General features: G+C 63.9%; 52 protein-coding genes (2 of these 52 running past the window's edge). 35 read left to right on the forward strand and 17 right to left on the reverse strand.

Going from position 1 to position 57,671, the window contains the following annotated elements; all coding sequences use genetic code 11:
* The 9 genes from J2W40_RS09965 to mnmA all read right to left on the reverse strand — a co-directional run.
* Positions 1-715: the 5' portion of a class I SAM-dependent DNA methyltransferase gene (locus J2W40_RS09965; protein ID WP_310224234.1), read on the reverse strand. The gene continues 2,105 nt to the left of window position 1, outside the view; 715 of the gene's 2,820 nt are visible here — the first part of the coding sequence; its start codon is at positions 713-715; its stop codon lies beyond the left edge, outside the window.
* A gap of 158 nt (positions 716-873) precedes the next feature.
* Positions 874-1,869: a sensor domain-containing diguanylate cyclase gene (locus J2W40_RS09970; RefSeq protein WP_310224236.1), complete on the reverse strand. Its 996-nt coding sequence runs from the start codon at positions 1,867-1,869 to the stop codon at positions 874-876.
* A gap of 214 nt (positions 1,870-2,083) precedes the next feature.
* Positions 2,084-4,045 (reverse strand): alpha/beta hydrolase family protein, encoded by a 1,962-nt coding sequence (locus J2W40_RS09975; protein ID WP_310224238.1) that lies wholly within the window; start codon positions 4,043-4,045, stop codon positions 2,084-2,086.
* Between the two features lie 99 nt (positions 4,046-4,144).
* Positions 4,145-6,268, reverse strand: coding sequence for a sodium-translocating pyrophosphatase (locus tag J2W40_RS09980; RefSeq protein WP_310224239.1), 2,124 nt, complete (start codon positions 6,266-6,268; stop codon positions 4,145-4,147).
* Positions 6,269-6,511: 243 nt separating this feature from the next.
* Positions 6,512-7,426, reverse strand: a complete 915-nt coding sequence (gene thiL, locus J2W40_RS09985) for a thiamine-phosphate kinase (RefSeq protein ID WP_310224242.1) — start codon at positions 7,424-7,426, stop codon at positions 6,512-6,514.
* A 96-nt stretch (positions 7,427-7,522) separates the two neighbouring features.
* Complete coding sequence (gene nusB / locus J2W40_RS09990; protein ID WP_043149234.1) at positions 7,523-7,969, reverse strand: transcription antitermination factor NusB; 447 nt, start codon at positions 7,967-7,969, stop codon at positions 7,523-7,525.
* Between the two features lie 21 nt (positions 7,970-7,990).
* Positions 7,991-9,280: a histidinol dehydrogenase gene (gene hisD / locus J2W40_RS09995; RefSeq protein ID WP_310224244.1), complete on the reverse strand. Its 1,290-nt coding sequence runs from the start codon at positions 9,278-9,280 to the stop codon at positions 7,991-7,993.
* 147 nt (positions 9,281-9,427) lie between these two features.
* Positions 9,428-10,090 (reverse strand): ATP phosphoribosyltransferase, encoded by a 663-nt coding sequence (gene hisG / locus J2W40_RS10000; RefSeq protein ID WP_310224246.1) that lies wholly within the window; start codon positions 10,088-10,090, stop codon positions 9,428-9,430.
* Positions 10,091-10,453: 363 nt separating this feature from the next.
* On the reverse strand, positions 10,454-11,560 hold the full coding sequence (gene mnmA, locus J2W40_RS10005; protein ID WP_310224248.1) for a tRNA 2-thiouridine(34) synthase MnmA: 1,107 nt from the start codon (positions 11,558-11,560) through the stop codon (positions 10,454-10,456).
* A 127-nt stretch (positions 11,561-11,687) separates the two neighbouring features.
* On the opposite strand from mnmA, the gene J2W40_RS10010 reads away from it, so the two are divergent.
* The 3 genes from J2W40_RS10010 to J2W40_RS10020 all read left to right on the forward strand — a co-directional run bounded on the left by J2W40_RS10010 (position 11,688) and on the right by J2W40_RS10020 (position 12,855).
* The gene (locus J2W40_RS10010; RefSeq protein ID WP_310224249.1) at positions 11,688-11,981 is read left to right on the forward strand and encodes a hypothetical protein; all 294 of its coding nucleotides are present in this window, start codon (positions 11,688-11,690) and stop codon (positions 11,979-11,981) included.
* Between the two features lie 111 nt (positions 11,982-12,092).
* A complete protein-coding gene (sciP, locus tag J2W40_RS10015) occupies positions 12,093-12,392 on the forward strand; it encodes a CtrA inhibitor SciP (protein ID WP_310224251.1) in 300 nt (99 codons plus the stop codon).
* Between the two features lie 208 nt (positions 12,393-12,600).
* Positions 12,601-12,855 (forward strand): GlsB/YeaQ/YmgE family stress response membrane protein, encoded by a 255-nt coding sequence (locus J2W40_RS10020; RefSeq protein ID WP_310224253.1) that lies wholly within the window; start codon positions 12,601-12,603, stop codon positions 12,853-12,855.
* Positions 12,856-12,950: 95 nt separating this feature from the next.
* Here the strand turns inward: J2W40_RS10020 and J2W40_RS10025 are convergent, their stop codons facing one another.
* Positions 12,951-13,199: a GlsB/YeaQ/YmgE family stress response membrane protein gene (locus tag J2W40_RS10025; RefSeq protein WP_310224255.1), complete on the reverse strand. Its 249-nt coding sequence runs from the start codon at positions 13,197-13,199 to the stop codon at positions 12,951-12,953.
* 221 nt (positions 13,200-13,420) lie between these two features.
* Here J2W40_RS10025 and J2W40_RS10030 point away from each other — a divergent pair, with 221 nt between their 5' ends.
* From J2W40_RS10030 to ribH, 9 genes are all read left to right on the forward strand, one after another.
* Positions 13,421-14,590, forward strand: a complete 1,170-nt coding sequence (locus tag J2W40_RS10030) for an efflux RND transporter periplasmic adaptor subunit (protein ID WP_310224257.1) — start codon at positions 13,421-13,423, stop codon at positions 14,588-14,590.
* A gap of 79 nt (positions 14,591-14,669) precedes the next feature.
* A complete protein-coding gene (locus tag J2W40_RS10035) occupies positions 14,670-17,825 on the forward strand; it encodes an efflux RND transporter permease subunit (RefSeq protein WP_310224259.1) in 3,156 nt (1,051 codons plus the stop codon).
* Between the two features lie 55 nt (positions 17,826-17,880).
* Positions 17,881-19,146 (forward strand): DUF445 domain-containing protein, encoded by a 1,266-nt coding sequence (locus J2W40_RS10040; RefSeq protein ID WP_310224261.1) that lies wholly within the window; start codon positions 17,881-17,883, stop codon positions 19,144-19,146.
* Between the two features lie 115 nt (positions 19,147-19,261).
* Positions 19,262-19,975: an energy transducer TonB gene (locus tag J2W40_RS10045; RefSeq protein ID WP_310224264.1), complete on the forward strand. Its 714-nt coding sequence runs from the start codon at positions 19,262-19,264 to the stop codon at positions 19,973-19,975.
* A 123-nt stretch (positions 19,976-20,098) separates the two neighbouring features.
* Entirely contained in the window at positions 20,099-20,542 is a 444-nt protein-coding gene (locus tag J2W40_RS10050; RefSeq protein WP_310224266.1) for a hypothetical protein, read from the forward strand.
* Between the two features lie 8 nt (positions 20,543-20,550).
* Positions 20,551-21,540 carry a bifunctional diaminohydroxyphosphoribosylaminopyrimidine deaminase/5-amino-6-(5-phosphoribosylamino)uracil reductase RibD gene (gene ribD / locus J2W40_RS10055; RefSeq protein ID WP_409050361.1) on the forward strand — a complete coding sequence of 330 codons (990 nt, stop codon included), beginning with the start codon at positions 20,551-20,553 and terminating at the stop codon, positions 21,538-21,540.
* 38 nt (positions 21,541-21,578) lie between these two features.
* Positions 21,579-22,193 (forward strand): riboflavin synthase, encoded by a 615-nt coding sequence (locus tag J2W40_RS10060; RefSeq protein WP_310224268.1) that lies wholly within the window; start codon positions 21,579-21,581, stop codon positions 22,191-22,193.
* A gap of 70 nt (positions 22,194-22,263) precedes the next feature.
* Positions 22,264-23,544, forward strand: a complete 1,281-nt coding sequence (gene ribB / locus J2W40_RS10065; protein ID WP_310224269.1) for a 3,4-dihydroxy-2-butanone-4-phosphate synthase — start codon at positions 22,264-22,266, stop codon at positions 23,542-23,544.
* A gap of 10 nt (positions 23,545-23,554) precedes the next feature.
* Positions 23,555-23,977 (forward strand): 6,7-dimethyl-8-ribityllumazine synthase, encoded by a 423-nt coding sequence (gene ribH, locus J2W40_RS10070; protein ID WP_310224271.1) that lies wholly within the window; start codon positions 23,555-23,557, stop codon positions 23,975-23,977.
* Positions 23,978-24,042: 65 nt separating this feature from the next.
* On the opposite strand, the gene J2W40_RS10075 is transcribed toward ribH, so the two are convergent.
* Complete coding sequence (locus J2W40_RS10075; RefSeq protein ID WP_310224273.1) at positions 24,043-25,137, reverse strand: alkene reductase; 1,095 nt, start codon at positions 25,135-25,137, stop codon at positions 24,043-24,045.
* Positions 25,138-25,208: 71 nt separating this feature from the next.
* Between J2W40_RS10075 and J2W40_RS10080 the strand changes: the two genes are divergently transcribed.
* The 5 genes from J2W40_RS10080 (at position 25,209) to ssb (ending at position 29,583) form a co-directional block, all read left to right on the forward strand.
* Positions 25,209-26,090, forward strand: a complete 882-nt coding sequence (locus tag J2W40_RS10080; protein ID WP_310224275.1) for a DMT family transporter — start codon at positions 25,209-25,211, stop codon at positions 26,088-26,090.
* A 21-nt stretch (positions 26,091-26,111) separates the two neighbouring features.
* Positions 26,112-26,756 carry a COQ9 family protein gene (locus J2W40_RS10085; RefSeq protein ID WP_310224277.1) on the forward strand — a complete coding sequence of 215 codons (645 nt, stop codon included), beginning with the start codon at positions 26,112-26,114 and terminating at the stop codon, positions 26,754-26,756.
* An 80-nt stretch (positions 26,757-26,836) separates the two neighbouring features.
* The gene (locus tag J2W40_RS10090) at positions 26,837-27,106 is read left to right on the forward strand and encodes a FeoA family protein (protein ID WP_037477164.1); all 270 of its coding nucleotides are present in this window, start codon (positions 26,837-26,839) and stop codon (positions 27,104-27,106) included.
* Positions 27,103-28,959, forward strand: a complete 1,857-nt coding sequence (gene feoB, locus J2W40_RS10095) for a ferrous iron transporter B (RefSeq protein ID WP_310224279.1) — start codon at positions 27,103-27,105, stop codon at positions 28,957-28,959. Before J2W40_RS10090 ends, feoB begins: the two co-directional genes overlap by 4 nt.
* A 30-nt stretch (positions 28,960-28,989) precedes the next feature.
* A complete protein-coding gene (gene ssb / locus J2W40_RS10100) occupies positions 28,990-29,583 on the forward strand; it encodes a single-stranded DNA-binding protein (RefSeq protein WP_310224281.1) in 594 nt (197 codons plus the stop codon).
* A gap of 139 nt (positions 29,584-29,722) precedes the next feature.
* Here the strand turns inward: ssb and J2W40_RS10105 are convergent, their stop codons facing one another.
* From J2W40_RS10105 to J2W40_RS10115, 3 genes are all read right to left on the reverse strand, one after another.
* Entirely contained in the window at positions 29,723-30,604 is an 882-nt protein-coding gene (locus J2W40_RS10105) for a UTP--glucose-1-phosphate uridylyltransferase (protein ID WP_310224283.1), read from the reverse strand.
* A gap of 121 nt (positions 30,605-30,725) precedes the next feature.
* Positions 30,726-31,169, reverse strand: coding sequence for a hypothetical protein (locus J2W40_RS10110; RefSeq protein WP_310224455.1), 444 nt, complete (start codon positions 31,167-31,169; stop codon positions 30,726-30,728).
* Between the two features lie 165 nt (positions 31,170-31,334).
* On the reverse strand, positions 31,335-31,508 hold the full coding sequence (locus J2W40_RS10115) for a DUF1674 domain-containing protein (RefSeq protein WP_069065441.1): 174 nt from the start codon (positions 31,506-31,508) through the stop codon (positions 31,335-31,337).
* Positions 31,509-31,598: 90 nt separating this feature from the next.
* Between J2W40_RS10115 and htpX the strand changes: the two genes are divergently transcribed.
* From htpX to J2W40_RS10140, 5 genes are all read left to right on the forward strand, one after another.
* Positions 31,599-32,531 carry a zinc metalloprotease HtpX gene (gene htpX, locus J2W40_RS10120; RefSeq protein WP_310224286.1) on the forward strand — a complete coding sequence of 311 codons (933 nt, stop codon included), beginning with the start codon at positions 31,599-31,601 and terminating at the stop codon, positions 32,529-32,531.
* Between the two features lie 51 nt (positions 32,532-32,582).
* Positions 32,583-33,875, forward strand: coding sequence for an RsmB/NOP family class I SAM-dependent RNA methyltransferase (locus J2W40_RS10125; protein WP_310224288.1), 1,293 nt, complete (start codon positions 32,583-32,585; stop codon positions 33,873-33,875).
* 53 nt (positions 33,876-33,928) lie between these two features.
* Positions 33,929-34,420 carry a diguanylate cyclase gene (locus J2W40_RS10130; protein ID WP_310224457.1) on the forward strand — a complete coding sequence of 164 codons (492 nt, stop codon included), beginning with the start codon at positions 33,929-33,931 and terminating at the stop codon, positions 34,418-34,420.
* 78 nt (positions 34,421-34,498) lie between these two features.
* Positions 34,499-35,161, forward strand: a complete 663-nt coding sequence (gene rpe / locus J2W40_RS10135; RefSeq protein ID WP_069065437.1) for a ribulose-phosphate 3-epimerase — start codon at positions 34,499-34,501, stop codon at positions 35,159-35,161.
* Positions 35,158-36,927 carry a heparinase II/III family protein gene (locus tag J2W40_RS10140; protein ID WP_310224291.1) on the forward strand — a complete coding sequence of 590 codons (1,770 nt, stop codon included), beginning with the start codon at positions 35,158-35,160 and terminating at the stop codon, positions 36,925-36,927. The genes rpe and J2W40_RS10140 overlap by 4 nt, the downstream gene beginning before the upstream one ends.
* An 11-nt stretch (positions 36,928-36,938) precedes the next feature.
* Here the strand turns inward: J2W40_RS10140 and J2W40_RS10145 are convergent, their stop codons facing one another.
* Positions 36,939-37,697 carry a class II aldolase/adducin family protein gene (locus J2W40_RS10145; protein WP_310224293.1) on the reverse strand — a complete coding sequence of 253 codons (759 nt, stop codon included), beginning with the start codon at positions 37,695-37,697 and terminating at the stop codon, positions 36,939-36,941.
* Positions 37,698-37,926: 229 nt separating this feature from the next.
* Here J2W40_RS10145 and rpsU point away from each other — a divergent pair, with 229 nt between their 5' ends.
* On the forward strand, positions 37,927-38,133 hold the full coding sequence (rpsU, locus tag J2W40_RS10150; protein WP_006957190.1) for a 30S ribosomal protein S21: 207 nt from the start codon (positions 37,927-37,929) through the stop codon (positions 38,131-38,133).
* Between the two features lie 73 nt (positions 38,134-38,206).
* Positions 38,207-38,785: an FKBP-type peptidyl-prolyl cis-trans isomerase gene (locus tag J2W40_RS10155; protein WP_310224299.1), complete on the forward strand. Its 579-nt coding sequence runs from the start codon at positions 38,207-38,209 to the stop codon at positions 38,783-38,785.
* Positions 38,786-38,868: 83 nt separating this feature from the next.
* Here J2W40_RS10155 and greB read toward each other — a convergent pair whose 3' ends face one another.
* Both greB and J2W40_RS10165 read right to left on the reverse strand, forming a co-directional pair.
* Positions 38,869-39,354, reverse strand: coding sequence for a transcription elongation factor GreB (gene greB, locus J2W40_RS10160; RefSeq protein ID WP_310224301.1), 486 nt, complete (start codon positions 39,352-39,354; stop codon positions 38,869-38,871).
* A gap of 127 nt (positions 39,355-39,481) precedes the next feature.
* A complete protein-coding gene (locus J2W40_RS10165; RefSeq protein ID WP_310224303.1) occupies positions 39,482-41,566 on the reverse strand; it encodes a lytic transglycosylase domain-containing protein in 2,085 nt (694 codons plus the stop codon).
* 99 nt (positions 41,567-41,665) lie between these two features.
* Here J2W40_RS10165 and dapA point away from each other — a divergent pair, with 99 nt between their 5' ends.
* The 11 genes from dapA to J2W40_RS10220 all read left to right on the forward strand — a co-directional run.
* The gene (dapA, locus tag J2W40_RS10170) at positions 41,666-42,544 is read left to right on the forward strand and encodes a 4-hydroxy-tetrahydrodipicolinate synthase (RefSeq protein ID WP_310224305.1); all 879 of its coding nucleotides are present in this window, start codon (positions 41,666-41,668) and stop codon (positions 42,542-42,544) included.
* A 148-nt stretch (positions 42,545-42,692) separates the two neighbouring features.
* A complete protein-coding gene (smpB, locus tag J2W40_RS10175; RefSeq protein WP_037477634.1) occupies positions 42,693-43,175 on the forward strand; it encodes an SsrA-binding protein SmpB in 483 nt (160 codons plus the stop codon).
* On the forward strand, positions 43,175-43,768 hold the full coding sequence (locus J2W40_RS10180; protein WP_310224309.1) for a DUF2062 domain-containing protein: 594 nt from the start codon (positions 43,175-43,177) through the stop codon (positions 43,766-43,768). The genes smpB and J2W40_RS10180 overlap by 1 nt, the downstream gene beginning before the upstream one ends.
* A gap of 46 nt (positions 43,769-43,814) precedes the next feature.
* Complete coding sequence (locus tag J2W40_RS10185) at positions 43,815-46,238, forward strand: ATP-binding protein (protein ID WP_310224311.1); 2,424 nt, start codon at positions 43,815-43,817, stop codon at positions 46,236-46,238.
* An 85-nt stretch (positions 46,239-46,323) separates the two neighbouring features.
* Positions 46,324-46,683: a response regulator gene (locus J2W40_RS10190; RefSeq protein WP_310224313.1), complete on the forward strand. Its 360-nt coding sequence runs from the start codon at positions 46,324-46,326 to the stop codon at positions 46,681-46,683.
* Positions 46,684-46,782: 99 nt separating this feature from the next.
* Positions 46,783-47,856: a recombinase RecA gene (recA, locus tag J2W40_RS10195; RefSeq protein WP_310224314.1), complete on the forward strand. Its 1,074-nt coding sequence runs from the start codon at positions 46,783-46,785 to the stop codon at positions 47,854-47,856.
* 321 nt (positions 47,857-48,177) lie between these two features.
* Positions 48,178-48,966: a transglutaminase-like domain-containing protein gene (locus tag J2W40_RS10200; protein ID WP_310224316.1), complete on the forward strand. Its 789-nt coding sequence runs from the start codon at positions 48,178-48,180 to the stop codon at positions 48,964-48,966.
* Positions 48,967-49,069: 103 nt separating this feature from the next.
* A complete protein-coding gene (locus J2W40_RS10205) occupies positions 49,070-49,876 on the forward strand; it encodes an ImuA family protein (protein WP_310224318.1) in 807 nt (268 codons plus the stop codon).
* Positions 49,788-51,365 carry a Y-family DNA polymerase gene (locus tag J2W40_RS10210; RefSeq protein ID WP_310224459.1) on the forward strand — a complete coding sequence of 526 codons (1,578 nt, stop codon included), beginning with the start codon at positions 49,788-49,790 and terminating at the stop codon, positions 51,363-51,365. Before J2W40_RS10205 ends, J2W40_RS10210 begins: the two co-directional genes overlap by 89 nt.
* Positions 51,362-54,940 (forward strand): error-prone DNA polymerase, encoded by a 3,579-nt coding sequence (locus tag J2W40_RS10215; protein WP_310224320.1) that lies wholly within the window; start codon positions 51,362-51,364, stop codon positions 54,938-54,940. Before J2W40_RS10210 ends, J2W40_RS10215 begins: the two co-directional genes overlap by 4 nt.
* 143 nt (positions 54,941-55,083) lie before the next feature.
* Positions 55,084-57,671, forward strand: the 5' portion of a protein-coding gene (locus tag J2W40_RS10220; protein WP_310224322.1) for a TonB-dependent receptor. It continues 199 nt past the right edge of the window; the window shows 2,588 of its 2,787 coding nt (coding positions 1-2,588); its start codon is at positions 55,084-55,086; the stop codon falls past the right edge of the window.

The following is a 57,671-nucleotide window of genomic DNA, read 5'->3' on the forward strand; positions in this document are numbered from 1 at the left end:
CGGGCGGGGTGTCGAGCGTCTGGAACAGTTCGCCCAGCCATCGGCCAAGGTCGCGGCCGTCGGCACGGGTGCGCCGTTCGAGGAAGGTGAGGAACTGGTCCTTGCGCTCGAAAATGCCGGTATCGTCGGCAAAGAGGATGAAGAGCAGGCGGACGAGCAGCCGTTCCAGATCATGGCCGACATAGCCGTCGGCCGCGAGCGCGTTGTGCAGGCGACCCATCAGTTCCGACGCCTGGCGATTGACCGGCGACTGGTTGCGGAACAGACGCGGCTGGACGCCGATGATAAAGCCGAAGGCCTCCACATGGCGCTTGAGATCGGTGAGCGGGAAGCGCCATTCGCGGCGGGTTTCCAGGTCCACCAGTTCGAAACGCTGGAAATCGCACACCATCATGTGCCGGGGCCGCTGCACGTCGGGCAGCCAGTCATAATAATCGAGCGCCTGGGCCATGGCGCGGTCGAGGTTGCGGCCCGCGCTCTTCTGTTCGACGATCAGCGTGCCGGGCCAGAACAGGTCGATGAAGCCGCCGGAGCGCGCGGGATCGAGCGATTTGACTCGTTGTTCGTAAACAGCGACCTGCTTGCGCGGTACGCCGAAGATGCCGAAAAATTCGTCGTAGAAGCTGTGGGTCTGGCCCTTTTCATAGCCCTTGCCCTGCCATTCGGCGGCAAAATGGGCCGCATTCGTGCGAATTTCCGGCCAACTGAGCCGCATCCCTGCCCTCCCCCATGATGAGGGAGACGGGGTGGATGGAGGGGCGATCCGCGCCAAGCGGACCCTGGACCATTATGGCGCTGGTCCGATATGGCGCAAAATTGCGGGCGGGATCAGGCCGGATTTCAGTCCATTTTGAACCTGTTACGCCGGGCCAATCAGGCGGCGCGGGCGGCTTCTATCGGGGCCAGAACAGCTTGGTTGCGCCCCGCACGTTTGGCCTGGTAGAGCGCGGTGTCAGCGGCCGAAAGCCAGGCCTCGCTCGACATGCGGCCTGCGCCGATCGTTGCGACGCCGAAACTGGCGGTGACATGCAGCGGGGGATTGTTGGTGATTTCGAACCGCTCGATCGCAGAGCGTATCCGGTTGGCGACGGCCAGTGCGTCTGCATCCCGCGTATCAGGCAGCAGCAGGCCGAATTCCTCGCCACCGATCCGGCCGAACGCATCGCTGGGGCGGGACAGGCCTTTGCAGAGCGCCGCGACCGCTTCGATCACGCGGTCGCCCGCCGGATGACCATAGCGGTCGTTGATCTGCTTGAAATGGTCGATGTCGAGCAGGACCAGCGCGGCCGGGCGGCGGTGGCGGGTGAAGAGCGCGATCCGCTTGTCGAGTTCGGCGATGAAGGCGCGGCGGGTCAGCGCCCCGCTCAGATGGTCACGCTCGGCCAGCAGGCGCAATTCCATCTGTTCCACGACGATGGGGGCAAGGCCCGTGAGCGCTGCCATCTGCTCGGACGAAAAGTCACGCGGGCGCGTGTCTATGGCGCAGAGCGACCCCAGATTATAGCCGTCGGGCGTGCGCAACGGCACCCCGGCATAGCTGCGGATATGCGGCTCTCCGGTCACCAGCGGATTATCACAAAAGCGCGGATCTTCCTGCGCATCGGTGATGATCAGCGGCTCGTCCTGACGAATGGCATGGTCGCAAAAGGCCATGCTGCGCGCGGTTTCGGATATATCGAGGCCCGTAATCGACTTGAACCATTGGCGTTCGGTGTCGATCAGCGAGACCGCCGAGATGGGCACATCGAACAAGGTCCGCACCAGATTGGTGACCTTGTCGAACGCCCCTTCGGCCGGGGTGTCCAAAATGCCATAGCGCCGCAGTGCCGCGATCCGGGCCGGTTCGTCAAAAGATGTGGCACATGACATTTTACGACACCAGGTCATCAAACAAGGCCATGCCGGTTCACGCATGGCGGGGAAATTCGGCGCGCCCTGCGCCCGCCGATCGACCGATAGAGGCTAAAGTGACCCTTGGCCCTGAACAAAGGGTTAAGACGCGCGCTCTTTGGTCGCAGGCTCCATGCAGTTGAACGATGCGATAATCATCCGCATCGGGATTGGCCGGCCGGCGCGCTTCCTATCAGGCGGGGTTATGCTCCTTCAGGAAGGCATCGAGCTTTTCGAGGAATTCCAGCCGATCGGCTTCACGCGAGAAATGATGGTCGGCCAGCGGCTGTTCAACATAGATATAGTCCCGTCCTGCGACCTTTCCGGCGGCCTTGAGCTTTTCCGCCATTTCACGCGACTGGCTCACCTGGACGCGGCGATCCTTCTTGCCGTGCATCAGCAGGATGGGCGTTGCGAACTGTCCCGCGAAGTGGATGGGCGACACGGCTGCGAAATCGGGGGCCTGCTCCTTCATCCAATCCTTGCGCGTACTGTGATAGAGGAAGCGTCGATCATAGCGCATCATGGCGGCGAGATCGGACACGCCCGCATAGGATATGGCGCAACGATATTTGGCGGCATCGCGCTGGGCCGCGCGCATCGCGGCATAGCCGCCATAGGAGGCGCCAGCCATGCACACCCGCTTGGGATCGGCAATGCCCTGCTTGACCGCCCAATCGACCGCGTCATTGAGATCGTCCTGCATGGCAAGGCCCCATTGTCCTTCGCCCTTTTCCGCAAAGGCGCTGCCATAGCCCGATGAACCGCGATAATTGGGCTGCAGCACGGCATAGCCGCGCCATGCCAGGAACTGCACCCACCAGTCCCACTCCTCCGCATCGCGGGCGAAGGGGCCGCCATGGGGCATCAGGATGAACGGCAGATTCTTCGCATCCCGTCCTGCCGGAACCGTCAGCACGGCGGCAATCTCCAGCCCGTCGCGCGCCTTGTAGCGGATGGTCTTGACGGGTGCGAGGCGGGTCTTGGTGGTAAAGCGGTCACTGACGCGCGACAGAACGCTCATCGCACCGGCGTCGGTATCATAATAATAATAAGCGCCGGGCTGATCGGGCGTGCCGACATGCACGACCATGCGCTGGCCGTTCCGACTGGTGGATACGATGCGCGCGCGCCGATCGCCGACCGCCTTGTCGATATCCGCCTGAATCTTCGCCAGATTGGCATCGAACCAGTGCACGGCGGGCGCGTCGGCGGTATAGCGCACGCCCGCGACACCCGTGCCCGCCGCATCTTCGGTTACGCCGCCCAGATCAAAGCCCGGAACCGAAAATATCTTGCTGCCCAGTTCCAGCGTGGCGAGGTCCAGTTCGTAGAGCGCATCGGTGCCTTCGCGATCGTCGCTGGCGATCGCTTTGCCCGGATCGGCGGTGAAAAGGAGCGGTACCACGAGTGATTCGTCGCGGCGGCGATCGGCACGATCCACGACGCGGAAAGTGGCGCGCCCGTCGGGGCGATAGAGCAGCTTGCTGGTCCGGGTGTTGTCATTATACCCCACGCCCATGCGCACCGCGCCGGTGGCGTCGGCATACCAGTTTCGCACATATTGGCGTGGCGCAGTCACGCCGTGCATCTTGCCGGTGCTGACGTCGATCTCATCCACCTTCGGCCAGAAACCGGGGTCGCTGTAAAAGATCGACGTCTGGTAGGAGAGCAGGATACGTGGCGTGCCATCGCGCGCGACCCAGATGACGTCATCGGCATTTTGCGCGGCGGCCGATTTGGCGAGCACATTGATCTTGCTGCCGTCGCGCTTAACGCTGGCGACGCGGCTGACATACCAGGGCATGCCCTGGACATTGCTTTCCGCGCCGATGCCCGCGATCAGCCACTCATCATTGACCCACTGCCACCAGTTGAGGTCATTATCGCCCATGGCAATCGAACGGACGCGGTTTGGGCCATCATGCACATCGGCGATGACCAGCAATTGTTCGCCATTGACCGCAACGCGGCTGGCAATGTGGAGTCCGTTGGGTGAGAGCGCCGGGGCATGCATCAAAGGCAGCGCGGCGAAATCCTTGATGGACCAGCCCGGCGCTTCGGCAGGAGGCGGCGTTGAAGATGGCGCTTGAGCTGACACTGCCGACGCAAGAAAAAGCGCGCCACCCAGCAGCGACGTGAACATAGCCTTCATCGATTCCCCCAGCCAGATCGACCCCGCCCCAGGGAATAGGGCGGGGCCGGCGCGGCGTCATCTGCTTTTTTTGCGGATTATCCGTCGGTTGAGGTCAATCTATCCTCCATGCGCCAGCGCGGCGAGCAGCAGCAGCGCGACGATATTGGTGATCTTGATCATCGGGTTTACCGCTGGGCCTGCGGTATCCTTGTAGGGGTCGCCCACCGTGTCGCCGGTCACGGCTGCCTTATGGGCTTCGCTGCCCTTGCCGCCATGATGGCCATCCTCGATATATTTCTTCGCATTGTCCCATGCGCCGCCGCCCGATGTCATCGACAGGGCGACGAACAGGCCGGAGACGATGACGCCCAGTAACAGCGCGCCGAGCGCCGCGAAGCCGTTGGACACGCCTGCGACCGCCGAAATGGCGAAATAGACCACGATTGGTGCCAGCACCGGCAACAGGCTGGGGACGATCATTTCCTTGATCGCGGCCTTGGTCACCAGATCGACGGTGCGGGCATAATCGGGCTTGCTGGTGCCATCCATGATGCCCTTATTCTCGGCAAATTGCGCGCGGACATCCTTGACCACGTCACCCGCCGCGCGGCCCACGGCGGTCATCCCCATCGCCCCGAACAGATAGGGCAGCAGTGCGCCCAGCAGCAGGCCGACGATGACATAGGGGTTGGAGAGGCTGAAATCGACCGGCGCAGTGAGGCCGAGCGCGCTGTTATAATATTTCAAATCCTCGGTATAGGCACCGAACAGCACGAGCGCGGCAAGACCCGCCGAGCCGATAGCATAGCCCTTCGTCACCGCCTTGGTCGTGTTGCCCACCGCGTCCAGTGCGTCGGTCTTGACCCGGACGCTATCGTCGAGATGCGCCATTTCGGCGATGCCGCCCGCATTGTCGGTCACAGGGCCATAAGCGTCCAATGCGACGACCATGCCCGCAAGCGCCAGCATGGCGGTCGCGGCGAAGGCGATGCCGATGAGGCCCGCCAGTTGATGCGCGACGATGATGCCGATGACGATCACCAATGTTGGCAGGGCAGTGGATTCCAGGCTGATCGCCAGACCCTGAATGACGTTGGTGCCATGGCCGGTTTCCGACGCCTTGGCGATGGAGCGGACCGGGCGATAATTGGTGCCGGTATAATATTCGGTGATGACGACGAGCAGCCCGGTGACGGCAAGCCCCACCATCATCGACCAGAACAGTGCCATGCCGGTATAGCCGCCCACGCCATCCAGGTCCGCGCCGAACACCGCGTTCATGTCGCCCAGCGTGCGCCAAGTGACATAATAGATGGCCGGGATGGACAGCAAGGCGGTGGTCCAAAAGCCCTTGTAGAGCGCGCCCATGATCGACTGGCTGGAGCCGAGCCGCACCATATAGGTGCCGATGATCGAGGTGATGATGCACACGCCGCCCACGATCAGCGGCAGCGCCATCAGGTTGAGCAGCACCGCATTGTCGAGGCCGGTGACGAGCAGCGCGGTCAGAACCATGGTTGCGCCGATGGTGACGACATAGGTTTCGAACAGGTCGGCGGCCATCCCTGCACAATCGCCGACATTGTCACCGACATTATCGGCGATGACGGCGGGGTTGCGCGGATCGTCTTCGGGGATGCCGGCTTCGACCTTGCCCACCAGGTCCGCGCCGACATCGGCCGCCTTGGTAAAGATGCCGCCGCCCAGCCGCGCGAAGATGGAGATGAGCGATGCGCCGAAGGCCAACGCGACGAGGCTGTCAATGACAAGCCGGTCATCAGGCGCGTAACCCGACGGGCCGGTCAGATACCAGAAGAAGACGCTGATCGCGAGCAAAGCCAGGCCCGCCACGAGCATGCCGGTGATCGCGCCCGCGCGGAACGCGACCGTCAGCCCGCTTTGCAACGTGCCGCGACAGGCTTCGGCGGTGCGGACATTGGCGCGGACGGAGATGTTCATGCCGATGAACCCCGCCGCGCCCGACAGGATCGCGCCGATCAGGAAGGCGATGGCGGATGTGACGCCCAGAAAGAGCAGGACCAGCGCGGCCACGACCACGCCGACGATGGCGATGGTGGTATATTGGCGGCCGAGATAGGCTCTGGCCCCCTCCTGAATCGCGCCCGCAATCTCCTGCATGGTGGCGTTGCCCGCAGGCGCACTTAGCACCTGTCGGCTGGTGAACAGGCCATAGAGGATGGCCAACAGGCCACACCCTATGGCGATATAGACGATCTGCATGCTTGTTCCTCTCCCCCTGTTATGGCTGTCATCGGCCGCTCCGCAGGGAATGACGGGCGAACGAAAGGCGCAGGGGTGGGCGGCCGGGCGGGTGGGGTCCGGCATCGATCACCGCGTCAATCAGCAGTGGGCACACGCACATAAGCGGTCCAAACGGGCTGAGAATAGGGTGAAGCGAAGCTACAGGGTAGAAGCCGTGCGTCAAGCGGGTTGGCGCAGAAACCTGGTCAACCCCATCTGCGCTTATCCATGTTCCCAGCCGAGCCGGTCGGGCAGCGGCACGATGGCGCCGTCGATCATCAGAGTCAGGCCTGCGCCCGCGCTGACACGCCCGACGGGAATGGCGCGCACCGGGGGAGCCAGCCCACGCGGCATCGTGAAGAGCAGTTCATAATCATCGCCCGCGCGCGCGGCGGCGATCTGCACCGCGGTGCTGGCCCCGCGCGCCTTTTCGAGCGCCGGGGAAAGGGGGATATGGTCGATGATGATCGCGACGCCGCTGGCCTGGCCCATGCGCTGCGTGTCGATCAACAGCCCGTCCGACAGGTCCATCATGGCGCTGGCGTGGGGGGCAAGCAGCGCGCCTTCGGCGAGGCGCGGGCGCGGGCGGCGATAGGCGTCGACCAGCGGACCGGATGCCGCCGCATCGGCACGGGCGAGGTCAAGGCCGATGCCCGCGTCGCCGACCGGGCCGGTGACGTAGAGGATGTCGCCCGGCTGGGCACCTTTGCGCGTGGGGATGGGGCCGGTTGCCTCCCCGATGGCGGTGAGGCTGTAGCTGCGCGCGCTGGCGGGCGGCATCGCGACGGTATCGCCGCCGAGCAGCGGCATGGCGTGGCGGTCGAGCGCTTCGCCCAGCCCCGCAATGAAAGCCGCGTCCCAGTCTTCGTCGCCCGACAGCGCATAATTGAGCAGGCAGCCGACCGGCCGCGCGCCCTTCGCCGCCAGATCGGACAGGTTCACCGCCGCGAGTTTCCAGCCGATATCGGCGGGCGGATCGGTGGGGAGATAATGGACGCCCTCGACCATCGTGTCGCTGGTCAGAATGAGGCGGGTGTCGCCAACGGGTAGGATCGCGACATCATCCATCAGCCCCTGCGCGGCGGGATCATTCGCCAGCAGGCGCAACAGGGTGAGGAAGCGGGATTCCTGGCTCATGCTCCATCCTCCGTTCGCCCTGAGCTTGTCGAAGGGCTATTCTTCTTTGAAGAAAGTGCAGGGCTTCGACAGGCTCAGCCCGAACGGATGGGGTGGCTATTTCCTTACATCCTTGGCCACGCCGTCAAGCAGGCCGTTGACGAAGCCCGATTCGCGCTTGTCGTAGAAAGCGTGGGCGACGTCGACATATTCGCTGATGACCGTGCCGGTGCCGACATCGGCGCGGGCGAGCAATTCATAGGTGCCTGCGCGCAATATCTGGCGCATCGGCTTGTCGAGCCGGTCGAGGCTCCAGCCGCTCGACAGGCGGGCGGCGATCAGCGCGTCGATCTCGTCGCGGCGCTTGTCCACGCCGGACACGACATCGTCGAAAAACGACTGTTCGGCCGGGGCATAGGTCACGTCTTCGATGGTCGCACCCAAGCGATGGGTATGAAATTCATGCAGCAGGATGTGGAGCGGCGTGCCCTCCATTTCGAGCTGGTAGAGCGCCTGGACCGCGGCAAGGCGCGCGGCGGAGCGGGATTTGGATCGTTCGTTCATCGGATGCCCCCTACGCCTGTGTTACTTCAGGCGCAACGCCACGGATGCGGCATGGGCGGGCAAGCCTTCCGCTTCCGCCAGGGCGACCGCCGCCGGGCCGATCGCGCCGATGGATGCCGTGTCGAGACTCAGGAAGCTGGTCCGCTTCATGAAGTCCAGCACCGACAAGCCCGACGAAAAGCGCGCACGGCGGCCGGTGGGCAGGACGTGGTTCGGCCCGGCGACATAATCGCCGACCGCTTCGGGCGTCATGCGGCCAAGAAACACCGAGCCTGCGTGACGCACCTTGGCGAACAGCGCGTCGGGATCGTCAACCGCCAGTTCGAGATGTTCGGCAGCGAGCCTGTTGACCAGCGGCATCGCCTCTTCAAAATCGCGCACGACGATGATCGCGCCATTGGCGTTCCAGCTGGTAGTCGCGACGGCCTGGGTCGAGAGTAGCGGCAGGCGACGCTGCACGGCCTGCTCGACCGCATCGGCAAAGGCGGCATCGTCGGTGAAGAGGATCGACTGGCTGGTCGGGTCATGTTCGGACTGGCTGAGCAGGTCGGCGGCGATCCAGTCGGGATCATTCTTGGCGTCGGCGACGACCAGGATTTCCGATGGGCCGGCGACCATGTCGATCCCGACCACGCCATACAATTGCCGCTTGGCTTCGGCGACCCAGGCATTGCCGGGGCCGGTAATGACGTCCACCGGCGCGATCCGGTCCGTGCCATAGGCAAGCGCGGCGACAGCCTGCGCCCCGCCGACGCGCCAGATTTCCTCGATCCCCGCAATCTGCGCGGCGGCCAGCACCAGCGGGTTGATCTCGCCATTGGGGGTGGGCGTCACCATCGCGATGCGGCTGACGCCCGCGACCTTGGCAGGAATGACATTCATCAGCAGCGAGCTGGGATAGGCGGCGCGACCGCCCGGAACATAGAGGCCCGCCGCATCGACCGCGCTCCAGCGCGCGCCGAGGCGCACGCCCGCGCTGTCCACGCCGTCGCTGTCCACCGGACGCTGCTTTTCATGATAGGCGGTGATGCGCGCGGCGGCGAGTTCGAGCGCATCGCGCAGGGTGGTGGAAATGCCTTCGAGCGCGGCGCGGCATTCGGCGGGTGTGACGGCCCAGCCGCTGACATTCAGGTCGTGTCGGTCGAAACGCTGCGTATAGTCCGCCAGTGCCGCATCGCCGCCCGCGCGCACGGCTTTGAGGATCGCGGTGACGTCGCGCGAGACATCTTCATCAGCCTCGCGGCGCGCATCGACCAAGGTGGTGAAAGCAGCAGCGAAGTCGGGCGAGGTGGTGGCGAGGCGTTGGGTCATGGCGTTTATCCCCCCTCCCTTTCAAGGGAGGGGACGGGGGTGGGTGGCGAGCGAAGCGAGCTTGCCGACATCTCGATAGGGCAGATGCTCCCTCCGGTCGCGACCCACCCCAACCCCTCCCTTGAAAGGGAGGGGCGGTTTCCTTTTTCAAGCCGCATCCCGCACCCCCACAGCCCGACGAAACGCCTCGACCATCGGCGCTAATTCCGCCGAGCGCATCTTGAAGGCGGCGCGGTTGACGATCAGGCGGGCGGAGATCGGCATGATGATATCGGTTTCGACGAGGCCATTGGCCTTCAGCGTCGCGCCCGACGAGACGAGATCGACGATCCGGCGCGAAAGCCCCAGCGAAGGCGCCAATTCCATCGCGCCATTGAGCTTCACGCATTCCGCCTGAAGCCCGCGCGCTTCATAATATTTGCGCGTCAGATGCGGATATTTGGTCGCGACGCGGACATGGCTGATCGCGGCTTCATCTTCGTCGGCGGCGTCGGCGGGCTGGGCGACCGACAGGCGGCAATGGCCGATGTCGAGGTCCACCGGCGCATAGAGCTCGGAATAGTCGAACTCTTCCACCACGTCCGATCCAACGATGCCGATCTGCGCCGCGCCATGGGCGACGAAAGTTGCGACATCGAACGCGCGCACGCGGATGATCGACACGTCGGGAAGGTTGGTAGCGAAGCGCAGCGCGCGGCTTTTCTTGTCATGAAACTCTGCCTCCGGCTCGATACCGGCTTTGGCGAGCAAAGGCAGCGCTTCATCGAGGATGCGGCCCTTGGGAATGGCGAAGGTGAGGGTGCGAGTCATGACGCGCGGGCCTTAGCCGGGCGCGGGGGGCAGGGCAAGGATTTGGGGGTGGAGAAGCGCCGACTTACTCTACTGCGCTCATACGCCGATGGTCATGCCCACAATGGCCGCAGACTCTGCGTGGCCATACCGTATTCCACGCAATAAAATTCTTGCTACTTCTAAACGGCGACAATCCACATTCGGGGCATCGCAGTATAAACATTGGGATTATGCCGTGGCTGAGCCAGAATATGGCGGTTATCCAGAAGGCATCTGGACCGAAAAGACGCTCGATCAGCGTTGACCAAGCTGGAAATGTGAAAAATAAGAGCAGCACCCAGCCGGTAAACAGCCATGAGCGTGCGTACAGCGACATGATTGTTACCCTACTTCCACCATCGCGCTTTGCGTGCTTTTGATCCAACCACCGCCCAGCACATGGTCGCCATCATAGAGCACCGCCGCCTGCCCCGGCGCGACGCCATATTCCGGGGCGTCGAACAATAATTGCCCGTCCACCAGCCGCGCAGGCACGGGCTTCGCCATCGACCGCACCTTGGCGGTCAATGGCCCGGCAAAATCGCGGCCCAGCCAGTTGATGTCGGTGAGTGTCGCGCCTGATACCGCCAGCGCCGCCTTTGGTCCCACGATCACGCGCTTGGCCGGCGCATCCAGGCGGATGACATAGAGCGGATCGGGCTGGCCGCCAATCTCCAGCCCCTTGCGCTGGCCCACGGTGAAATGGATCATGCCCTTGTGCCGGCCCAGCACCCGGCCATCAATATGGACGATGTCGCCGCCTTCATCCGCATCGGGGCGCAGCTTGCGCACGATCTTGGCATAATCACCATCGGGAACGAAGCAAATGTCCTGGCTGTCGGGCTTGAGCGCGACCGCCAGCCCCAGTTCCGCCGCGATTTCGCGCACCATCGGCTTGGGCAATCCCCCCAAAGGAAAGCGCAGATAATCAAGCTGCGCCTGCGTGGTGGCGAACAGGAAATAGCTCTGGTCGCGCGCCGGGTCGGCGGCACGGTGCAGTTCCGCGCCCTGCGGCCCTTCCATGCGGCGGACATAATGGCCGGTGGCGAGGCAATCGGCGCCCAGATCGCGCGCGATCTGGAACAGGTCGGTGAACTTCACCCCCATATTGCATTTGACGCAGGGTATGGGGGTGCGCCCGGCCATATATTCGTCGGCAAAATCGGCGATCACCGAATCGCGGAAACGGCTTTCATAATCGAACACATAATGGGCGATGCCGATGCGGTCGGCGACAGCGCGCGCGTCGCGTATGTCTTGGCCCGCGCAGCAACTTCCCGTTCGGCCCACCGCCGCGCCATGATCGTAAAGCTGGAGCGTGACGCCGATGACTTCCGCGCCCGTTTTCGCGGCCAAAGCAGCAACGACGGAGGAATCCACGCCGCCGGACATGGCAACGACGATGCGCCGCGCGTCGAGCGGCTGGGCTAGCTGAAATTCTGGCTGCATGGCCGCGCCTATACTCCCGGCGCGCCTGCGGTGCCAGTGGCGAGTGATGCGATAGCCTGCCGCGCTATGCGACGAAGCGATTGTCCGAGTTTACGGACCCTTATCCATTGCCCCCTAGAAAGAGGGCATGGACCTTAGTTTCCTTCGGGCAAGCGGGCTTAAACCCGTCCATGCCAGAGCCCTCGACCGACCGCGCATGCCGGTCTGGCCGTTCCTGCGAGCTGCTTGCGCGGCTGCACAGGCGGCCAGTCCGACGGCGCAGGCGGTGGCGGGCGTCCTGCGGGGGCAGGGCGATCAGGAAGACTGGGTTCAGGAACTGGCGGCAGTGTTTGCGCCACGTTCCGGCGGCATGATCGAGGCCGTTCGTCTCGCGGGAAGTTTCAATCCGCTCGTCGCGAGCCGTCTAGTCGGGGGCAAGTAAGATGAAGATGGCGTTTACCGTGGCGCTTTAGTCGATGTTCAGGGCTGAAGCGCAAACAGGGTTCCGTCGTTGGATTTTGCAACACCAAATGCCGCAAGTTGAGGGTTAAGAATGATCGAGAACCAGAAAATCAGGCCTGCCCAGGTCGTCGGGCCGCTCGGAGAACCCCTGACGCTGGACAGCCTGCCGCCTGCGGATACGACGCGCTGGGTGGTGCGGCGCAAGGCAGAGGTGGTCGCGGCCGTCAATGGCGGCCTGCTGAGCGTCGATGAGGCATGTGCCCGCTACAATCTGACGCTGGAGGAATTTGCTAGCTGGCAGCGCGCGGTCGACCGATCGGGCATGCACGGGCTGCGCGTGACGCGCATCCAATATTATAAGTCTCTTTATGAGCGGCAGCAGAAATATTGAATTCTCGCTTGTCGGCGGCACAGGACTGGCAAGGGCCGTCGAAGCATCGCTTCGGCGGCCTTTTTCGTGAAATGGCAGCGGCGCGCTCTAACGGCGCAAAGCCGGGATGGTTGCAGGGGCGGAATCATTTTTATGCGATGGAACGAGATGCTCCGTGCCCCGTTGAACAGCTACCAACCCGCAGGGGGCGTGGTTCAAGGAGATTATCATGGGCATCATTCTGTGGCTTATCATCGGTGGCGTCGTTGGCTGGCTGGCCAGCATGGTCATGCGCACTGACGCGCAGCAGGGCATCCTGCTGAACATCGTCGTCGGCATCGTCGGCGCTTTCATCGGCGGTCTGATTTTCAGCGGCGGTTCGATCAACGAAGGCGTTACGCTTTACAGCTTCCTGGTGTCGCTGGTCGGTGCGATCATTCTGCTGGCGATCATCAACCTGGTGCGTCGCGGTTCGGTGCGCTAACGCGCCCGTCCTGACCATCTGCCCAAAAGGGCCGCGCTTTGTAAAAAGCGCGGCCCTTTTTCGTTGACCGATATGTGTGTGAAGGCAAAGGGGCGCTATCGCCGGGCCGCGAAAAAGCGATAGACGATCAAAATGATGATTGCGCCGATGATGGCGGCGATGAATCCGCCATTCTGCCCCGGCGCATACAGGCCCGCCAGCCTGCCCAGAAATCCGGCCAGCAACGATCCGGCAATGCCGAGCAGCATGGTCACGATGCATCCACCCGGATCACGCCCCGGCATGACCAGTTTCGCAAGCGCCCCAGCCAGCAGGCCGATGACAACCCAACCCAGTAAATCCATGGCGCGCTCCTCTTCCAAACCCCGCACCGATCGCCATAGCGACATAGTCGGGCGTTTTTGGCAATATGATATGACAACGTAACGAACTATATCATCCGATCCGCGTCCCGCGATGGCACATTGCTCTTGCGGCCAGCCCCATGATATTGGGGGTTGAGGCAGGTGCTATATTCATATAACACAGTCGCTGCATGGCGAAGCGCCGGAAAGATGGAATCGGGATGAATTACGAAACCCAGGTTTTGAGCGACTCGTCGGTTGTCCTTGGCGATGATGACCCGCGCGGCGGGCGCAAAAGGCTGTTGATCGTCGGCGGTATCGTCGCGCTCGTGCTGATCGCGGTCGCGGTCTGGATGTCCATGCGCGGCGGTGATGCCGCAGCCCCCGCGCCGGCCGCGCAAGTGCCGGTGGTGACCGTAACCAGCCCCGGCCAATCGACCATCGCCCGGACCGTGACCGCCAACGGTTCGCTCGCCGCGCGGGTCGATATGCCCGTCGGTGTGATCGGCGAAGGCGGGATGGTGACGCGCGTGCTGGTGCAGCCGGGGGACTGGGTGCGCGCGGGTCAGCCGCTCGCGACCATTGAACGATCGGTTCAGGTTGAACAGGTTCGCTCGCTTGCTGCCCAGGTCGAAGTGGCGCGGGCCGATGCGAAGCTGGCGCAGGCGCAGCTTGATCGTGCCAAGGCGCTGGTGGGGCGCGGATTCATCAGTGCCGCCGACATTGACCAGCGCACCGCAACCCGCGACGCTGCCAATGCGCGGGTCGATGTCGCCATCGCACAACTGGCCGAGCAGCGCGCCCGCACGGGGCGCCTGGATATTCGCGCGCCGGCCAGCGGGCTGGTGCTGACCCGCGCGGTTGAACCGGGGCAGATTGTCGGTTCAGGCAGCGGCGTGCTGTTCCGCATGGCCAAGGATGGCGAGATGGAATTGCAGGCGCAGGTGGCCGAAGGCGACCTTGCGACGCTGCGTCCCGGCAATAGCGCGGTTGTGACGCCGATCGGCGGCAAAACGCAGTTCGCCGGACGCGTGTGGCAGGTATCGCCAGTGGTCGATCCCACCATGCGCCAGGGCATTGCTCGCGTCGCCATTCCCTATAACCCGGCGATCCGCCCCGGCGGCTTTGCTGCGGTCACGATTACCAGCGGATCGGGAACTGCGCCGTTGCTGCCGGAATCGGCGGTGCAGAGCGATCCCAAAGGCAATTATGTCTATGTCGTCAACGGCAAGGATATGGTCGAACGGCGCGACGTGACCGTAGGGCAGGTGTCTGCCGCAGGCGTTGCGGTGACGAGTGGCATCACGGGTCAGGAAAAGATCGTGACGTCGGCGGGGGCCTTCCTGACGCCGGGGCAGAAGGTCAAGCCGGAAGCGATCAAGGGCAGTTAGGGCTGGCGGGGTCGCGACGCGGCCCACGCTGGATGGATTTGGAAGGGACGGCAGGCCGTCCGGCGAGGGAAAGCCCGTCATGAGTTTTCGCAATATGTCCGCTTGGGCGATCCGCAACCCGGTGACCCCGCTGGTGATGTTCGCCGCCCTGTTGCTGGCGGGGATCGTCAGTTTCAGCCGGATGGACGTCAACAATAATCCGGACATCAGCTTCCCGGCGGTCAGTGTCGTCGTCAGCCAGCCCGGCGCGGCCCCGACCGAACTGGAAACCCAGGTCACCCAGCGGATCGAAGCGGCGGTACGTGGCATCAGCGGCGTGGACGAAATCACGTCCTTCGCGTCTGAAGGCCGGTCGCTGACCAACGTCCAGTTCCAGATCGGCACCCCGGTCGATCGCGCGGTCAACGATGTCAAAAATGCTGTGGACCAGATCCGCAGCGACCTGCCCGATGGGATTTTGGAACCGCAGGTCACACGCATCGACATTGATGGCGGGCCAATCGCCTATTTCAGCGCCGAAGCGACCGACATGACGCTGGAAGAATTATCCTGGTATGTCGACAATACGGTGGCCAAGCGGTTGTTGTCGGTCAGCGGCATGGCGGCGGTCAATCGCGGCGGCGGCGTCAGCCGGGAAATCCGCGTCATTCTGGACCCCGCCAAATTGCAGGCGTTCGGTATTACCGCGGCACAGGTGAACCAGCAGCTCAATCAGGTAAACCTGAATGCGGCGGGCGGTCGAACCGAAATTGCGGGTGCCGAACAGTCGATCCGCGTGCTGGGCAATGCTCGCGATGCCCGCGATCTGGGCGCGACCCAGATCGCCATTACCGGCGGCCGTACGGTCAAACTGGCCGACATCGCCGCAGTGCGCGACATGTATGCCGAACAACGTAGCCTGGCGCTAATGAACGGGCGGCAGGTCACCAGTTTTAGCCTGGAAAAGGCCAAGGGGTCATCAGACGTCACCGTCTATGACGATGCGATGAAGGAACTGGACAAGCTGCGCAAGGAAAACCCCAAGGTTACCTACAAGCAGCTTTATACCAGCGTCGATTATACCAAGGAGCAATATCATTCGGCGATGGCCGCGATGATCGAGGGCGCGGTGCTGGCCGTCGTCATCGTCTTCCTGTTCCTGCGTGACTGGCGCGCCACGCTAATTTCCGCGCTGGCGATCCCGCTATCGGCGATCCCGACCTTCTGGTTCATGGACATGATGGGCTTCACGCTCAACGGCATCTCGCTGCTGGCGCTTAGTCTTGTCGCGGGCGTTCTGGTCGATGACGCCATCGTGGAGATCGAGAATATCGTGCGCCATATGCGCATGGGCAAGAGTGCTTATCAGGCCTCGATCGATGCGGCGGACGAGATTGGCCTGGCCGTGTTGGCGACCACCATGGCGATCGTCGCGGTGTTCCTGCCGGTGGCATTGATGCCGGGCATTTCGGGTCAGTTCTTCATTCAGTTCGGCATGACGGTGGTGGTCGCCGTGCTGATGAGCTTGGCCGTCGCGCGCCTGATCACGCCGATGATCGCAGCCTATTTCCTCAAGGCGCATGGCGAGGAAAGCCATGGCGAAGGCTGGCTGATGGACCGCTATATGAGCGTGCTGCGCTGGTCGCTCGACGAACGTGCCGCGATCGCGCATCGCGCGCGGGGTGGCTGGCGGCGGTTTACGGCCATTTTCCTTGATCATCGGATGTGGACCGTGGGGTTCGGCGCGCTGGCTTTCATCGCGACGATCATTGCCTTCGCGACATTGCCGATGACCTTCCAGCCTACCACCAATACCGATTTCAGTCAGGTGAAGATCGAAACCGTGCCAGGCAGTACCTTGGCGCAAACGACGGCAATCACCCGCAAAGTTGCGGACATGCTGGCCGCCGATACAAAGGTGGTCGATGCCGCCTTTGCCGATATCGAAACCACCAATGCCGATATCTTCCTGACGCTGAAAAAGGATCGGCCGATGACGTCGGTCGAATGGGAGCGCAAGATCGCGCCCAAATTCCAGACGATCGCCGACGCACGGGTCAATTTCCAGTCGCAGTCGGGCGGCGGCTTTGGCCGTGACATCATCCTGATGTTCGGGTCGGACGATCCGGTGAAGCTGGAACAGGTGGCCAACCAGCTGGTGGCAGAAATGGCGCAAATCCCCGAACTGCGTGCGCCGCGTGTTCAGGGTGATATGCAGCGGCCCGAAATCATCATCCGGCCGCGTCTGGACCTCGCCGCCAGCATGGGCGTGACGACAGCGGCGCTCAGCCAGTCGATCCGTATCGCCACGATCGGCGACATCGACCAGAACAGTGCCCGATTCTCGCTTTCCGACCGCCAGATTCCGATCCGCGTGGCGGTTGAGGAGGAGAGCCGCAAGGATCTCGCCACCATCGAGAATATGCCGGTGCCGACCGTCAATGGCGGATTTGTGCCGCTTAAGGTGGTGGCCGACATCACGTTCGGCGCGGGGCCGACGCAGATTCGCCGCTATAATCAGATTCGCCGCATCGTCGTGGGGGCCGATATGGCACCGGGAGTCGTGACGAGCCAGGCCAACAATAAGATTAATGCCCTGCCCCTGATGAAGGCGATCAACGAAGGCCGGGCCCAGGGCGTGCAGAAGATCCAGGCTGGCGATGCCAAATGGCAGACGGAGATGCTGGCCAATTTCGCCATTGCCGTCGCGTCGGGTATCCTGCTGGTGCTGGCGGTGCTGACCCTGCTGTACAAAAGGATCATGCCGCCCTTCGTCAATCTGGGGTCGCTTCTGCTCGCGCCGCTTGGCGGGGCGCTCGCCTTACACATTGCTGGACAGCCCTTGTCGATGCCGGTGTTCATCGGCCTGCTGATGCTGTTGGGCATCGTCGCCAAAAACTCGATCCTCGTCATCGACTTTGCGCTGGAGGAGATGGACAAGGGCGTGCCGAAGTTCGAGGCGATCGTGGATGCAGGCCACAAACGTGCGCAGCCGATCGTCATGACCACCGTGGCGATGGTGGCGGGCATGGTGCCCACCGCATTGTCGCTGTCGGGCGATGGGGCCTGGCGCGCGCCGATGGGCATCACCGTGATCGGTGGCCTGCTGCTGTCGACCGTGCTGACGCTGGTGATCGTGCCGGCGACGTTCAGCTTGGCCATCGCGATTGAAAGCTGGGTCGGGCCGCGATTGAGCCGGGGACTGCTGACCTATAAGAAGGGCGACGACAAGGGCGTGCCCCTGCCCGCCGAATAAGGTCGCGGATTTGGGCTTTGCCTGAACGATTGGGCGGCGTAACCGTTAAGGGGCCATGAAATTGCTCCGCGCCCCCCGGTCGACCGGCGACAGCCTGCCTAATCCCGCGCGGCGCATGCGGATCGTCGCCACCGCCATGCTGCTGGTGATGGCGCTGATCTTCATTACGGCGCGCGCGACGGTGCATCTTCATCCCGCCATCGGCTTTGTGCAGAGCTTCGCCGAAGCGGCGATGGTGGGCGGCCTGGCCGACTGGTTCGCGGTAACCGCGTTGTTCCGCCATCCGCTCGGCCTGCCCATTCCGCATACCGCAATCATACCGCGCAACAAGGACCGCATCGGCGATACGCTGGCGCTGTTCCTGCGCGACAATTTCCTGACCCCGGCCGTCGTCGCCCGGCGGATGCGGGGAATGGATGTGGCATCGGCGGCGGGTCGCTTCCTCGCCAGTCCCTCGGCGGGCGACGGGCGGTTGCGCGCGGGGGCCTCGCGGCTGATCGCCGACATGCTCGAAACGCTGGATCAGGAACGGCTGGGCGGCATGGTCAAGGGCGCGATCGGCCAGCGACTGCGTGGCATCAACATCGGGCCGCTGATCGGCCAGGCGATTGAGGCGGCGATGCGCGACGGCCGCCATGCGCCGGTCATGGACAGCTTGATCCATTGGGCCGACAAGACGCTGGAAGCCAATGACCATCTGATCCGCCAGATGGTGCATGAAAAGGCGGGCAAGGTGCTGCGCTGGACCGGGCTGGATGAAAATCTGGCCAATGCGATCATCGACGGACTGCGTAAGATGCTGGCCGAGATGGCGGCTGATCCGGGGCATGACCTGCGCCTTAAGGCGGAAGAGGGCATGGCGAAACTGGCCTTCGACCTGCAATTTGACCCGGAGATGCAGGCCAAGGCAGCGACAATCCGCGACGAGATACTGGATAACCCCGCCATGCAGCGCTGGATCGACGGATTGTGGGAACAGGCGCGCGGCGGACTGCTGCGCGCGGTGCGCGATCCGGGCCGGGCGATGGCCGGGCGACTGGGCGAAGCGCTTCGTCAATTGGGCGGCACATTGCAGGAGGATGCGCGGCTGCGGCTGGTCATCAATCGTTTCGTGCGGCGCGCGGCGGTGGGGGCGACCGCGACCTATGGCGACGCGATCGTGCGGCTGGTGAGCGATACGGTGCGCGGCTGGGATGCGGGCACCATCACCAACCGGCTGGAGAATGCCGTTGGCCGCGATCTGCAATATATCCGCATTAACGGCACCTTGGTCGGCGGCCTTGTGGGGCTGATCCTGCACATGATTGATGTTGCCTTATAAACCTCGATACTTCTCGATCGCGGCCTCAAAAAATAATGTTGCAACATATCATCATAATATGATGTAACATTGCATAATCCGTCCAAAGACGGGCGGTGTGGAGAGGAGTCGAACGATGCGCAGGCTGGCAGTTCAGGCGACGGGCAATCAACGGCAGGAGGCGGCAGCCACTGCGCCGTCAGGCTATCAGGGCGGCAAGGGGTCGCCATTTGGCATTGGCGGCGCGATCGCCGTCCATATGGTGGCGATCGGGGTCTGGATGATGATCCCTCAGGCGATGATTGATCAGGTTTTCACACCGCCGCCTCTGGTGACCACCAATGTCCCGCTGCTTGATCCACCACCACCCAAGGCGCGCGATTCGACCAAAGTGCAGCCGGTTCCAAATCGGCCGATGCCCTCGCGGCCCACTGCGGCCGATCCGATCGTGCCGCTGAGCCAGGGCGATCCCATCATCAGCGGCGGCACAGGATCAGGGGAGGGCATAGAGTCAGGCCCCACCATCATCCTGCCACCCGCCGACCCGCCGCATGTGCCTGTAATGGTCGAGCCGACGATTGACCCGCGCGCCCTGTCTGGTTTCCAGCCCGATTATCCCGGCAGCATGATCCGGCAGGGCGTGGAAGGAACGGTAACGGTGCGGGTGATGATCAGTGCGGAGGGCCGGGTAACCGACATTGAACGCCTTGCCGCGAGCGATGAGAGTTTCTGGCTGGCGACCCGGCGCCATGCACTGCGCCAATGGCGATTCCGCCCCGCCACGCGCGATGGCGTTGCAGTGGCGGCGACCAAGGTGCTGACCGTACGCTTCACGCTGACCGAACGGTAATCCGCCCAGACAAGGGCATCGGCCCTGCCCTGTCAACGCGGGTTGGCAGGGCAGGGCGGCACCATTTCGCGGTAAGCGACAGACTCTTTTGCATCCTGGTCAAGCCTGCCCTATAAGGCGGGCATGGCGATCTTTCCCCGTCCCGTTTCCCCCAAAAGGGCTGCCCACGATCTTTGGGGCTATTTCCTTGAGCAGCGCCCGCATAAATGGCCCTTGCTGGGCCTGTCGGCCGCAATCACCTATGTCATCATCTGGGCGTTTATCGTTGATGGCAACACCAACACGATGCCGACGCGCAACAAGATCATCTATGTCAAAAGCTGGGACGCCAGCCGGTCCGACGCGGCGGTGATTCTGCAACAGAAGATGGACATTGCCCGCTACGAGGTCGCGCTGGCGGCCAAGCAGAAGGACATGCAGAAGATCGCCGACATGGTCGGCATCGAATGGCGCGAAGACGCTGCACGCAACAGCGCCCGGCGCAAGGAAGCGCTGGAACGGATCGACGCCATGCTCGATGCGCGCCTGGCTGAGGCCAAGAAGGCCGAAGGGGCGCAGCAGCCCTGACCGCGACGGTGCCGATACATGATGTAGAGGCCGACCGGCGTATCATGGCCGCGGCCATCGCGCTGTCGCGGCGCGGGCGCGGGCTTTCGACCCCCAATCCCAATGTCGGCTGTATCATCGTGCGCGACGGCCATATCGTCGGGCGCGGCTGGACGCAAAAGGGCGGGCGGCCCCATGCCGAAGCGCAGGCGCTGGAACAGGCGCTCGACCGCGCGCATGGCGCTTGCTGCTACGTGACGCTGGAACCCTGTTTTCATCTGTCCCCACGCGGGCCGCGTTGCGCCGACCTGCTGGCCCGCGCTGGCGTGGCCCGCGTCGTGATCGCGCTGCGCGATCCCGATCCGCGCACCGATGGGCAGGGCGCGGCCTGGTTGCGTGAACGGGGCATCGCGGTCGACATGGGCCTGATGGCAGAGGATGCCGCCCGCGCCATGGCGGGGTTCGTGCTGGGCCAGACGCTGGGGCGGCCGCATGTGACGCTCAAGCTCGCTCTCTCGCTTGATGGCCAGATCGCGCTAGCCGATGGCTCCAGCCGCTGGATCACCGGGTCGCAAGCGCGTGCCCATGCTCATATGGAGCGGGCACGGCATGATGCGATCCTGATCGGCGGCGGCACGCTGCGCGCCGACGCGCCGCGCCTCGATGTGCGGATCGCCGGGCTTGAGGAGCGCAGTCCGCGCCGCATCCTGCTCAGTCGGGGTGAAGCGCCCGACGGCTGGGAACGGATCAGCGCGCCGGGCGACATATCGACGCTCGACCGGGTCGATCATCTGCTGGTGGAGGGCGGGGCGGCGACGGCGGCGGCCTTCCTCCGGGCAGGGCTGGTCGATCGGCTGATGCTCTATCGCGCGCCGATTCTCGTTGGTGCCGGACTGGCGGGCGTCGGCGACATCGGGCTGACCGACTTGAGCGAGGCGCATGGCCGCTGGCGGCTGATTGACGAACGGCGGCTGGGCGTCGACGGACTTGAGGTTTACGAGGCGGTTCGGACCGCTTAGAGGCCGAGGCACAGGCCCTAATAGATGGATCAGGACGCATGTTCACCGGCATCATCACCGACATCGGCACCATCCGCAGCGCGGAGCAGCGCGGCGACCTGCGGCTGGTCATCGGCAGCGATTATGCCATGGACACCGTTGCGATTGGTGCGTCGATCGCCTGTTCGGGCGCGTGCCTGACGGTGGTGGAAAAGGGCGCAGACTGGTTCGCGGTCGATCTGTCGGCCGAAACGGTAGAGCGCACCGCGCCCGGTCTGTGGAACGAAGGCGCACGCCTCAACCTCGAACGCGCGCTCAAGGTGGGCGACGAACTGGGCGGGCATATCGTCACGGGCCATGTCGACGGCGTCGGGCATCTGGTGTCGGCCACACCCGAAGGCGATTCGTTGCGTCTGGTGATCGCCGCACCCGCCGCGCTGGCGGCGGCGCTGGCGGCCAAGGGGTCGATCACGCTCGACGGCATTTCGCTGACCGTGAACAGCGTCGAGGACCAGGCTGATGGCAGCGTCCATTTCGGCCTCAACATCATTCCGCACACGGCTGCGGCCACCACGCTCAATGCGCTGCCCGAAGGCCGCGCCTTCAATCTGGAGATTGACGTGTTGGCGCGCTATCTCGACCGGATGATGAGCCTTCGCAATCGCGTAATGTGATTGCGGCTTGAAATAATCACATTGTAATGTGATATACGGCGCAGTCCTTTCCGGGCAGGAGTCGTTTTCCATGTCGTCCGCACTTCTCGATACCGTTCGCAGCCTCGTCACTGACGGCGGCATGTCCCGTTCCGGCCTGGCGCGCGCCGCCGGTCTCCACGCCAATTCCTTGCGCAAGCTGGGCGAGGGCGACTGGAACCCGACCGCCGACACGCTGGGCAAGCTGGAAGCCTATCTGTTGAAGCGCGAGGGCGGCACCGCGCTCGCATCGCCGGAAGAGATTATCAACGAAGCGCGCAATGGCCGCATGTTCATCCTGGTCGACGACGAGGATCGCGAAAATGAAGGCGACCTCGTCATTCCCGCGCAAATGGCGACGCCGGACGCGATCAATTTCATGGCCACCCATGGCCGCGGCCTCATCTGCCTGGCGCTGACCAAGACGCGGGTCGAGGAATTGGGCCTTGGCCTCATGAGCCGCAACAACGGCACCCGCCACGAAACCGCCTTCACCGTGTCGATCGAGGCGCGCGAAGGCGTGACCACCGGCATCAGCGCCGCCGACCGGGCGCGCACCATATCGGTCGCGATCGACGGGTCGAAGGGCAAGGCGGACATCGTGACGCCGGGCCATGTCTTTCCGTTGGTGGCCAAGGATGGCGGCGTGCTGGTCCGCACCGGCCATACCGAAGCGGCCGTGGACGTCGCGCGACTGGCCGGCCTCAATCCATCGGGCGTCATCTGCGAAGTGATGAAGGACGATGGCACCATGGCGCGCCTCGACGACCTCATCCCCTTCGCCCAGAAGCACAAGATGAAGATCGGCACGATCCGCGACCTCATCGCCTATCGCCGCCGCCACGACCATATCGTCGAACGTCGCGCAGAAACAACCTTCCATAGCCAATGGGGTGGCGACTGGAAGGCGATGAGCTTCTACAACAAGGCTACCCAGACCGAGCAACTGGTCCTGCAAAAGGGGCATGTATCGCCCGACAAGCCAACGCTGGTTCGCATGCACCAGATGGCACCGCTGACCGATACATTCGGACAGCAAGGTCCGCGTACCGGGATGCTGGCGCGTTCGATGGAAATCATCGGCGAAGAAGGCGCGGGTATCATCGTGGTGCTGCGCGGCGACGAGCCGGACATGCTGACGCGCATGCTGCACTATCATTCCGGTATCGTGCAGGGCGACATGGACGAACTGCGCAACTATGGCGCGGGCGCGCAGATATTGGCCGAACTCGGCGTGCATGACATGATCCTGCTGACCAACAGCAATCACAGTCTTATCGCGCTTGACGGCTATGACCTGGCCGTGGTTGGGCAGCGTCCGATCGAGTTGTAAAGGATTTATCATGGCCAAATTCCTGATCGTCGAAGCGCGCTTCTACGACCATCTCAACGACCTGCTGATCGAAGGTGCGACCGCCGCGCTCGATGATGAGGGACATAAATATGAGGTGGTGACGGTGCCTGGCGCGCTGGAGATTCCGGGCGCGGTGGCACTGGCGGCGGAAACCGGGCGCTATGACGGCTTCATCGCCATCGGCGTGGTGATCCGCGGCGAAACCTATCATTTCGAAGTCGTGTCGAACGAAAGCGCGCGCGGACTGATGGCCTTGTCGATGGACGGCATCCCGATCGGCAATGGTATATTGACCGTGGAAAATGAGGCGCAGGCCCTGACCCGCGCCAAGATGACGGAAAAGGACAAGGGCGGCGAGGCGGCCAAGGCAGCGATCGCCATGCTCGACCTGCGCCAGAAGTTCGCGATCTAAAGTCGCGATCTGAAAATGCGATAGTCGGCCGGAGGGGGAGACGGTCCGGCCGACTATCGACCCGATCAGGCGGTGGGAGCGACCGCCTCCAGCGTCGGGTAGTCGGTATAGCCAGCCTCGCCGGGACCGTACCAGGTTTCCATGCCCTGTATCGGGCTTAGCGGCGCATTGTCGCGCAGCCGCTGGACCAGATCGGGGTTGGCCATGAAGGGACGGCCAAAGCTGATCGCATCGGCCAGGCCACTGTCAAGGTCGGCCTGTGCCCGCGCCTTGTCATAATCGCTGTTCAGGATCAGCGGCCCCTTGAAATGCTGGCGGATCAGCGGCGACTGGCGTGGCACGTCGGTTGCGCCGAAGGTGCCGTTCGGACCCGGCTCGCGCAGTTCGAGCGAGGCGATGCCGATCGCGTTCAGCACGTCGGCGGCATGGGCGAACAGCGTAGCGGGATCGCTATCGTCCACGCCCTGGCTGTCACCATTGGGCGACAGACGCACCGACACCTTGTCCGCGCCGATCGCATCGACCACTGCCTGCGTGACTTCGCGCAGCAGGCGAACGCGGTTTTCGACGCTGCCACCATAATCATCGTCGCGGAAATTGGCATTGTCGCGCAGGAACTGGTCGATCAGATAGCCATTGGCGGCGTGGATCTGCACCCCGTCGAACCCGGCGCGAATGGCATTATGCGCCGCCCGGACATAGGTTTCGATCAGCGCGGGAATCTCCTCGATCGCCAGCGGCCGGGCGGTTTCGAACGGCTTCTTGCCCTCATAGGTGTGGGCATCGCCCGCCGTCGCGGTGGCGCTGGACGATACCGGCTGTTCGCCAGTGACGCTCGAATGAACCTGCCGCCCCATATGCCATAGCTGGGCGATGATCCGCCCGCCGGCATCATGCACGGCCTGCGTCACGGGTTGCCAAGCGGTGACCTGCTCATCGGACCAGAGGCCAGGCGCATAGGGCCAGCCAAGCCCCTGGCGCGAAACGCCGGTCGCCTCGCTGATGATCAGGCCCGCGCCAGCGCGCTGGCGATAATAGTCCACCATGATCGGGGTGGGCACATGGTCGCGGGTCGCGCGGCCACGGGTCAGCGGCGCCATGAGGATGCGATTAGGTGCTTTAATCGTGCCGATCTGGATAGGGTCGAACAGGCTGGTCATGGAATCTCCCGAACTTTCAAGGTTGCAATTTGCAACGGGACTTGGGTGCCAAAGCCAGCTAGGGAGCCGCGATGCCCAGTTCAACCCCCGCAACCCCCATGGACATACCGCGCCTCGCCTTTCCGGCGCTGATCCTGGCCAACATCATGTTGTCGCTCGGCCCGGTCCTGGTGCGGCTGGCCGATGTCGGGCCAGTTGCGGCGGCCTTCTGGCGGTTGACGTTGGCGCTACCGGTCTTGCTGCTGCTGGCGATCCCGCGGCTCACACGCACACCGCCCACCCGGCGCGAATGGGGTGTCATGCTGCTGGCGGGCGTGGTGTTCGCGGGCGACCTCGCGGCCTGGCATCTGGGCATCATCCATACCAAGGTCGCCAATGCCACGCTCTTCGGCAATATGAGCGCGCTGCTGCTCCCCGCCTGGGCGCTGCTGGTGCTGCGCCAGCGCCCGACGCGAATCCAGGCGATCGCGCTGCTACTGGCGGGTGGGGGCGCGCTGATATTGATGGGGGGCAGCTACGACCTGTCGCCGGTCAATCTGCGCGGCGACCTGCTCTGCCTGCTCGCGGGCATTCTCTACACCGCCTATATCCTCATCATCCAGCGCGCGCGGGGCCGCCTCGACAGTTGGTCGGTGCTGGCGGTGTCGAGTGTCGCCAGCGCGCCGACCTTGTTGCTCTGCGCCCTGTGGCTGGGCGAACGGATCATGCCCGGCAACTGGACCCCGCTGCTGATCCTGGCTTTGTCGAGCCAGTTGATCGGGCAGGGGCTGCTCACCTATGCGATCGGCTGGTTTTCGCCGCTGATATTGGGGTTGAGCCTGTTGCTGCAACCCGCGGTCTCGGTGCTGCTGGGCTGGCTGATGTTCGGCGAATGGCTCAGCATCACCGACATGATCGGAACGGTTGCGGTTGGGGCGGCGCTGGTGCTTGTGCGACTGCCCACCCGCTCCTAGATTGGGGTCATGACCCAGGACATGACCCTCGACGAAATCCGCGATCTTCTCGCCCCCGTACTGGCCCGCCACGCCGCCTTCGACGGATGGCGCAAGGAAGCCGTGGTGATGGCGGCGGCGGAAAAAGGCGTGGATGCGGATATCGCCGCGCTCGCCTTCGCCGATGGCCCGGTCGACATGATCGACGCCTGGTTCGCCAGCATCGACGCGGCCATGCTTGATGCGCTGCCGCCCGAAACGCTGGATGCCCTGTCGATCCGCAAAAAGATCATCGCGCTGGTCGAAGCGCGATTGGCGCTAGTGGCACCCGATCGCGAGGCACTGCGCCGGGCCTTGGCGATCCTTGCCATGCCGACCAACACTGCGCGGGCCGCCCGGTTGGGCTGGCGCGCCGCCGATGCCATGTGGCGCGCAGCGGGCGATACCAGCACGGACCTGGCCCATTATACCAAGCGGATGACGCTCGCCGGCGTCTATGCCGCCACGCTGCTGGTGTTCGTCGATGACGCCAGCGAAGGCCATGCCGACAGCCGCGCTTTCCTTGCCCGGCGGATCGAAGGCGTGATGCGCTTTGAAAAGCTCAAGGCGAAGATCAAGGGTGTCGGCGGTGGCGAGCGGCTGAGCCTCGCGCGTTTCGTCGGGCGGCTGCGCTACCCCGCGATCTGAGACAGACGCGATTCGCGCTGGCCTTTCCCAATCGGTATTGATAGTCACTCGCAGCAATCATGCTGAGAGTATCCCTTGCCGTGCGCCTGACCGACCTGCCGCTGCGCCAGCCCGCTTATGTTGATCTGATCGACTGGTCCGCTTTGTCGCCTTCCGAAGGCCAGCGCCTGCGCGAATTCGGCCTGTGCGAGGGCGCGAGCGTCGAGGCGCTGCACCGGGGCGGCATTTTCGGACGCGGGCCGATCGCCTGCAAGGTCGGCCGCATGACCATCGCCATGCGCCGCAGTCATGCCGCCGCCGTCACGGTCCGCACCGGTCCTGACAGCCTCGATCAGGACCGCGCCGCATGAGCGCGCTGCCGCTGGTCGCGCTGGTCGGCAATCCCAATGCGGGCAAGAGCGCCCTGTTCAACGCGCTGACCGGCGCGCGGCAGAAGCTCGGCAATTATCCCGGCGTCACCGTCGAGCGCAAGGCGGGTCGCCTGTCGCTGAGCGATGGCCGCCCGATCGAACTGGTCGACCTTCCCGGCACCTACAGCCTCGATCCCGGCAGCCCCGACGAGCAGGTGACCCGCGATGTCGTGATGGGCAAGCAGGTGGGTGAAAAACGCCCCGACGCGCTGGTGATCGTGGTCGATGCCGCCAATCTCGACAATCATCTGCGGTTCGCGCTGGAACTGATCGCGCTTGGCCTGCCGACGATCGTGGCGCTGAACATGGTCGATCTCGCCACCCGCGACGGGCTGGAACTGGACGCCGAGACCCTCTCGCGCGAGTTGGGCGTGCCGGTGATCGCCACCGTCGCGGTGCGCAAGCGCGGCCTCGATCATCTTCGTGAGGCGCTGGGCGAGATGCTGGGCGAAGGCCGCGCGGTGCGCGCCGCCGCGCCCGACCGCGATTTCGACGCCCTGCGCGCCGAAGCGCGGCGCATCGCCCGCGCCGGGATCGTGCGCGAAACCCCCTCGCGCCGCCTGACGGCAGCGGTCGACCGGGTCGCGCTGCATCCCGTCTTTGGCCTGTTGCTGTTGCTTGGCCTGCTGTTCGTCATGTTCCAGGCGGTCTATGCCTGGTCCGAAGCGCCAATCGCGATGATCGAGGGGGTGGCCGAAGCCGCCGCCAGCACCGTGCGCGACACGCTGCCCGATGGCATCATCCGCTCCTTCCTCGTCGATGGCGTCATCAACGGCGTCGGTTCCGTGGTGGTGTTCCTGCCGCAGATTCTGATCCTCTTCTTCTTCATCCTCATGCTGGAGGCGACCGGCTATATGGTCCGCGCCGCCTTCCTGATGGATGGCATCATGGCCAGGGTCGGCCTGTCAGGCCGCGCGTTCATTCCCCTGCTGTCCTCCTTCGCCTGCGCGATTCCCGGCATCATGGCGACGCGGACGATCGCCGATCCGCGCGATCGACTGACGACCATCCTCATCGCGCCGCTGATGACCTGTTCGGCACGCCTGCCGGTCTATGCCGTCATCATCGGCGCCTTCATCCCCGCGCGCGACGTGCTGCCGGGCGTGGGGTTGCAGGGCTTCGTCCTCTTCTGCCTCTATGTCGCGGGCATCGTTGGCGCGATGCTGGTGGCGCTGATCCTGCGCATGACGGTGACCAAGGGCGCAAGCGGCGGCTTCCTGATGGAAATGCCCAAATATCAATGGCCGCGCGCGCAGGACATTCTGCTTGGCCTGTGGCAGCGGGCCATGACCTTCCTCAAGCGCGCCGGCACGATCATCTTCGCTTCCACCGTGATCCTGTGGCTGCTGCTGTCCTTCCCCAAAGTGCCGGACGGCAGCGCGGTCAGCCAGGTCGATCATTCGATCGCCGGGCGCATCGCCAGCGGCCTGACGGTGGTGCTGGAACCGATCGGCTTCAACCGCGACATTTCGCTGGCGCTGATCCCGGCCATGGCGGCGCGCGAAGTGGCGGTGTCGGCCCTCGCCACCGTCTATTCGATCGACGCGGGCGATGACGAGGCACTGCTGGAAAAAAGCCTGGGCGACCGGCTCAAGGACCAGTGGCCGCTGCCCACCGCGCTCGCCTTCCTCGCCTGGTTCATCTTCGCGCCGCAATGTATTTCGACGATCGCTGTCACGCGGCGGGAAACCAATGGCTGGAAATGGCCCATGTTCATGGTCGGCTATCTGTTTGCGCTCGCCTATGTCGCGGCGGGCGTCACTTACTGGACGGCGACCGCAGCGGGACTATAAGGGGCCGCTTTCAAGGCATTCGGAGGAATCATGGCAGGGTCTGTCAACAAGGTCATTCTGGTCGGCAATCTGGGCGCGGACCCGGAGGTCAAGAGCTTCCAGAATGGCGGCAAGGTGTGCAACCTGCGCATCGCCACATCCGAAAGCTGGAAGGACCGGATGACCGGCGAGAAGAAGGAGCGTACCGAATGGCATACGGTCGCGATCTTCTCCGAAGGTCTGGTCGGCGTCGCCGAACGCTTCCTACGCAAGGGCAGCAAGGTCTATATCGAGGGTCAGCTGCGTACCCGCAAATGGCAGGACCAGTCGGGTAACGACCGCTATTCGACCGAAGTCGTGTTGCAGGGGCTCGGCTCGGTCCTCACCATGCTGGACGGCGCGCCGGGCGGCGGCGGTCAGGGTGGTGGCTATGGCGGTGGCGGCGGTGGTCGCGCGCAGCAGGGCGTCAGCGACTGGGGCGGCGGATCGAGCGGCTATGGCGGCGGCGATGCCGATGACTTTGGCGGTAGCCAGGGCGGTGGCTTTGGTGGCGGCCGGGCTTCGGGTGGCGCAGCCGGCGGCAGCCGTGGCGGTGCGGGTAGCCCCAATTTCGACAATGACCTGGACGACGAAGTGCCGTTCTGACCAGCGCAAAAAATCCTCCCCTGGAAGGGGAGGTGGCAGGGCGCAGCCCTGACGGAGGGGTGTAACCCTATCGAGACGGCGACACCCCTCCGTCTGGCTTCGCCAGCCACCTCCCCCACAGGGGGAGGATGATCTCTTTTTAGCCGCGCGCCAATTCGGCCGCAGCAAAAGCGCGGATATGCGCGCCCATATCCTCACGCTCCAGGGCCAGCACCAGATTGGCCTCGACATAGCCGGCCTTCGACCCGCAATCGAACCGGCGGCCGTCAAAGGTCACGCCATGGAACGGCTGCTGCCCGATCAGCGAGGCCATGGCGTCGGTCAGTTGGATTTCGCCACCCGCACCCTTTTCCTGCGTTTCGAGGATCTTCATCACTTCGGGTTGGAGGATATAGCGGCCGGGCAGGATGAGATTGGAGGGGGCGGTGCCGAGCGCAGGCTTTTCGACCAGCCCCTTTACTTCAGTCAATACGCCGTCACGCGCGCCAGGATCGATCACGCCATAGCTGGGTGTCTGCTCCATCGGAATTTCGAGCGCGCAGACCAGATTGCCGCCGACCTGTTCATAGGCATCGACCATCTGCTTCATGCAGCCATGCCCCGGCGCGCCCTTCATGAACTCGTCGGGCAGCAGGATGGCGAAGGGTTCGTCGCCGATAATGTCGCGCGCGCACCAGATGGCGTGGCCCAGACCCAGCGGCTCCTGCTGGCGCAGAAACACGGCATTGCCCGGCAGCAACCGCGTCCCGTCTAGCGCCGACAGATCCTTGCCGCGCTCGCGCTGGGTCGCCTCTGTCTCATAGGCGATGTCGAAATAATCCTCGATCGCCCCTTTGCCACGCCCGGTTACGAAGATCATCTGCTCGATCCCGGCCTCGATCGCTTCGTCAACGGCATATTGGATCAGCGGGCGATCAACGACCGGCAGCAATTCTTTGGGCACGGCCTTGGTCGCAGGAAGGAAGCGGGTGCCAAGCCCCGCAACGGGGAAAATGGCCTTGCGGATAGGTTTGTTGGACATGCTACTCCATTCTCGCTGTGAGGCGGGGTGGAGCAAGGCATCGCCATCCTCGCCGCAAAGGTCAAGCGTTACGACCGCGACATATCATGTTCGGGAAAGCGATGTTCACGCAGTGCGAATATTATACCGCCAAAAGCCGCTGTGCGATCTGGTCGAGCGAGGCGATCTCGATTTCGAGCTGGTCGAGCGAGACATGAATCTGGGTATTGCGCCCGTCGCGACAGGTAAAGCCGTCCTCGGCCGGTTGCTGGAAACCATTGATGATGAGCGCGCGGAAACGGTCGATCCGCTGCATGTCGCGCTCGATTGCGGAAATTTCGGTCAAGGCGCTGGCGTTGCGCCGGTCGCGCATCGCGACCATGGTGCGCAATTCGGTCATCAGCTTGGCCATGCTCGGCCGGGTGCGCGCGCCCACCGTGCGGATATCGCCCATCGCTTCGCGCAACAGGCCGATCTTGGCCTCCAGGCTTTGTTCCAGCATCGTCCAGGCGCAGACCAGTCGCCCCACCGCACAGAGCAGCGCCGCGTCCTGCGGCGCATAATCGGAAACCGGCTTCATCGTCATATCGGAAACTAGCTGCAATCCCACGCCCCATACTCCTTTGTCCAAATCCTGCGCAGGGCCAGGAACAAAAGGCCATAGGGCGATCGGTGTCCGCTCGTGCGCATAACACGGCCTGGCGGCAGCCGTGCAAAAAGGGCGGCGAGCGGAGGAAGGGGGCGCTAAGTCCTAAAAATCAATCGCAATTCCCTTCCGCTCCCAATCGCCATAGCGCACCGGGCTCATCTCCTCGGTGTGCCTCGTCGGGGCGTCGATCGGGTCGGGCTGGGGCACCGGCGGGCTTTTGGACAGATGCGCTGGAGCCTGCACATGCGCCGGGCGCTTGCCGTTGAAACTTCCCATGATGACGCGGCCTTTCGATTGCGGAGCGCCAGGAGCAACCCCATATTTATCTGCTGTGATCTATCTGGGTTGCAACGGAGGTAAGTGCAAGTGAATGGGTTGAAGACCACCATGTTGCTGGCGGCGCTGACGGCGCTGTTCATGGGGCTTGGTTATACGCTGGGCGGCAGCGGCGGGGCGATTATCGCGCTGATGGTGGCGGCGGGCATGAACCTTGTCACTTTCTGGAACGCCGACAAGATCGTGCTGTCGATGCACAATGCCCGCGAAGTGGACGCCAATAGCGCGCCGGAATTTTACGGACTGGTGCGTGATCTGGCGCAGCGGGCCGGATTGCCGATGCCGCGCGTCTATCTGATCGACCAGCCAGCGCCCAATGCCTTCGCCACCGGGCGCGATCCCGATCATGCCGCTGTCGCCGCAACCACCGGCCTGCTGGCGATGCTGAACCGCGACGAAGTGGCGGGCGTCATGGCGCATGAACTGGCGCATGTGCAAAATCGCGACACCTTGATCATGACGATGGTGGCGACGATCGCGGGTGCCATTTCGATGTTGGCCAATTTCGGCCTCTTCTTCCGCAGCGGCGACAATCAGAATGGCCATGGCAATATGATCGCCACCATCCTGGCCGTGATCGTCGCGCCCTTTGCCGCGATGATCGTGCAGATGGCGATCAGCCGTCACCGCGAATATGGCGCGGACGAAGGCGGCGCTAAAATCAGCGGCAATCCCCGTGCGCTCGCCTCCGCCCTCGCCAAGATTGCAGGCCAGGCCGAGCGCATCCCCAACCCCGTGGCGCAGCGCAATCCGGCGGCGGCGCAGCTCTATATCGTGCCCACCCATGTCAGCGAACTTTTCTCCACCCACCCCGCGACGGAAAAGCGCATTGCCGCACTGGAGGATATAGCCGCGCAAATGGGTGCCCCGGCACTTCGCACGCCATCGCGCGCTTCGGCCCTCTCGCCCGTCGCCGCGCGTCCGCGCCGCCGCAGCGCCCTTGATCCGCACGGGCGGGATTAGTCCTCGCCAATCAGGCGTGTCTTTTCGGACGTTTCCGCCTAGGGACCATCCATGGTCCGTAAATCACAACCCCATCCCGACACCGTCCCCGGTCTTCCCGCCCGCCGCGCCGCGCTCCGGCTGCTCGATGCCGTGCTGCGGCGGGGCGATCCGCTCGAACTGGCGCTGCACGGCGCGGCGCAGGGATTGCCGCCCGCTGATCGCGCCTTGGTCCATGCCATCGCCGCCGAAACGCTGCGCCATCTGCCCGATCTCGACGCGCTGATCGACGGCGCGACGCAGCAGGTTTTGCCGCCCGATGCCAAGGCGCGGATGGTGCTGCGCATTGCCCTCGTCCAGACGCTGGCGCTCGACACGCCGCCCCATGCCGCGATCGCCACCGCGTTGCCGCTGGTCGATGGCGGGCCGCGCAAGCTGGTCCATGGCGTGTTCGGCACTGTGACCCGCGCTGCGCCGACGCTGCCCGTGCCCCCCACGCTACCCGTCGAGGTCGCCGCCCGCTGGGACGCGCAATGGGGCGCAGCGATGGTCGAGGCAGCGGCCCGCGCCTATGCTATCCGACCGCCGGTGGACATCAGCCTCCGCGACGCGGCGGAAACCGCCCGCTGGACCGAAGAATTGGGCGGCACCAGCTTCGCGCCAGGTCATGTCCGCTTGCCCGATGGCGTCCCTATTCCCGACCTGCCCGGCTTTGCCGAGGGAGCCTGGTGGGTGCAGGACATCGCCGCCTCCTGCGCGGCGCGGTTGCTGGGGCAAGGGGCAGGGCGCAGCGCGCTCGACCTGTGCGCCGCACCGGGCGGCAAGACGATGCAACTGGCGGCGGCGGGCTGGCATGTCACCGCGCTCGACCAGTCCGCCAAGCGGCTGGAAAGACTGACCGAAAACCTCACGCGCACCGGTCTCACCGCCCAGGTTGCCCAGGCCGATCTGCGCACTTGGCAGCCCGACGCGCCGGTCGATGCGATCCTGCTCGACGCGCCTTGCACCGCGACCGGCATCTATCGCCGCCATCCCGACGTGCTGCACCGCATCGGCGCACGCCAGATCGAGGAGTTGGCGACGTTGCAGGGCGACCTGCTCGCCCGCGCCGCCGATTGGGTGAAGCTGGGCGGGTGCATCATCTACGCCACCTGCTCGCTGGAACAGGCGGAGGGGGAAGATCAGATCGCTCGTTTCCTCGCCGCACGACCCGATTTCGCGATCCACCCGGTGCAGCCCGGCGAATTGCCCGACGGCTTTGTCCCGACGCCGGGCGGCTGGCTGCGCACCTTGCCCGATACGCTGTCCGATCGCGGCGGCGCGGACGGATTTTTCATTGTACGGCTTGCCAGGGCGGCAAACTAAGCCTTAACCAAGAAGGGCTTAAGACGGACATAGTCCCGACGGAAAGGCGCATGATGAGACCGATGGAGCCTCTGCCCCTGCATCATAGCTGGCCGCTATTCCATCTGCATGACTATCTGGCACCGGTCGCGCTCGACCCGTCGCTGGCGCGCAACGACGTCGCCCTGGCGGAACGGGGCCTCGGCCTGTGGCACTGCGACCTGGCGAACGAAACGCTGAGCTGGACAGCGGGCGTCTATGACATGTTCGGGCTGGAACGGCATAGCGTCGTACCGCGAACCTTGTCCGTATCGCTGTACGCCTCGGAATCGCGAGAGGCGATGGAGCGATTGCGCAGCTACGCTATCCGCCACAAGCGCGGTTTCACCCTCGACGTCGACATCCACCAGGCCGACGGCATGGGCCAGTGCGCCCTGCGCCTGATCGCCGCGCCCCTGCTGGATCAGGCGGGCGAGGTGACCGCCCTGCACGGCGTCAAGCAATTGCTGCCGCCCGGCGCACCTTGCTCGCGCCGCCTCGACCCGACCGTCTTTGTGATGCTCTAGGCGCACCGCACAAACTTATCGTTTCATCGCCAAATCCCCGTTGCCCTGAGTCCAAGCCGTAGCTAAGGCAAACGGTTAATGACCCGACCCATTCTCATCTCTCCGTCCATCCTTTCCGCCGACTTCGCCCGCCTGGGCGAGGAGGTCCGCGCCATTGATGCTGCGGGCTGCGACTGGGTGCATATCGACGTCATGGATGGGCATTTCGTGCCCAACATCACGATCGGCCCTGCCGTCGTGAAGGCACTGCGCCCGCACAGCGCCAAGCCATTCGACGTCCACTTGATGATCTCGCCGGTCGATCAGTATCTCGACGCCTTCGCGCAGGCCGGTGCGGACATCATCACCGTCCATCCCGAAGCCGGGCCGCATATCCATCGCTCGATCCAGCATATCAAGTCGCTGGGCGTGCAGGCGGGCGTGGTTCTGAACCCCGGTACGCCTGCCAAGATGCTCGATTATCTGATCGACGATGTCGACCTCATCCTGGTGATGAGCGTCAATCCGGGGTTTGGCGGACAGAGCTTCATCATGAACCAGTTGCGCAAGATCGAGGCGATCCGCAAGATGATCGACAAGTCGGGCCGCGACATCCGCTTGCAGGTCGATGGCGGCATCGACCTCACCACCGCGCCGATGGCGATCGCGGCCGGGGCCGACGTGCTGGTCGCGGGCACCGCCACCTTCCGGGGCGGGCCGGACGCCTATGCCGACAATATTCGGAAGCTGCGGGGCGGGTGAACGACGCGCGGCGCATCTCCCCCGCTTCCACCGGGCAACCGGCCGATCCCGTGGCCACGGACGATGGAATAGAACAGGGCAAGCGCCTCATCCGCGTCGCGGATGACAAGGGGCTGTCGCTGGCGCAGCGGATCGCCAATCATTTCTACCTGCTCAGTTGGAAGACGCCGATCCACGGCCGCAAGCTGCGCGGCAAATATCCGCTCAAGCTGCTCGCCGTGCCCGACGACGACATCCCCGGCGATGCGCGGGCGGGGCAGGCGTTGCGGGCGGGCTATTTCCTGTTCCGGGGCCGCAAGCAGATCATCGACACGGTCGACTTTGCCCGGCTCGACCTCGGCCCGGCCTTTGCCGACCATATCCACAGTTTCCGCTGGCTGCGTGACCTCGCCAGCGCGGCAACGCGCGAGCAGGCCGCGCCGATCGCCGAAGGGGTGATGCGGCGCTGGCTGGCCGCCCATGCCGAAACGCCGAGCGAACCCGCCTGGCGCGCGGACAATGCGGGCTGGCGGCTGCTATTCTGGACCGCCCATGCACCGTTGATCCTGTCATCGAGCGACCTCGTCTATCGCTCGCTGGTCCTTAACTGCATTGCCCGAACGGCCCGGCATCTCGACCGCATTGCCGATAAAGCCCCGATGGGCCTGCCGCGCATCGTCGCCTGGAGCGCGATCGTGGCGGCCTCGATGCTGATCCCCGGCGGCGCGTCGCGCAAGATTTTCGGGGAGGCGGGCCTTAAGCGCGCGATCGAGAGCAGCTTCCATCCCGATGGCGGCATCGTGTCGCGCTCGCCCTTGGCGCAGGTCGAAGCGGTGATGGCGCTCGCCATGCTGCGCGCGGTCTATGACGTCCGCCGCGAAACGGCACCTGCTTTTCTGGACGAAGGCCTGGGCCGCGCGGTCCCGGCGCTGCTTGGCCTCATCCATGGCGATGGCGGGCTGGGTAGCTGGCAGGGATCGGGCGCAATCGCTCCGGCGACCGTCAACGCCGTGGTGCAGGCCAGCCGGGTGCGCAGCCGCCCGCTGCGGCAGGCGCGTGACTGGGGGTATCAGCGGATCGCGGCAGGCGCGACCGTGGTGCAGGTCGATGCCGCCCCGCCGCCGGTCGCCCGGCTCGCCGAAGCCGGCTGCGCATCGACCGGCGCGATCGAAATAAGCGACGGCCCTCATCGGCTGGTCGTCAATTGCGGCGGTGCCGGGCTGGAGGGGGCGTGGATTCCCGCTGACCTCGCGCAAGGGCTGCGCACCACCGCCGCGCACAGCACGCTGGTCCTCGACGATTGCAACAGCACTGCGCTCTTGCCCGACGGCACGCTGGGCAAGGGCGTGACCGAGGTGGAATTGAACCGGCAGGAGCTGGACAATGGCAGCCGGGTCGATCTGTCGCATGATGGCTATGTCCGGCGGCTGGGCTATATCCATCGCCGCTTGCTGCTGGTCAGTGGCGACGGCAAGGAAATACGGGGCGAGGATATGCTGACCCCGGCCGAACGGCGGCGCAAGCCATCGAAACTGCCCGTCATGCTGCGCTTCCACCTGGCACCCGGCGTCGAACCGACGCTGACCGCCGACAATCAGGGCGCGCTGCTCCGCGTCGATATGGGCGCGCTCTGGCAGTTCCGGACCGGCACCGGCGTACTGAGTGTCGAGGAAAGCCTGTGGGTCGATGCTGACGGCCGCCCCCATCCGACGCGCCAGTTGGTGGTAACCAGCGAAGCGCTGCCGGGCGGATCAAGCATCGGCTGGCTGTTCAAGCGGTCAGGCTAAACCCAGCCGAATCACTCGCGCCAGCTTTTGTCGATCCGGTCGATCACCCGCACCATCGCCTGAAAATCGGGCACGCCCGGCCCCACCGGCAATTGAATCCCCGACAGGTCGCGCTGATGCACCGCGATCACCTCCGGTGCGATCTCCATGGGTGTCCCGGCCGCACCCGCCGCCACCTGGATCTCGCATGCGCGCTGGAGCGACCAATGTTTCAAAAAGGCTTCGGGCAGGGTGGAGGCCATGACCAACGTGCCATGGTTGCGCAGCATCATGACGCGCTTGGTCCCCAGATTGGCGACCAGCCGCTCGCCCTCTTCGGGGCGAATCGTGATGCCTTCGAAATCATGATAGGCGATCTGTCCGGTGAAGGCGGCGGCGTAGAAGCTGATCGGCCGCAGCCCTTCGCGGGTCGCGCTGACCGCCATCCCCGCCGTTGTGTGGGTATGAATGATGCAATGGGCGTCGGGCAGATAGCGGTGGAACACGCTATGCTGGGTGAAGCCCGCGCGATTGACCGGGTAGGGACTGCCGTCCAGCACCGTGCCATTGATGTCGATTTTGACCAGATTGGATGCGCAGACCTCCGCATAACCAAGGCCGAACGGGTTGATCAGGAAAGCATGATCCTCCCCCGGCACGCGCAGGGTGATGTGATTGTAGATCAGTTCCGACCAGCCCATATGCTCGAAAATGCGGTAGCAGGCGGCAAGCTGCTGGCGCGCTTCCCATTCGGCGGGGGACATGTCGGTGCGTTTTGCGGCGCTGGCCATGGGCGATCCTCTCTTATAGTCTTGCCCCACACCATCGACCTTTCCGGCACGGGAGTCGAGACTCTGCATGCTTAAGGGTTGATGTGCCGCGACTCTACTGGTAGGGCGCGCTCCACACGGCGTAGGGTGACCTGCGACGACTCATTGGCTTTGCTATTCGGTCGGGCTGTCGGGACGGATCATAGAATCCCGGCGAACCGCTCGTTTTCGATTGGAGATAGACGGACTTATGCAGATCATCGTTCGCGACAATAATGTCGACCAGGCCCTCCGCGCGCTCAAGAAGAAGCTGCAGCGTGAAGGCGTGTATCGCGAAATGAAGCTGCGTCGTCACTACGAGAAGCCTTCGGAAAAGCGTGCCCGTGAAAAGGCCGCTGCCGTCCGTCGCGCTCGCAAGATGGACCGCAAGCGCGCCGAACGCGACGGCGCGAAGTAAGCGCCGTTCGGGGCGGCATGGGCCGTCCCGTTTTCCTGCTGCTATCCCGCCCCTAATTGCGAGACTTGTTGCCATGTCCACGACGGCTGTTCCCCTTCGTTCCATCGCCAAGGGGTCGCTTACGCGCCTCTGGATCGGTATCGCTGCGGTTGCTCTTGCGGCGGGTGGTCTCGCCTGGGCAGGCCAGCAGCATGTGCCCGCCTCTCCTGCCGCCTTCCTGTCGGATAATGCCAAGGCCGATGGTGTGGTGACGACCGAATCGGGCCTGCAGTATAAGGTGCTGAGCGAAGGCACTGGCCCCAGCCCGACCACCGCCGACGTGGCGCTTGTGGGCTATAAGGGCACTTTGCTCGACGGCACCGTCTTTGACGAGAATCCGCAGGCGCCCATGCCGGTCGATGGCGTCGTGCCAGGCTTCTCGGAAGGCCTGCAGAAGATGAAGAAGGGCGGCAAATACCGTCTGTGGATTCCGGCAGAACTGGGCTATGGCGATCAGGCCGCTGGCCCGATCCCGGCCGGGTCCGTGCTGATGTTTGACGTCGAACTGCACGACTTCAAGTCCCGCGCCGAAATCATGCAGATGCAGCAGATGATGCAGCAACAGCAGGGTAGCGCGCCGGGTGCAGCGCCCCAGCCGATGCCGGGCAACTGACCGCCAAAGCCAAATGAGATAAGAAAAAGGGGCCGCAATCGGCCCCTTTTTTGTGCGTTGCGGGTAAACAGGCGAAAGCGAATTTACCCCGGATAGCGGATCGCCATTACCTCATATTCCTTTTCGCCCGATGGCAGTATGACGCGGCGCACGTCGCCTATAGCGGCGCCGCGCAGGGCGCGGGCGATGGGGGAGGACCAGCCGATGCGGCCTGCATCGACATCGGTTTCGTCATTGCCGACCAGCGTGACGGTGCGATGGGCGTCATCCTCGTCGGCGATGGTGACGGTCGCGCCGAAATAGACGCGGTTCTGGTCGGGCTGCTGCCGCGCATCGACGACCTTGGCATCCTTCATCTTCTTCGACAGGCGCTTCAACTGCCCGTCAATCTCGCGCATCCGCTTGCGGCCGTAGAGATAGTCGCCATTTTCGCTACGGTCGCCATTACCCGCCGCCCAACTCACCACCTCGACCACCGCCGGGCGCTCGACGCCCAGCAGATGGTCATATTCGGCCCGCAGTTTCGCAAAGCCTTCGGGCGAGATGTAATTGGGATAGGGGGTGGTCATCGGATGACCCTATCGCGTGTCACGGGCTTTAATCAATTTTGTTCGCGCGGAGGCGCGGAGACGTGGAGAAGAAAGGAGAAGGCCGCCTATTCTTCTCCGCGTCTCCGCGCCTCCGCGTGAACCAAAATCACCCTGGCGTCTGCTTGCCGAGATAGCGGCTCAGCACCGCGCTCGTGCCGCGGAACCGCGCCCGTTCCGGGTTCATCGCTTCATAGACCACGGCATTTTCCAGCACCCGCTGCACATAATTGCGGGTCTCGAAAATCGGAATCTGCTCGATCCAGCGGAGCATGTCGGCCCCCGGCATACGGGGGTCGCCATTGGCGCGAACCCATTTGTTCACATTGCCAGGACCGGCATTATAGGCAGCGACCGCCAAAGGGTAGGAGCCGCCATAATAATCGAGCATTCGCTGAAAATAGCCTGATCCCAGCATGATATTATAGCTGGGGTCGTTGAGCGAAGCGGGGTCGTACCCCATGCCCATCTTGCCAGCCTGCTCGCGCGCCGTGCCCGGCATCAATTGCATCAGGCCGCGCGCGCCCGCATGACTGACGATCTGCTTGTCGAACTGGCTCTCCTGCCGCGCGATGGCGTGGATCATGGTCCAGCTATGCTGCGCTTGCGCCGGCACGGGCACGCGCGGGAAGGCGGTCGCGCCATAGCCTGTCAGGCCGCTCGATACCGCGCGGCGACCGACCATGACGCTCATGTCGGGGCGACCGATCGCATCGGCGAGCTGTCCCGCGAGAATATGATCGACATCATTGTCGGCATTATTGGCAATAGCGCGGGCAAAGAGTCCCTGATCCTGCCAATAGCCCATCTGACCCAGCGCCTTGACCGCGCGGACCACGGAGCGAGCTTCAAAAGCAGCGCGATCAGCGGCGGAAATCTGCACCGGCCGTTCTGCGGCGGGTGGCGGCGGAATTGGACGACCCAGTCGTTCAAGCGACAATTGCCCGTAAAATTGATCGGGATAGATACCAGCCTGACCGAAATAATTGTTGGCCGTCGCGGCATCGCCCGCCTGGAGCGCGGCGCGGCCGGCCCAATAATAGCCCTTCGATTTGGTCTGCGGCGATTTGGCGGCTTCGGCATAGCGGCGGAACATCGTCATCGCGTCGGTGGGGCGATTGAGATTGTAGAAGGCCGTCGTGCCCGCCAGCCAGGCAAGGCTGGTATAATCGTCGCGCACGCCAAGCGCCATGTCGCTGACATCGCTGCCAGATGGCACGGCGTCGTCAATCTTGCTGGCGATGCCATAGGCGAAACTCCATTGGCTATCATTGGCGGCGGCACGCGCCTGCCCCAACAGCGCTTCATAGAATTTCTCGGCGTCGGTGGGCCGATAGGTCAGGGGCGCGCGGTTTGCCAGATATTGGCGCGCCGCCACCCAATTGCCCGTATCGCGCAGCCAGACCGCCTTGTCGGCGACGAAGCCCGCATCGCTGGCACCAATGGGTTCGGCTGCCTGCATCAGCATGGCCGCGTCATTGCTCTTGCGGCGAAAGGCGATGCGCGCCTGATAGATAGGGCGGCGGGCAGGGCTGACATAGGCCAATATCCGCTCCGCGCCGCTGACGTCATTGCCCCAGAGCAATTTGTCGGCGCGTTGATCATGATCGGCGGCGGACAGGCCGGTGCCGAACAGGGAGAGGAGCCGGGCTTCGTCGGCGGCGCTGAGCGATCCGCCAATCCAGGCATTGCGCGCCGCGACCCGCGCTTCGTCCATCCGGCCGACCTGCATCAGCGCTGTGGCATTGCGGGCATGGCCAACCCCCGTGCGCGCCGGGAAGCGCGCGAAGAAGGCCGTGACCTGGCGTGGATCATAGCTGTCGGGATTGATCCCTGTTTCCGCCAGCCGCCGCATCCGGTCCTCGCCCGGCCAGCCAGGGTGGGTCGTGATAAAGCCGGCATAGGCGGAAAAGCCAAGCCCATCGCTCTGCTGGAGCGCGCGCCACTGGCTGATCGTCGCGGTGATCGCGCTGTCGCTCGGTTGGCCGACGCGGCTGGCGACCTGATTCCAGGGGCTGGGGCCGCTGTCGCCCTTCGGGAGCGGCTGGACCACCGCGCCGGGCGGGAAGGGCGATGGCGCGGAGGGCTGTCCGTCGGTCTGTGCGCTGGCACCGGCGGTAAACAGCAAAAGGGCAATAAGAGGCATGCGAATCAGGGTACTTTCGACAGGAGGGGGCGTCGACATGCTGGACATAATCGCAATTGCATCCTTATCAGGCCCTGAATGACGCGCTATAGCGCGCCGCTTGCCCGATCATGCCCCGGCCGCCCGGAGAATTGAAGGAGTTAAATCATGTTTTCCGGCTCAATTCCGGCTCTGGTGACCCCGTTTCGCGACGGACGGGTGGATGAGGGGGCGTTTCGCGCGCTGGTCGACTGGCAGATTGCGGAAGGTTCGAGCGCGCTCGTACCCTGCGGCACGACCGGCGAAAGCGCAACCATGACGGTCGAGGAGCATAATCGCGTCATCGCGATCTGCGTCGATCAGGCGGCAGGCCGCGTGCCGGTGATCGCAGGCTGCGGCTCCAACGACACGCGCATCGCTCTGGAACATATGTATGCCGCGCAAGGGGCAGGGGCCGATGCTGCGCTGGTGGTCGCGCCTTACTATAACAAGCCCAATCAGGATGGCGTCTATCAGCATTTCGCTTATCTGGCCGAACGCTGCGCCCTGCCTATCATCCTCTATAATGTGCCCAGCCGCACCATTACCGACATCGGCGTGCCGGTGATTCATCGCCTGTCGGAGGAATTTCAGACGATCGTGGGCATCAAGGATGCGACCGGCAATCTCGGCCGCGTCACCGCGCAACGGCTCGCCTGCCGCCCGGATTTCTGCCAATTGTCGGGCAATGACGAAACCGCGCTGGGATTCAACGCCATGGGCGGAAAAGGGTGCATTTCCGTCACCGCCAATGTCGCGCCGCGTCTGTGCGCCGATTTCCAGGCAGCCTGCGCCGCGCATGATTGGGATGGTGCCTTGGCGTTGCAGGATCGTCTCTATCCCCTGCATGATGCTCTGTTCAGCGATTCTTCACCTGGCCCGGTCAAATATGCGCTCACGCGCGTTCGCCCCGACATGCCCGGCGACGTCCGCCTGCCGATCACCTGGCCGTCGGAATCGAGCCGGTCGGCGGTCGATCGCGCGCTGGAGATTGCGGGACTGGTTTAAGAGTGACAAAGCCCCATATTACCCGTTCGCCCTGAGCGAAGTCGAAGGGCTCGGCCGAGCAACGCGAGGCACTTCGCTCCGCTCAGTAGAAGGCTTCGACTTCGTTCAGCCCGAACGGGTGTTGAGAATTAGGTATTAGATTCATTTTATGGCCCGCCCGCGTCCCGTCACTTTCGACAAGAAGAAGATCGTCGCCGAAAACCGGCGCGCCCGGTTCGATTATTTTATCGAGGACGTGTTCGAAGCGGGCATCGCCCTGCAAGGGACCGAGGTGAAGGCGCTGCGCGGCGGCGAGGGCAATATCGCCGAAAGCTATGCCGAGGTGAAGGGCAATCAGGTGTTCCTGGTCAACAGCAACATCCCCGAATATAGCCATGGTAACCGCGAAAATCATGAACCTAAGCGGCCCCGCAAGCTGTTGCTGCACGAACGAGAGATCGAAAAAATGCACAGCGCCGTGTCGCGCAAGGGCATGACGCTGGTCCCGCTGATGGTCTATTTCAACAGCCAGGGCCGGGCCAAGATCGAACTGGCGCTGGCCAAGGGCAAGCAGACCCACGACAAGCGCGAGACGATCAAGGACCGCGACTGGAAGCGCGACCAGCAGCGCATCATGCGGGACAAGGGCTGATGGACAATCGCTTCAGCCGCTGGTGGCACGCCAACGCCCCGACCCGCGAGTCGCTGGAGCATAACAAGTTTCTGGCACCCGTCGCGCATCGGGTGCTGGAACCCTCGCTCTGGCGCTTTACCCGCCGGTCTGTGCCGCGCGGGGTGGCCTTGGGTCTGCTGGTCGGCATCTTCCTGCTGATTCCCGGCATTCAGATTGCCGGGGCCGCGCTGCTGGCGCTGCCATTCCGGGCGAATATCCCGGTAGCGGCGGCCATGACCTTCCTCTCCAACCCCGCGACGACGCCGCTGATCCTGTGGCTCTCGGTCTATATCGGCAACTGGATGCTGGGCCGCAGCGCCGATGCATCGGGCTTCATGGCGCTGGTCGATGACCATGCGACGATCGGCCAATGGACTGCCTGGCTGGTGTCGGAAGCCGCGCCTGCGATGCTGCTGGGCCTCGCGATCATATCGGTGGTGGCGGCGATCGTCGGCTATGTCTTGGCCGACTGGTTCTGGCGTCATCGCATGGGCCGCAAGTGGCAAGCGCGCAAATTGAGGATTGGCAAGGTCCACGAAAGCAGCGCAAGGGAAGAAATCGCGCCGGTCTGAACCGGGGCGATAGGGAACCAATGCTGGTGCAAGGGGAAGGCCGATCATGGCCGCGCGGCTGAACAAGGATGGAGAAGCATGGCTGACGCAGCCATCTTCGCGCCTCGCGCTGCCGCTGTTGCTGCTGGCCGCCTTGCTGTCGGCCGCGCTTATTTTCTACGTCATCGGGGATGTGGTGCTTGCGGCCGGATTTGCTGCGACCCTTTTGGTCATCGCAGCGCTGATGGCCTGGGCGCGCCGCCTTTATCCACCGCATGTCGTAGCGGGTGAGGCCACGCCTGACTGGACCGTTGCACGGGCTGCCGCCGATGCTTCAAACGTAGCGATTGCGGTTACTGATCGAGCCGGTCGGCTGGTCTGCGCCAGCGACCTGTTCGGGCAATGGTTCCCCGGCTACCCCACACCACCCGGCATTACGGGCGAAACGACGCTAACCGACAGCTTATCCCTCGCAGCGCGTGCGGCCTGGCGCGACGGGGATGCACGGGTAGAGGGGGTGGCGCAGGGCGCACTCCGGCTCGACGTTGATATCGCCCGCACGGGACGCGCGGAGGATTATCTCCTCTGGCGCTTCACCCCGGTCCGCCAGCCGAGCGCGCTGGACGACGTCCATCGGCTGCTGACCGGCGAAGCGGGCCGCCAATTGGGCGAAGCGGGCGTGATGGCCGTCATGATCGGTGGCGAAGGCCGCATCCGCGCCGCCAATGGCGCGTTTCTGTTGCGCGCGGCGGGAAGGATCGACGCCAATATCATCGGCCGCGATTTCGCCGCGCATATGCGGGTCGATGACAAGGCGCGATTGTTCCTGGCGCGCGAGGAACAGGGCGGGCTGCCGCTTCGTCTGCTCCAGGTGCCGTTGAAACGGGCGATCCAGGCCAATGGTGCGCAGGGGTCAGCGCAGGACGGCCCGATGCTGCTGCTGCTGATCGACGAGCCGGTCGGCGGGGGCGGTACATCGGCGCTGTCCTATATCGAAACGCTGCTTTCGCTGCTCCCCTTCGGTCTTGCCATGGCCGACCGCGACGGGCGGGTGCTGTTCCTCAACAACGCCTTTGCGCGGGTGGTGGGCCTCAAGCCTGGCGAAACGCCCAGCTATCCCGGCGATCTGGTGGTGCGGGAAGATCAGGCCGCCGTCGCCGACGCGGTGCGCCGCTTTGCCGTCGGCCCGCAAATGTCGGGCGACATCGCGGTGCGGATGCGCGACCAGCCCGATGAGCCGGTGGCGCTCAGCCTCGCGGGCGTGCGCGGCCTGGGCGAAGCGGCGGTGTTGCTTTCTCTCAAGGACAATAGCGAGGAGAGCAAGCTCAAGCGGCAGGTGGCGCAGGCGACCAAGATGCAGGCGATCGGCCAGCTGGCGGGTGGCGTGGCCCATGATTTCAACAATATCCTGACCGCGATCATCGGCCATTGCGACCTGATGCTGATGCGTCATGCGCCGGGCGACAGCGATTATGACGATCTTCAGCAGATCAAGTCGAACAGCAACCGGGCGGCGGGCCTGACCCGGCAATTGCTCGCCTTCTCGCGCCAGCAGACATTGCGCCCGCAAATCCTGCAACTGCCCGACATCGTCGCCGACGTGTCCAACCTCTTGAAGCGCCTGCTTGGCGAAAATGTGAAGCTGGAGGTCAATCACGGCCGCAATCTTGGCGCGGTGCGCGCCGACCCCGGCCAGATGGAGCAGGTGATCGTCAACCTGGCGGTCAATGCCCGCGACGCCATGCCCGAAGGCGGCACGCTGAATATCCAGACCTATGCCGTGCCCGCGATCAAGGTGCGGGAGATGCGCCAGCAGATATTGCCCGCCGGCGACTATAGCGCGCTGCGTGTCTCGGACACGGGGCTTGGCATACCGCCCGACATATTGGCCAAGATTTTTGAACCCTTCTTCACCACCAAGGAACTGGGCAAGGGCACCGGCCTTGGTCTTTCCACCGTCTATGGCATCGTCAAGCAATCGGGCGGCTATATCTTCGCGGAATCGGAGATGGGGCGCGGGGCGAGCTTCGTCATCTATCTGCCGGTCTATGCCGGGGCCGATGCGCAGGAGGTTGCGCCAGTCAAGGCGCCGGTCAAGCGCAGCGAGACATGGGGCACCGGCACGATCCTGCTGGTGGAGGATGAGGATATGGTGCGCGCCGTCGCGGAACGCGCGCTGACGCGGCAGGGCTATACCGTGCTGACCGCCAATGACGGCGAACAGGGGCTGGAAGTGCTGGCGAACACCGACCGGATCGACCTGCTGATCTCGGATGTCGTGATGCCCAATATGGATGGCCCGTCGATGGTGGCCGCTGCCCGGCGGGCGCGTCCCGACCTGCCGGTCTTGTTCATGTCCGGCTATGCCGAGGAACAACTGCGCAAATCAATCGACATTCCGAACGTCGCCTTCCTGCCCAAGCCCTTTTCGGTCAGCCAGTTGGCGGAGGCCGCGCGCGACGCGCTGGGTGTAGGATCGTTGGCCGATTAGCATATGCGCCATCGCGCCAATTATGCTGGGCAAGCCCGCAGCGATACGGTAGCGGACGATGATCGAAAACAGGGGAACCCCGCACATGACTGAAGGCAAGAGCATTTTGATCGTCGAGGATGAAGCGATGATCGGGATGATGCTGGAAGATTATCTCGACGCATTGGGGTACCGGCTCCATGCGGTGGCGGCGAGCGTTGATGAAGCCTGCGATCATGTGCGCCAGGGCGGGTTTGACGCCGCTCTGGTTGATTGCAATCTTCATGGTGAAAAAAGCTGGCCTGTTGCCGACCTGTTGGCGCAACAGTCGATCCCCTTCGTTTTTGCGACAGGCGGCATGGCGGACGACCTTCCGCCGACCCATGCCGACCGTCCGACATTGGCCAAGCCGTTTACGATCGGCGCGGTCGAGCGGGCGCTTGGCAAGATATTCGCCACGCAATAGGAAATTTCCGTTCCCCTCTTGTTCTATTAGAACAAAAGAGATACATCATGGCCAAGACGCCGACCGAGTCGGCGGCTCCGCTTGACAGGAGATTGGCTCATGACCGCAATGCTATCCCTCATCGATTCCAAGAAGAACGGGACTATGGACAGACAGAAAGCATTGGACGCGGCGCTGGCGCAGATCGACCGCGCCTTCGGCAAGGGCAGCGCGATGAAGCTGGGGTCGCGCGAAAAGCTGGAGATCGAGGCCATCTCGACCGGCTCGCTTGGCCTCGACATTGCGCTTGGCATTGGCGGCCTGCCCAAGGGGCGGATCATCGAGATTTATGGGCCGGAAAGCTCCGGCAAGACGACCTTGGCGCTGCACGCTATTGCCGAAGCGCAGAAGATTGGCGGCACGGCGGCATTCGTCGACGCCGAACATGCGCTTGATCCGGGCTATGCCAAGAAACTGGGCGTCAACATCGACGAACTGATCGTGTCGCAGCCCGATACGGGCGAGCAGGCACTGGAAATCGTCGATACGCTGGTGCGCTCCAATGCCATTGACATACTGGTGATCGATTCGGTCGCGGCGCTGGTGCCGCGCGCGGAAATCGAGGGCGAGATGGGCGACAGCCATGTCGGCCTGCAGGCGCGCCTCATGTCCCAGGCGCTGCGCAAGCTGACCGGATCGATCTCGCGTTCCAAATGTATGGTCATCTTCATCAACCAGGTGCGGATGAAGATCGGCGTGATGTACGGCAACCCGGAAACCACGACCGGCGGCAACGCGCTCAAATTCTACGCCTCGGTCCGCCTCGACATCCGTCGCACCGGCCAGATCAAGGATCGGGACGATATCGTCGGCAACGCAACCCGCGTGAAAGTGGTCAAGAACAAGGTCGCCCCGCCGTTCAAGCAGGTCGAATTCGACATCATGTATGGCGAAGGCATTTCGAAGATCGGTGAGATTCTCGATCTCGGCGTCAAGGCCGGGATCGTCGAGAAGTCGGGTGCCTGGTTCTCCTACGATTCGATCCGCATCGGCCAGGGCCGCGAAAATTCCAAGACCTTCCTCAAGGGCAATCCCGAACTGGCCGACAAGCTGGAAAAGGCGATCCGCGGCAAGACCGAAGCGGTAGCCGAAGCCCTGATGACTGGACCCGAAGCGGATTACGATGACGAATAAGGGCTGATATTCTTGTCCGGTCGGATCAGCCGGATGAGACAGCCCGGTTCGTTCGCGCTTTTGCTTCACGCACTGAAAAGGCCCGTCCCGTGGTGGGGCGGGCCTTTTACCGTGATCGGCCCAGCGGGAACGCTTCCCTTTCCGATAGGATCAGCCGGGCGCAAGATTATGTCGAAATGTGCGGGAAAAGTGCGAAGTTAAGCGCCAGCCACCATCGTCCTTGCCTTGTGCCTGCGGCTTCGCAATGCTGCTTTTGGAGCATGCGGGCCCGGAAACCCTATCCGCGCGTTTGGCGCATATTCCCTGACAGAAAGGCATCCCATGCGCGTCGCGATCGAAGCGATACTGGACTATGATTTCGCCCAGCCAACCGACGTGCTCCTTGCGGTGGAAGCCGCCGCGATGCCCGACCAGCGTATCGTCGAACAGTCCCATATCATCCAGAACGCTGGCCCGCTGACCAACAAGGTCGGCGGTAGTGGTGTGGGCCGTCGCACCTGGACGCGGACTGGCACGGGCCGGATGGTCAGCACGTTCCGCGCGACGGTGGATGTGGAACGGCCGACGGTGGACATTGCGACCCTGAACAAAAGTCCGCTACCCAGCCTGCCCGAAGAGGTGCTGCCCTTTATCTGGCCTAGCCGCTATTGCGAGGCCGACCGTTTCGTCAGCTTCGTCTGCGGCCATTTCCCTGATCTGGAAGGCGGTGCGCTTGTGCAGGCCTTGATCCAGTGGGTGAACGAGAATCTGGTCTATGTCTCCGGCAGCTCCGACGCCACCACGACGGCCGCCGACACCTTCGTCGCGCAACAGGGCGTCTGTCGTGACTTCGCCCATCTGACGGCCGCCCTCATCCGCTCGCGCGACATTCCCGCGCGGCTGGTATCGGTCTATGCGCTTGGTCTTGAACCGCCGGACTTTCATGCCGTGGTTGAAGTCTGGCTCGACGGCGCCTGGCATCTGGTCGATTCGACGGGCCTTGCGCCTGTTGAAACCATGGTCCGCATCGCCGTTGGCCGCGACGCCACCGATATCGCCTTCATGACCATCTTCGGCGGCGGCCAGATGAACGCCCAGTCGATCAGTGTCACGCAGGTCGACGCCGAATAATCGTTCGATGGGGCGGCCCGGTCGTCGCCCCACTCCAACCATCGCTCCCACATTGACAGCGGCACCACTTACCCCGAAAAAGAACATAAAGGGAACAGGTGGAATGGCCGAGTCGATTCACAGTCTCGCCGCGCTTAAGCGGCATATCGCCACGCTGGACCGCGCGCCAGCGGCGGAGGCCTCGCCGCGCTTCACCTGTGGCCCGGCAATGATGGACGCCGCGCTGGGCGGCGGACTGGCGCAAGGGCGCGTGCATGAGATTTTCGCCAGCGTCGAAGAGGAAGGCGCCGCCGCTGGCCTCGCCCTGCTCTGGATGCGCCAGGCCGGGCGCGACGCCCCCTTATTGTGGCTGCGCAGCGCGACGGCAGTGCGGGTGGCGGGCGCGCCTTATGGTCCGGGGCTGGCGGCGCTGGGGCTGGACCCGCAACACTTGTTGATCGGCATGATGGCCGACGACGCGATGTTGCTGCGCGCCGCCGTGGATGCGCTGCACTGTCCCGCCCTGGGCGCGCTGCTCATTGACCTGCGCGGCCCCGCGCCCTTGCTCGACCTGACCGCTAGCCGCCGACTGGCGCTGGCGGCGGAGACATCGGGCGTGACCGCGCTGCTGCTGCGGATCGGCGGTGATCCCGTGCCCAGTGCGGCCGAAACGCGCTGGCGCGTGGCGGCGGCCCCCTCCGCCCCGCTGCCGGGCCAGGCACCGGGCCAAAGCGCCTTCGACGTCACCCTGCTGCGCCGCCGGGCAGGGCCGGACGGGATGACGTGGCGACTGACCTGGGACAGCAACAAGGGCGAATTTGGAGACGCGGCAGATGAACGCCATGACGATGACGACATCCGCAACGCGCCGCTATCTGGCGCTGCATTTTCCCTTCCTGGCGCTGGACCGGCTGCGGGTCGCGCGGCCTGATCAATGGGCGACGGGCGGCAACGGCCCGGCGGTCATTGTCGAACCCGTGCGCGGTGCGATGCGGCTGGCGAGCGTCGATGCCGACGGGTTGGCGATCGGCCTGCACCCGGCCATGACCTTGGCCGACGCGCGCGCCCGCGAACCGGACCTGCGCGTGTTCGATGCCCAGCCTCATGCCGATCAGGATTGGCTCGAACGGCTGTGCGATGGCTGCGGGCGCTATACCCCCAATGCCGCGCTTGATGGTCCCGATGGGCTGATGCTCGATATCAGCGGCTGCGATCATCTATGGGGTGGGGAAGAAGCGCTGGCGCGTGACGCGGCTGACCGGCTGGAGCGCTATGGCATGCGCGTGCGCCATGCGATCGCCGCCAGTCCCGAAGCCGCCCACGCGCTCGCCCGCTTTCCCGTGCCCCCCGCGCCCGACGAAGCGGCAACGATCCGCCGCCTGCCGGTGGAGGCGCTACGGCTGGAGGCGGAAAGCGCGGTGGCGCTGCGCCGCGCGGGCCTGCGGACGGTGGGCGATCTTGCGGCCCGCCCCGCCGCGACCCTGGCGGCGCGCTTCGGGGCGGAAGCGGTCGATGCGCTCCATGCGCTGTTGGGCTTGGGGCATCGCCCGCTCGCGCCCCGCCGCGTCCGCCCCGCCATCCGCATCGACCGCCGCTTTGCCGAACCGATCGGCAGCACCGCCTATGCGCTCAAGCGGCTGGAGGATATGGCCGCCGAAGCCGGCGAACAACTGGCCGAACGGGGGCAGGGCGGTCGTCGGTTCGAAGCGGTCTTTTTTCGCAGCGATGGCCTCGCCTTCCCACTGCGCGTCGAAACTGGCCTGCCCGTGCGCGATGCCCCGTCCATCCTGCGGCTGATGCGCGAGCGGATCGACACCCTGTCCGATCCCATAGATCCCGGCTTCGGCTTCGACATGTTGCGCCTCACCGTGCCGCTGGCCGAGCCGATGGCCGCGACTCAATTGGCGTTGGAAGGGGGCGAAGCGCGCAAGGGCGAAAGCGTGGCGACGCTGGTCGATCGGCTGTCGATCCGGGCCGGGCGCGGACGCATCCAGCGGCTGGTACCACGCGACAGCCATATTCCCGAACAAGCGCAACTGGCACTGCCCGCCGTAGAAGTCCGCGCGCCCGCCGACTGGGGACCGGTCGGCGAACCGGGCGATCCGCCGCTGCGCCCTATCCATTTGTTCGATCCGCCCCAGTCGATCGACGTGGTCGCTGGCGTGCCCGACGGCCCGCCCCACCGCTTCCGCTGGCGCCGCGCCTTGCATGATGTGGTCCGCTTTGAAGGCCCCGAACGGATCGCGCCCGAATGGTGGCGCGCGAAGGATGGCGCGATCGAGGGGGACAGCATCGGCAAGACGCGCGACTATTACCGCGTCGAGGATGCACGCGGCCGCCGCTACTGGCTGTTCCGCCACGGCCTCTACGGCGCGGAGACGCCCGACCCAGGTTGGTATCTCCACGGCCTGTTCGCATGAGCGGCCGCCGCAAGGGGCCGGACCCGGCCAAGCCCAAATCGGCCGACCGGCGCGAACTGGACCAGTTCGCAGCAAAGCGTGCGGCTGGAAGGCGGGTGGAGGAGCATCGACCTCTGGACAAAGGGAGGCCAGATTTCGCCGAACTGGTGACGATGAGCCATTATAGTTTCCTGCATGGCGCATCGCATCCGGCCGACTTGGTCGGACAGGCGATCCATCTCCGCCTCAAGGCGATCGGCATTGCCGACAGGAACAGCGTGGCCGGTGTCGTTCGCGCGTATGTCGCGCTGCGTGAGGCACCGGACAAGGCGCGCGCCGCGCTGTTGAAAGCGCGGGAGGAGAAGAGCGAACCCGCTCTACTGACGCCACAGGAAGAAGCGGCATGTGAAACCGACCTGCGGCTGATCGTTGGCGCGCGGCTGGTGTTCGTCGATGGCACGCCGGACATCATCGCCTATCCGACGACCCGTCTGGGATGGGGCCGGTTGACCCGATTGCTGACCGTGGGGAATATCCGGGCGATCAAGGGCGACTGCATCCTGCGATTCGGCGATTTGCTCGCGCATCTTGAAGATATGCTGTTGATCGTCCTGCCCTTTTCTACCGGGCAAGCGCAGCAGGCCCATCGCGCACCCCCTGTCTATGCGGCCGACGATGAAGAAGAGGATGCGTCTTCCGGACATTTGCGCCTGGTGCCGCCTGCTTCTCCACCGACATGGCAACAGGTAGCGCAACGATTGCAGGAAAAGGCACCCGGCCGCGTCTGGCTTGGCCTGTCCATGCGTTACGAAGGCCGCGATGCCCGCCATATGGCGATGATGCAAGCTGTCGCCAGGGATGTGGGCGTGCCGCTGATCGCGACGAACGACATACTCTATGCCGCCGAAACCGTGCGTCCCGTGCAGGATGTCCTGACTTGCATCAGGACGGGCAAGACCCTTAGAACAGCGGGTCGCCGATTGCACGCCAATGCCGAACGGTTTCTGAAATCGCCTGCGGAAATGGCGCGGCTCTTTGCCGCCTGCCCCGATGCCATAGTCGAAACGATCCGCCTCATCAGCCGCATCAATTTCAAGCTCAGCGACCTTCAATATGAATATCCGCACGAGCCAGTTCCCCCCGGCTGGTCACCGGACGACTGGTTGGAGGATATGGTGCGGCGGCGAGCGAAACGGCATTATGGCCGGGCGTTGCCGCAAAAAGTCAGGGCATTGATCGGCCAGGAACTGCGGCTGATCCGTATTCAGAAATATGCTTATTATTTCCTGACCGTCCATGACCTCGTCCGGTTCGCCCGCACCCGAAATCCCCCCATATTATGCCAGGGACGGGGATCGGCGGCCAATTCCATCGTCTGCTTCCTGCTGGGCGTCACATCGGTCGATCCGATGAAACATGACCTGCTCTTTTCCCGCTTCGTGTCGGAAGAGCGCGACGAGCCGCCCGACATCGACGTCGATTTCGAACATGAGCGGCGCGAGGAAGTGATGCAATATATCTATCGCCGCTATGGCCGCGAGCGGGCGGGCATCGCCGCGACCGTCATCCATTATCGGTCTCGCAGCGCGCTACGCGAAGTGGCCAAGGTGCTGGGCCTTAGCGAAGATGTGGCGATGCGCTTGTCGGCGACGATATGGGGCAGCCATTCCGGTGACCTAGGCGAAGCGCGGATTATCGACGCTGGATTTGCCCTCGATAATCCGGAGGTCGTGCGATTGCGGGGGCTGGTCGAGCAACTGATAAAAGCCCCTTTCCCACGCCATCTGTCGCAGCATGTCGGCGGTTTCGTGCTGACGCAGAATCGGTTGGACGAAACCGTGCCGATCCACAATGCCGCCATGCCCGACCGCAGTTTCATCGAGTGGGATAAGGATGATATTGATGCGCTGGGCTTGATGAAGGTCGATGTGCTGGCGCTTGGAATGCTCAGTTGTATCCGCAAGGCTTATCAACTGATGCGCTGTCACGGGCTGGGGGATCACGACCTGACGGTCGATATCAATTCCGATGACGCAGCCGTTTACGACATGCTCTGCAAGGGCGACAGCGTCGGCGTGTTTCAGGTGGAAAGCCGCGCGCAGATCAACATGCTACCGCGCCTACGCCCCCGCACCCTTTATGATCTGACGGTTCAGGTCGCGATCGTGCGGCCTGGACCGATCGAAGGAGACATGGTCCACCCCTATCTGCGGCGGCGCTGTGGGGAAGAGGAGCCGGAATTTCCGCATCCCGCGCCACCGCATAATCCCCACGAATTGAGAACATTGCTTGGGGCCACCTATGGCGTACCGCTGTTTCAGGAACAGGCGATGAAACTGGCCATCGTCGCCGCAGGCTTCACCCCGTCGGAGGCCAATCAGCTACGCCGCGCCATGGCGACATTCCGCAATGTCGGCACCATCCATCATTTCCGCGAAAAGCTGGTCAAGGGCATGACCGCGCGCGGCTATCAGCGCGATTTTGCCGAACGCTGCTTCAAGCAGATCGAAGGCTTCGGCAGCTATGGCTTCCCCGAAAGCCACGCGCTCTCCTTTGCCCGGCTGGTCTATGTGTCGGCCTGGCTCAAATGTCATCAGCCCGCGGTCTTTGCCTGCGCGCTGCTCAATTCGCAGCCGATGGGGTTCTACGCGCCCGCGCAACTGGTGCGGGACGCGCGCGCCCATGGCGTGACCGTGCAGGGCGTCGATGTGAATGCCAGCCAGTGGGACAATGGGCTGGAGCCGATCGACCGGGCGCGCCGGACCGATCGGGGGGAGGGGACGGGGAAAGCCCTCGCGCTGCGGCTGGGGTTGCGACAGGTCGATGGGTTTCGCGAAAGCTGGGCGGCGCAGATGGTGGCAGCGCGGGCCGATGCCCCCTTTACCAGTATCGAGGATCTGGCGCGCCGGGCGGGCCTGCCCGCGCGCGCTCTCCGCCTGCTGGCGGATGCCGATGCCTGCCGTTCGCTGGGGCAGGACCGGCGCGCTGCCTTATGGGAGGCACGGCGCACGCCGTCCGACGAACTGCCGCTCTTCGCCGCGGCGCGCCGACAGGATCGTGCCGCGCGCGAACTGGGTGAGGAACCGGACGCCATGCTGCCCGCCATGCCGCTCGCCGAGCAGGTGGCGACCGATTATCAGGTGACGCGCCTGTCCTTGAAAGGCCATCCGATGCAGTTTCTGCGCCCGGCCTTCGCCGCCGAGGGCGTGCTGACTTGCGCGCAGGCGAGCGCGGCCAAAAATGGCGCGCGGGTGCAGGTGGCGGGCGTGGTGCTGGTGCGGCAACGGCCGGGCAAGGGCAATGCCGTCTTCATCACGATCGAGGATGAAACCGGCGTCGCCAACATCCTGCTGTGGGCGCGGCTGTTCGAGATGCAGCGGCGCGCGGTGATGGCATCGCGGCTGATGCTGGTGGAGGGCGAAATCCAGCGCAGCAAGGAGGGCGTCGTCCACTTGATGGCTGTTCGCGTGCATGACCGCAGCGACGCGCTCAGCCGTCTGACCCACAGCGGCGACGGCACCGGCAACCCCCCACCGCGCACCGCCACCCACCCGCGCCAGGTACGGATATTGCCGGGATCGCGCGACTTTCATTGAGGGGGATGGTCCACCCAAATGGACGCCCAGCCTACTGAATGTCACCAAATCATCATGAAATAGACGTTTAATCGAAACACCAATGCCATGCCTGCGTAAGAAAAAAGCGGCACTGGCCTCTCCAACAAAAGGGGAGCTTCATCATGACCAATTTATTGCGCAGCGCGAGTCGCGCTGCGCTCATCCTTGCGCTGTCGACGCCGATTGCCGCCATCGCTGGCACCATCACCGGCACCGTGTCCGACGGCACGGGCACGCGCGCTCTTCAATCGACCCAACTGCGTCTTGTCGAACTCGGTCGCATCGCCGAAGCGGGCCGTGACGGCGATTATCGCTTCCCCGACGTCGCACCGGGCACCTATACGATCGAGGCCCGCTATGTCGGTGCTGATCCGGTTCGCGTTACCGTGATTGTGCCCGAAACCGGCGACGTCGATGCCAATATCCGTATCGGTTCGGACGTCGACGCATCGATCATCGTCGTCGGGCAGGTCGCTAACCAGGCATCGGCCCTGTCGCGCCAGCGCGCCGCCGACGGCGTGGAAAGCGTGCTGACCCGCGATGCCATTGGTCAGTTTCCCGACCAGAATGCCGCTGAATCGATGCGCCGCCTGCCCGGTGTGAACATCCTGAACGATCAGGGTGAAGGCCGCTTCGTATCGGTTCGCGGGCTCGACCCCGAACTCAACGCCGCCTCAATCAACGGCACGCGCATCCCTGCTCCAGAGAGCGATGTCCGCTCGGTCGCGTTGGACGTCATTCCGTCCGAACTGATCGAGTCGATCGAGATCAAAAAGTCGCTAACGCCGGATATGGATGCCGATACGATCGGTGCCTCGATCGAAATCAACACGACCAGCGCCTTTGACCGCAAGAAGGATCTCTATTCGGTCAAGCTAGAAGGCAGCTATAACGAATTTGCTGACGCTCTGACGCCCAAGGGCAGCTTCGACTTTTCGACCCGCCTGTCCGATCGCTTTGGCATCGCGGGCGGTGCCAGCTATTATAAGCGCAAGTTCGAGAGCGACAATGTCGAAGCGGCGGACTGGAACCAGACCGAAGACGGTACGGTCTATGCCGAGGAAATCCAGTATCGCGATTATGACGTGGAGCGCGAGCGTATCGGCGGCTCGCTGAGCTTCGACTGGCTGGCGACCGACACGACCAAACTCTATGCTCGTGGCCTCTACAGCCAGTTCAAGGATCAGGAATATCGTGGCGATGTCATCTTCATCATGAATGAAGAGCCAGCATCGGGCACCGCGACGTCCGCGCAATTCACCGATGCCGATGGTCGTATCGAAGTGCGTCGCCGCATGAAGGATCGTCTGGAAACGCAGAAGATCAAATCTCTGACCGTGGGCGGCGAAACCAATACGGGCCCATGGAAAATCACTTATGCGGGCAGTTGGTCGGAAGCGAGCGAACGGGAGAATGGTTCGGTCGACCCAACGCGTTTCCGTGCTCGTTTCAATGGCGACGGCGTCGATGTTGGCTTCGACTATTCTGACCCCATGAAGCCGCGCTATACCGTTACGGGCAATACCGACCTCTTCTATGATCCATCGGAATATGGCTTCAACGAACTGGAGCAGACCGTCCTGTCGGATGCGAAGGATCGCGAATATGTGGTCCGGGCTGATATTTCGCGGGCCTTCACCATGGATGGCGGCACCTTCACCGTTCAGACCGGTATGAAGTCGCGCTGGCGCGAGAAGAGCTATAATCTGGAAGCCGCTGTCTATGACGGCTATGATGGCGATTATACGCTGGCGGACGTGCTGGGCGGCCAGACCTATCGCATTCAGGACATTCTGCCACAGGCCAGCCACACTGGTCCGACCGAATTTTTCAACGCGAACAAGGGCAATTTCGAGCTGAATGCGCTCGATACCCTGCTCAATTCGACCACGTCCGACTATTCGGTCAAGGAAGACGTTCTCGCCGCCTATCTGCTGGGCCGCTGGGACAGCCAGGCTTTGCGGGTCATCGCTGGTGTCCGCATGGAGCAGACCAAGAACGACATCCGCGCCTTCGTCACGGAAACCGACGAGGACGAGAATGTCACGATCACGCCGAACCGCTTCGGCCGCAACTATATGAACTGGTTGCCTAGCCTGGCGGTCCGCTACGAGCCGGTCAACAATCTCGTCTTCCGTCTGGGCGGCTATAAGAGCCTGGTGCGTCCCAAACTGTCCAATCTCGCGCCGCGCTTCGACATCAACGAAGATCGCGAAGCCACTTTGGGCAATCCGAACCTCAAGCCGTACAGCGCATGGAACGTTGATTTCTCGGCCGAATGGTATTTCGGTACCAATGCCGCATTGACCGGCGGCCTGTTCTGGAAGTCGATCAAGGACTTCGTCGTGGAACAGCGGATTACGACGCCCGGCACCATCTATGGCGTCGATTATGAGGAACTGACCACCTTCATCAATGGAGACAAGGCCAAGATCAAGGGTCTCGAACTGTCCTACAGCCAGGTGTTCAGCTTCCTGCCCGCGCCGTTCGATGGCCTGTTGTTGAACGCCAACTACACCTATACCGACGCCAAGGGCACGGTCCTGACCGATGGCGACATTTCCGACCCGCGCCAGATCCCCCTCGCATCGGCGTCCAAGAACACGTTCAATCTGGTTGTGGGCTACGAAAAGGGACCGATTTCGTTGCGCGCAGCGGGCACCTTCCGCGACAAATATCTGGACGAACTGGGTAGCGAAGCGGATCAGGA

The sequence above is a fragment of the Sphingobium xenophagum genome (genome assembly GCF_031457465.1).
GTDB lineage: Bacteria > Pseudomonadota > Alphaproteobacteria > Sphingomonadales > Sphingomonadaceae > Sphingobium > Sphingobium xenophagum_A.

Excerpts from the sequence above, each read along its gene's own strand:
- J2W40_RS09970 (WP_310224236.1), bottom strand. The coding sequence starts at position 1,869 with ATGTCATGTGCCACATCTTTTGACGAACCGGCCCGGATCGCGGCACTG.
- J2W40_RS09975 (WP_310224238.1), bottom strand. The coding sequence starts at position 4,045 with ATGAAGGCTATGTTCACGTCGCTGCTGGGTGGCGCGCTTTTTCTTGCG.
- J2W40_RS09980 (WP_310224239.1), bottom strand. The coding sequence starts at position 6,268 with ATGCAGATCGTCTATATCGCCATAGGGTGTGGCCTGTTGGCCATCCTC.
- thiL (WP_310224242.1), bottom strand. The coding sequence starts at position 7,426 with ATGAGCCAGGAATCCCGCTTCCTCACCCTGTTGCGCCTGCTGGCGAAT.
- nusB (WP_043149234.1), bottom strand. The coding sequence starts at position 7,969 with ATGAACGAACGATCCAAATCCCGCTCCGCCGCGCGCCTTGCCGCGGTC.
- hisD (WP_310224244.1), bottom strand. The coding sequence starts at position 9,280 with ATGACCCAACGCCTCGCCACCACCTCGCCCGACTTCGCTGCTGCTTTC.
- hisG (WP_310224246.1), bottom strand. The coding sequence starts at position 10,090 with ATGACTCGCACCCTCACCTTCGCCATTCCCAAGGGCCGCATCCTCGAT.
- mnmA (WP_310224248.1), bottom strand. The coding sequence starts at position 11,560 with ATGCAGCCAGAATTTCAGCTAGCCCAGCCGCTCGACGCGCGGCGCATC.
- J2W40_RS10010 (WP_310224249.1), top strand. The coding sequence starts at position 11,688 with ATGGACCTTAGTTTCCTTCGGGCAAGCGGGCTTAAACCCGTCCATGCC.
- sciP (WP_310224251.1), top strand. The coding sequence starts at position 12,093 with ATGATCGAGAACCAGAAAATCAGGCCTGCCCAGGTCGTCGGGCCGCTC.
- J2W40_RS10020 (WP_310224253.1), top strand. The coding sequence starts at position 12,601 with ATGGGCATCATTCTGTGGCTTATCATCGGTGGCGTCGTTGGCTGGCTG.
- J2W40_RS10025 (WP_310224255.1), bottom strand. The coding sequence starts at position 13,199 with ATGGATTTACTGGGTTGGGTTGTCATCGGCCTGCTGGCTGGGGCGCTT.
- J2W40_RS10030 (WP_310224257.1), top strand. The coding sequence starts at position 13,421 with ATGAATTACGAAACCCAGGTTTTGAGCGACTCGTCGGTTGTCCTTGGC.
- J2W40_RS10035 (WP_310224259.1), top strand. The coding sequence starts at position 14,670 with ATGAGTTTTCGCAATATGTCCGCTTGGGCGATCCGCAACCCGGTGACC.
- J2W40_RS10040 (WP_310224261.1), top strand. The coding sequence starts at position 17,881 with ATGAAATTGCTCCGCGCCCCCCGGTCGACCGGCGACAGCCTGCCTAAT.
- J2W40_RS10045 (WP_310224264.1), top strand. The coding sequence starts at position 19,262 with ATGCGCAGGCTGGCAGTTCAGGCGACGGGCAATCAACGGCAGGAGGCG.
- J2W40_RS10050 (WP_310224266.1), top strand. The coding sequence starts at position 20,099 with ATGGCGATCTTTCCCCGTCCCGTTTCCCCCAAAAGGGCTGCCCACGAT.
- J2W40_RS10060 (WP_310224268.1), top strand. The coding sequence starts at position 21,579 with ATGTTCACCGGCATCATCACCGACATCGGCACCATCCGCAGCGCGGAG.
- ribB (WP_310224269.1), top strand. The coding sequence starts at position 22,264 with ATGTCGTCCGCACTTCTCGATACCGTTCGCAGCCTCGTCACTGACGGC.
- ribH (WP_310224271.1), top strand. The coding sequence starts at position 23,555 with ATGGCCAAATTCCTGATCGTCGAAGCGCGCTTCTACGACCATCTCAAC.
- J2W40_RS10075 (WP_310224273.1), bottom strand. The coding sequence starts at position 25,137 with ATGACCAGCCTGTTCGACCCTATCCAGATCGGCACGATTAAAGCACCT.
- J2W40_RS10080 (WP_310224275.1), top strand. The coding sequence starts at position 25,209 with ATGCCCAGTTCAACCCCCGCAACCCCCATGGACATACCGCGCCTCGCC.
- J2W40_RS10085 (WP_310224277.1), top strand. The coding sequence starts at position 26,112 with ATGACCCTCGACGAAATCCGCGATCTTCTCGCCCCCGTACTGGCCCGC.
- feoB (WP_310224279.1), top strand. The coding sequence starts at position 27,103 with ATGAGCGCGCTGCCGCTGGTCGCGCTGGTCGGCAATCCCAATGCGGGC.
- ssb (WP_310224281.1), top strand. The coding sequence starts at position 28,990 with ATGGCAGGGTCTGTCAACAAGGTCATTCTGGTCGGCAATCTGGGCGCG.
- J2W40_RS10105 (WP_310224283.1), bottom strand. The coding sequence starts at position 30,604 with ATGTCCAACAAACCTATCCGCAAGGCCATTTTCCCCGTTGCGGGGCTT.
- J2W40_RS10110 (WP_310224455.1), bottom strand. The coding sequence starts at position 31,169 with ATGACGATGAAGCCGGTTTCCGATTATGCGCCGCAGGACGCGGCGCTG.
- J2W40_RS10115 (WP_069065441.1), bottom strand. The coding sequence starts at position 31,508 with ATGGGAAGTTTCAACGGCAAGCGCCCGGCGCATGTGCAGGCTCCAGCG.
- J2W40_RS10125 (WP_310224288.1), top strand. The coding sequence starts at position 32,583 with ATGGTCCGTAAATCACAACCCCATCCCGACACCGTCCCCGGTCTTCCC.
- J2W40_RS10130 (WP_310224457.1), top strand. The coding sequence starts at position 33,929 with ATGAGACCGATGGAGCCTCTGCCCCTGCATCATAGCTGGCCGCTATTC.
- rpe (WP_069065437.1), top strand. The coding sequence starts at position 34,499 with ATGACCCGACCCATTCTCATCTCTCCGTCCATCCTTTCCGCCGACTTC.
- J2W40_RS10145 (WP_310224293.1), bottom strand. The coding sequence starts at position 37,697 with ATGGCCAGCGCCGCAAAACGCACCGACATGTCCCCCGCCGAATGGGAA.
- rpsU (WP_006957190.1), top strand. The coding sequence starts at position 37,927 with ATGCAGATCATCGTTCGCGACAATAATGTCGACCAGGCCCTCCGCGCG.
- J2W40_RS10155 (WP_310224299.1), top strand. The coding sequence starts at position 38,207 with ATGTCCACGACGGCTGTTCCCCTTCGTTCCATCGCCAAGGGGTCGCTT.
- greB (WP_310224301.1), bottom strand. The coding sequence starts at position 39,354 with ATGACCACCCCCTATCCCAATTACATCTCGCCCGAAGGCTTTGCGAAA.
- J2W40_RS10165 (WP_310224303.1), bottom strand. The coding sequence starts at position 41,566 with ATGTCCAGCATGTCGACGCCCCCTCCTGTCGAAAGTACCCTGATTCGC.
- dapA (WP_310224305.1), top strand. The coding sequence starts at position 41,666 with ATGTTTTCCGGCTCAATTCCGGCTCTGGTGACCCCGTTTCGCGACGGA.
- smpB (WP_037477634.1), top strand. The coding sequence starts at position 42,693 with ATGGCCCGCCCGCGTCCCGTCACTTTCGACAAGAAGAAGATCGTCGCC.
- J2W40_RS10180 (WP_310224309.1), top strand. The coding sequence starts at position 43,175 with ATGGACAATCGCTTCAGCCGCTGGTGGCACGCCAACGCCCCGACCCGC.
- J2W40_RS10185 (WP_310224311.1), top strand. The coding sequence starts at position 43,815 with ATGGCCGCGCGGCTGAACAAGGATGGAGAAGCATGGCTGACGCAGCCA.
- J2W40_RS10190 (WP_310224313.1), top strand. The coding sequence starts at position 46,324 with ATGACTGAAGGCAAGAGCATTTTGATCGTCGAGGATGAAGCGATGATC.
- recA (WP_310224314.1), top strand. The coding sequence starts at position 46,783 with ATGACCGCAATGCTATCCCTCATCGATTCCAAGAAGAACGGGACTATG.
- J2W40_RS10200 (WP_310224316.1), top strand. The coding sequence starts at position 48,178 with ATGCGCGTCGCGATCGAAGCGATACTGGACTATGATTTCGCCCAGCCA.
- J2W40_RS10205 (WP_310224318.1), top strand. The coding sequence starts at position 49,070 with ATGGCCGAGTCGATTCACAGTCTCGCCGCGCTTAAGCGGCATATCGCC.
- J2W40_RS10210 (WP_310224459.1), top strand. The coding sequence starts at position 49,788 with ATGACGATGACGACATCCGCAACGCGCCGCTATCTGGCGCTGCATTTT.
- J2W40_RS10215 (WP_310224320.1), top strand. The coding sequence starts at position 51,362 with ATGAGCGGCCGCCGCAAGGGGCCGGACCCGGCCAAGCCCAAATCGGCC.